General features: G+C 30.6%; 55 protein-coding genes and 1 other annotated feature. Of the genes, 6 read left to right on the top strand and 49 right to left on the bottom strand.

What is annotated here, in order from left to right; translation table 11 throughout:
• Positions 1-216: 216 nt before the first annotated feature.
• The 31 genes from N4A57_RS17405 to N4A57_RS17255 all read right to left on the bottom strand — a co-directional run bounded on the left by N4A57_RS17405 (position 217) and on the right by N4A57_RS17255 (position 34,539).
• Positions 217-1,164: a tetratricopeptide repeat protein gene (locus N4A57_RS17405; protein WP_293659352.1), complete on the bottom strand. Its 948-nt coding sequence runs from the start codon at positions 1,162-1,164 to the stop codon at positions 217-219.
• A gap of 996 nt (positions 1,165-2,160) precedes the next feature.
• On the bottom strand, positions 2,161-2,802 hold the full coding sequence (locus tag N4A57_RS17400; protein WP_293659349.1) for a hypothetical protein: 642 nt from the start codon (positions 2,800-2,802) through the stop codon (positions 2,161-2,163).
• Between the two features lie 95 nt (positions 2,803-2,897).
• Positions 2,898-3,488 carry a hypothetical protein gene (locus N4A57_RS17395; RefSeq protein ID WP_293659348.1) on the bottom strand — a complete coding sequence of 197 codons (591 nt, stop codon included), beginning with the start codon at positions 3,486-3,488 and terminating at the stop codon, positions 2,898-2,900.
• A gap of 50 nt (positions 3,489-3,538) precedes the next feature.
• Complete coding sequence (locus N4A57_RS17390; protein WP_293659347.1) at positions 3,539-4,444, bottom strand: hypothetical protein; 906 nt, start codon at positions 4,442-4,444, stop codon at positions 3,539-3,541.
• 84 nt (positions 4,445-4,528) lie between these two features.
• The gene (locus N4A57_RS17385) at positions 4,529-6,037 is read right to left on the bottom strand and encodes a TnsD family Tn7-like transposition protein (protein ID WP_293659346.1); all 1,509 of its coding nucleotides are present in this window, start codon (positions 6,035-6,037) and stop codon (positions 4,529-4,531) included.
• The gene (locus N4A57_RS17380) at positions 6,037-6,687 is read right to left on the bottom strand and encodes a hypothetical protein (RefSeq protein WP_293659345.1); all 651 of its coding nucleotides are present in this window, start codon (positions 6,685-6,687) and stop codon (positions 6,037-6,039) included. The genes N4A57_RS17385 and N4A57_RS17380 overlap by 1 nt, the downstream gene beginning before the upstream one ends.
• A complete protein-coding gene (locus tag N4A57_RS17375; RefSeq protein WP_293659344.1) occupies positions 6,684-7,460 on the bottom strand; it encodes an ATP-binding protein in 777 nt (258 codons plus the stop codon). The genes N4A57_RS17380 and N4A57_RS17375 overlap by 4 nt, the downstream gene beginning before the upstream one ends.
• A 34-nt stretch (positions 7,461-7,494) precedes the next feature.
• Complete coding sequence (locus tag N4A57_RS17370; RefSeq protein WP_293659343.1) at positions 7,495-9,615, bottom strand: transposase; 2,121 nt, start codon at positions 9,613-9,615, stop codon at positions 7,495-7,497.
• A gap of 12 nt (positions 9,616-9,627) precedes the next feature.
• Entirely contained in the window at positions 9,628-10,422 is a 795-nt protein-coding gene (locus N4A57_RS17365; RefSeq protein WP_293659342.1) for a TnsA endonuclease N-terminal domain-containing protein, read from the bottom strand.
• A 481-nt stretch (positions 10,423-10,903) separates the two neighbouring features.
• A complete protein-coding gene (locus tag N4A57_RS17360; protein WP_293659341.1) occupies positions 10,904-11,788 on the bottom strand; it encodes a hypothetical protein in 885 nt (294 codons plus the stop codon).
• A gap of 81 nt (positions 11,789-11,869) precedes the next feature.
• Positions 11,870-12,028: a hypothetical protein gene (locus N4A57_RS17355; RefSeq protein WP_293659340.1), complete on the bottom strand. Its 159-nt coding sequence runs from the start codon at positions 12,026-12,028 to the stop codon at positions 11,870-11,872.
• A gap of 218 nt (positions 12,029-12,246) precedes the next feature.
• Positions 12,247-13,119: a hypothetical protein gene (locus tag N4A57_RS17350; protein ID WP_293659339.1), complete on the bottom strand. Its 873-nt coding sequence runs from the start codon at positions 13,117-13,119 to the stop codon at positions 12,247-12,249.
• Positions 13,120-13,199: 80 nt separating this feature from the next.
• Positions 13,200-13,799 carry a hypothetical protein gene (locus N4A57_RS17345; protein ID WP_293659338.1) on the bottom strand — a complete coding sequence of 200 codons (600 nt, stop codon included), beginning with the start codon at positions 13,797-13,799 and terminating at the stop codon, positions 13,200-13,202.
• A gap of 20 nt (positions 13,800-13,819) precedes the next feature.
• On the bottom strand, positions 13,820-14,128 hold the full coding sequence (locus N4A57_RS17340) for a PD-(D/E)XK nuclease family protein (protein WP_293659337.1): 309 nt from the start codon (positions 14,126-14,128) through the stop codon (positions 13,820-13,822).
• A gap of 215 nt (positions 14,129-14,343) precedes the next feature.
• Entirely contained in the window at positions 14,344-15,066 is a 723-nt protein-coding gene (locus N4A57_RS17335; RefSeq protein ID WP_293659336.1) for an HNH endonuclease signature motif containing protein, read from the bottom strand.
• Positions 15,067-15,351: 285 nt separating this feature from the next.
• Entirely contained in the window at positions 15,352-16,716 is a 1,365-nt protein-coding gene (gene rlmD, locus N4A57_RS17330; protein ID WP_293659335.1) for a 23S rRNA (uracil(1939)-C(5))-methyltransferase RlmD, read from the bottom strand.
• 304 nt (positions 16,717-17,020) lie between these two features.
• A complete protein-coding gene (locus N4A57_RS17325; protein ID WP_293659334.1) occupies positions 17,021-17,677 on the bottom strand; it encodes an HAD family hydrolase in 657 nt (218 codons plus the stop codon).
• Positions 17,678-17,782: 105 nt separating this feature from the next.
• A complete protein-coding gene (locus tag N4A57_RS17320; RefSeq protein ID WP_293659333.1) occupies positions 17,783-18,298 on the bottom strand; it encodes a ferritin-like domain-containing protein in 516 nt (171 codons plus the stop codon).
• A 157-nt stretch (positions 18,299-18,455) separates the two neighbouring features.
• Entirely contained in the window at positions 18,456-18,779 is a 324-nt protein-coding gene (locus N4A57_RS17315; RefSeq protein ID WP_293659332.1) for a DUF6897 domain-containing protein, read from the bottom strand.
• A 167-nt stretch (positions 18,780-18,946) separates the two neighbouring features.
• A complete protein-coding gene (locus tag N4A57_RS17310; RefSeq protein WP_293659331.1) occupies positions 18,947-19,360 on the bottom strand; it encodes a hypothetical protein in 414 nt (137 codons plus the stop codon).
• Between the two features lie 256 nt (positions 19,361-19,616).
• Positions 19,617-22,811, bottom strand: a complete 3,195-nt coding sequence (gene carB, locus N4A57_RS17305; protein WP_293659330.1) for a carbamoyl-phosphate synthase (glutamine-hydrolyzing) large subunit — start codon at positions 22,809-22,811, stop codon at positions 19,617-19,619.
• 109 nt (positions 22,812-22,920) lie between these two features.
• Positions 22,921-23,991, bottom strand: a complete 1,071-nt coding sequence (carA, locus tag N4A57_RS17300; protein ID WP_293659329.1) for a glutamine-hydrolyzing carbamoyl-phosphate synthase small subunit — start codon at positions 23,989-23,991, stop codon at positions 22,921-22,923.
• Complete coding sequence (locus N4A57_RS17295; protein WP_330671546.1) at positions 23,981-25,171, bottom strand: aspartate aminotransferase family protein; 1,191 nt, start codon at positions 25,169-25,171, stop codon at positions 23,981-23,983. The genes carA and N4A57_RS17295 overlap by 11 nt, the downstream gene beginning before the upstream one ends.
• A 23-nt stretch (positions 25,172-25,194) precedes the next feature.
• Complete coding sequence (gene argB, locus N4A57_RS17290; RefSeq protein ID WP_293659328.1) at positions 25,195-26,001, bottom strand: acetylglutamate kinase; 807 nt, start codon at positions 25,999-26,001, stop codon at positions 25,195-25,197.
• Between the two features lie 2 nt (positions 26,002-26,003).
• Complete coding sequence (gene argJ / locus N4A57_RS17285) at positions 26,004-27,224, bottom strand: bifunctional ornithine acetyltransferase/N-acetylglutamate synthase (RefSeq protein WP_293659327.1); 1,221 nt, start codon at positions 27,222-27,224, stop codon at positions 26,004-26,006.
• A gap of 15 nt (positions 27,225-27,239) precedes the next feature.
• Entirely contained in the window at positions 27,240-28,277 is a 1,038-nt protein-coding gene (gene argC, locus N4A57_RS17280; RefSeq protein ID WP_293659326.1) for an N-acetyl-gamma-glutamyl-phosphate reductase, read from the bottom strand.
• A complete protein-coding gene (gene argF, locus N4A57_RS17275; RefSeq protein ID WP_293659325.1) occupies positions 28,274-29,218 on the bottom strand; it encodes an ornithine carbamoyltransferase in 945 nt (314 codons plus the stop codon). Before argF ends, argC begins: the two co-directional genes overlap by 4 nt.
• A gap of 177 nt (positions 29,219-29,395) precedes the next feature.
• Positions 29,396-30,127, bottom strand: a complete 732-nt coding sequence (pflA, locus tag N4A57_RS17270) for a pyruvate formate-lyase-activating protein (RefSeq protein WP_293659324.1) — start codon at positions 30,125-30,127, stop codon at positions 29,396-29,398.
• 11 nt (positions 30,128-30,138) lie between these two features.
• A complete protein-coding gene (gene pflB, locus N4A57_RS17265) occupies positions 30,139-32,367 on the bottom strand; it encodes a formate C-acetyltransferase (protein ID WP_293659323.1) in 2,229 nt (742 codons plus the stop codon).
• A 546-nt stretch (positions 32,368-32,913) separates the two neighbouring features.
• Positions 32,914-33,402: a rhodanese-like domain-containing protein gene (locus tag N4A57_RS17260; protein WP_293659322.1), complete on the bottom strand. Its 489-nt coding sequence runs from the start codon at positions 33,400-33,402 to the stop codon at positions 32,914-32,916.
• Between the two features lie 456 nt (positions 33,403-33,858).
• Positions 33,859-34,539 carry a metallophosphoesterase gene (locus tag N4A57_RS17255; RefSeq protein ID WP_293659321.1) on the bottom strand — a complete coding sequence of 227 codons (681 nt, stop codon included), beginning with the start codon at positions 34,537-34,539 and terminating at the stop codon, positions 33,859-33,861.
• Positions 34,540-34,723: 184 nt separating this feature from the next.
• On the opposite strand from N4A57_RS17255, the gene N4A57_RS17250 reads away from it, so the two are divergent.
• Together N4A57_RS17250 and N4A57_RS17245 are read left to right on the top strand one after the other, a co-directional pair.
• Positions 34,724-35,356: a nitroreductase family protein gene (locus N4A57_RS17250; RefSeq protein WP_293659320.1), complete on the top strand. Its 633-nt coding sequence runs from the start codon at positions 34,724-34,726 to the stop codon at positions 35,354-35,356.
• Positions 35,357-35,367: 11 nt separating this feature from the next.
• Positions 35,368-35,955: a flavin reductase family protein gene (locus N4A57_RS17245; RefSeq protein WP_293659319.1), complete on the top strand. Its 588-nt coding sequence runs from the start codon at positions 35,368-35,370 to the stop codon at positions 35,953-35,955.
• Between the two features lie 21 nt (positions 35,956-35,976).
• Here the strand turns inward: N4A57_RS17245 and N4A57_RS17240 are convergent, their stop codons facing one another.
• From N4A57_RS17240 to N4A57_RS17225, 4 genes are all read right to left on the bottom strand, one after another.
• A complete protein-coding gene (locus N4A57_RS17240; protein WP_293659318.1) occupies positions 35,977-36,759 on the bottom strand; it encodes a GTP pyrophosphokinase in 783 nt (260 codons plus the stop codon).
• A gap of 274 nt (positions 36,760-37,033) precedes the next feature.
• On the bottom strand, positions 37,034-37,702 hold the full coding sequence (locus N4A57_RS17235; RefSeq protein WP_293659317.1) for an HAD hydrolase-like protein: 669 nt from the start codon (positions 37,700-37,702) through the stop codon (positions 37,034-37,036).
• A 71-nt stretch (positions 37,703-37,773) separates the two neighbouring features.
• Positions 37,774-38,715 (bottom strand): TIGR01212 family radical SAM protein, encoded by a 942-nt coding sequence (locus tag N4A57_RS17230; RefSeq protein ID WP_293659316.1) that lies wholly within the window; start codon positions 38,713-38,715, stop codon positions 37,774-37,776.
• Between the two features lie 29 nt (positions 38,716-38,744).
• Positions 38,745-39,137: a universal stress protein UspA gene (locus N4A57_RS17225; RefSeq protein ID WP_293659315.1), complete on the bottom strand. Its 393-nt coding sequence runs from the start codon at positions 39,135-39,137 to the stop codon at positions 38,745-38,747.
• A 214-nt stretch (positions 39,138-39,351) separates the two neighbouring features.
• Between N4A57_RS17225 and N4A57_RS17220 the strand changes: the two genes are divergently transcribed.
• Complete coding sequence (locus N4A57_RS17220) at positions 39,352-39,597, top strand: hypothetical protein (protein WP_293659314.1); 246 nt, start codon at positions 39,352-39,354, stop codon at positions 39,595-39,597.
• A gap of 187 nt (positions 39,598-39,784) precedes the next feature.
• Here the strand turns inward: N4A57_RS17220 and N4A57_RS17215 are convergent, their stop codons facing one another.
• From N4A57_RS17215 to N4A57_RS17160, 12 genes are all read right to left on the bottom strand, one after another.
• Positions 39,785-40,195: a twitching motility protein PilT gene (locus N4A57_RS17215; protein ID WP_293659313.1), complete on the bottom strand. Its 411-nt coding sequence runs from the start codon at positions 40,193-40,195 to the stop codon at positions 39,785-39,787.
• 116 nt (positions 40,196-40,311) lie between these two features.
• On the bottom strand, positions 40,312-41,343 hold the full coding sequence (gene rlmN / locus N4A57_RS17210; protein ID WP_293659312.1) for a 23S rRNA (adenine(2503)-C(2))-methyltransferase RlmN: 1,032 nt from the start codon (positions 41,341-41,343) through the stop codon (positions 40,312-40,314).
• A gap of 16 nt (positions 41,344-41,359) precedes the next feature.
• Positions 41,360-41,596 (bottom strand): DUF1292 domain-containing protein, encoded by a 237-nt coding sequence (locus tag N4A57_RS17205; protein WP_293659311.1) that lies wholly within the window; start codon positions 41,594-41,596, stop codon positions 41,360-41,362.
• A gap of 160 nt (positions 41,597-41,756) precedes the next feature.
• Positions 41,757-42,515, bottom strand: coding sequence for a peptidylprolyl isomerase (locus N4A57_RS17200; RefSeq protein ID WP_293659310.1), 759 nt, complete (start codon positions 42,513-42,515; stop codon positions 41,757-41,759).
• A 95-nt stretch (positions 42,516-42,610) separates the two neighbouring features.
• Entirely contained in the window at positions 42,611-43,285 is a 675-nt protein-coding gene (locus N4A57_RS17195; RefSeq protein ID WP_293659309.1) for an MgtC/SapB family protein, read from the bottom strand.
• 30 nt (positions 43,286-43,315) lie between these two features.
• Positions 43,316-44,467, bottom strand: coding sequence for a DEAD/DEAH box helicase (locus tag N4A57_RS17190; RefSeq protein ID WP_293659307.1), 1,152 nt, complete (start codon positions 44,465-44,467; stop codon positions 43,316-43,318).
• Positions 44,468-44,483: 16 nt separating this feature from the next.
• Positions 44,484-45,266 carry an exodeoxyribonuclease III gene (locus N4A57_RS17185; protein ID WP_330671545.1) on the bottom strand — a complete coding sequence of 261 codons (783 nt, stop codon included), beginning with the start codon at positions 45,264-45,266 and terminating at the stop codon, positions 44,484-44,486.
• Positions 45,267-45,624: 358 nt separating this feature from the next.
• Complete coding sequence (locus tag N4A57_RS17180) at positions 45,625-46,239, bottom strand: hypothetical protein (RefSeq protein ID WP_293659306.1); 615 nt, start codon at positions 46,237-46,239, stop codon at positions 45,625-45,627.
• 286 nt (positions 46,240-46,525) lie between these two features.
• Entirely contained in the window at positions 46,526-47,050 is a 525-nt protein-coding gene (locus N4A57_RS17175) for a YcxB family protein (protein WP_293659305.1), read from the bottom strand.
• Positions 47,051-47,500: 450 nt separating this feature from the next.
• Complete coding sequence (locus N4A57_RS17170; RefSeq protein WP_293659304.1) at positions 47,501-47,689, bottom strand: hypothetical protein; 189 nt, start codon at positions 47,687-47,689, stop codon at positions 47,501-47,503.
• A gap of 176 nt (positions 47,690-47,865) precedes the next feature.
• Positions 47,866-48,453: a hypothetical protein gene (locus tag N4A57_RS17165; protein WP_293659303.1), complete on the bottom strand. Its 588-nt coding sequence runs from the start codon at positions 48,451-48,453 to the stop codon at positions 47,866-47,868.
• Positions 48,454-48,508: 55 nt separating this feature from the next.
• Entirely contained in the window at positions 48,509-49,048 is a 540-nt protein-coding gene (locus N4A57_RS17160) for a GNAT family N-acetyltransferase (RefSeq protein WP_293659301.1), read from the bottom strand.
• A 285-nt stretch (positions 49,049-49,333) separates the two neighbouring features.
• Between N4A57_RS17160 and N4A57_RS17155 the strand changes: the two genes are divergently transcribed.
• The 3 genes from N4A57_RS17155 (at position 49,334) to N4A57_RS17145 (ending at position 51,012) form a co-directional block, all read left to right on the top strand.
• Positions 49,334-49,777, top strand: coding sequence for a cell wall hydrolase (locus N4A57_RS17155; protein ID WP_293659300.1), 444 nt, complete (start codon positions 49,334-49,336; stop codon positions 49,775-49,777).
• Between the two features lie 22 nt (positions 49,778-49,799).
• Positions 49,800-50,231 carry a hypothetical protein gene (locus N4A57_RS17150; protein ID WP_293659299.1) on the top strand — a complete coding sequence of 144 codons (432 nt, stop codon included), beginning with the start codon at positions 49,800-49,802 and terminating at the stop codon, positions 50,229-50,231.
• Between the two features lie 157 nt (positions 50,232-50,388).
• Positions 50,389-51,012 (top strand): DUF4397 domain-containing protein, encoded by a 624-nt coding sequence (locus N4A57_RS17145; protein WP_293659298.1) that lies wholly within the window; start codon positions 50,389-50,391, stop codon positions 51,010-51,012.
• 21 nt (positions 51,013-51,033) lie between these two features.
• Here the strand turns inward: N4A57_RS17145 and N4A57_RS17140 are convergent, their stop codons facing one another.
• Complete coding sequence (locus tag N4A57_RS17140) at positions 51,034-52,758, bottom strand: putative bifunctional diguanylate cyclase/phosphodiesterase (RefSeq protein ID WP_293659297.1); 1,725 nt, start codon at positions 52,756-52,758, stop codon at positions 51,034-51,036.
• Between the two features lie 140 nt (positions 52,759-52,898).
• Positions 52,899-55,997 carry an isoleucine--tRNA ligase gene (gene ileS / locus N4A57_RS17135; protein WP_293659296.1) on the bottom strand — a complete coding sequence of 1,033 codons (3,099 nt, stop codon included), beginning with the start codon at positions 55,995-55,997 and terminating at the stop codon, positions 52,899-52,901.
• A 57-nt stretch (positions 55,998-56,054) separates the two neighbouring features.
• Positions 56,055-56,273 (bottom strand) — a binding site (T-box leader).
• Positions 56,274-56,555 lie beyond the last annotated feature (282 nt).

Here is a 56,555-nt window from a genome sequence, read left to right as displayed (position 1 = left end):
CTATAAAAAGAATCATGTATGGCAAAGCAAGTTTCCAATTATTAAGAAAAAAAGTTATGTCTGTATAAATATTAATGGATATAAATTACAATTAATATCTCTTTTAAATTGTTTTAAATTCACCAAGATTAACGAAGAACCTTAAAAGTAGTCCAAATAATAATTTATTTTAGTCCATCAAGTGGACTAGAAAATTTCCATTTAAGTATATATTATTTACAAGCTCTTTCTTAATTTATTTAATTCTTCTTTATATTTTATTTTTATATTATGTAGATAACCCTCTGCTTCGATTTTATCTAAACACTTCAATCCTGAATGACCATGTCTTTTAACAAGGATTGTACAATATTTTAAAGCTTTATCTATGTCTTCTTCTTCATTAATATTATTTAATGCCTTAATAAGTAATTCTATTGTTTCTAAATTATTTTCATTAAGACAATATACTTTTTCGAAATATCCAACTGATTTTCGTAAATTACCTAATTTATATTCTATCATCCCAATATTTTTTAATGTACCTATTTTTTCTCCTGTATTATCTAAATCCAAAGATTTTTGAAAATACTCTTTTGCTTTATACAGACTATTTTGTTCATAATACACAACTCCAAGATTACAATATGTATTTGACAACCTAACTTTACTTATTAATCCAGGATACCTCTCGTTTAATTTCAATATTTTATTATAGCAATCAAATCTAATCTCTTTAGAATCATAATATTTCATTCGAAAAGCATCATCTGCTCTAATAAAAGAAACTTCAACTTCTATTTCAGCGGACTTTTTATCAAAATTATCTATAGCGCTTTTAATTCTATTTTTATTGCCGTTATTATCATTTTCTAATTGTTTAAACTTTAATTGATATTCAATCAAATTTGCTCTCACTTGTTCTAATTCTTTTTCCAATTCTTTTTTTATTTCATTAGATTCTTTAATTTTTAGATATTGAAATATCGAAATTGAAGCTACTATTACAGTAAAAAATATTGTTGTAACTACTAGCATATTATAAATTTTATTGATGGCATTATCTGTGGCTGCCATAATAAGATCCACTTCATTTCTAAGAGTCGTTCCCTTAGCGTTTATAACAATATTTTTAACAGCCATGCTTTTAAACATAAAATATATTATCACAGCTGTTAGCGCCATCAAAGAAATAATAAAAATTATTTCAGAAATATTGGCTCTTGAAACTTTTATTTTACTTTTTTCTAATTTAGCAATATCTCATCCCCTCTTTTCCTTTTATTAATTTCCTAGTAATTTACTTATTAATCTCAGTATATCTAATTATAACAGATTCCTTTATTTTTTACTTATTTTACCACAACGAAATACTTTAGTAACTAGTAACTAGTAAGTTTAAATTCTATCCTACAAAGGCAAACTATTATAATTATTTTCATAGTAAAAAAACATCTACCCTTAATGGATAGATGTAATTATTTTAATATTTAGTTTTGCGTATTTATATTTACATGCTAGTCCCAACCGACCCTTGTGACAACAAACCGATAGAAACTCTACACACTAGCTATTTCAACACTTACGTGTGTGAGTTTATAATAAACAATTTGCTTTTCACCCATCTGAATCCCTCATTCTTTCGTTCCAATTTAAAATAAAGTCTTTTAATATGACGCTTTTCGTTTTCCATTTTCTTTCAAGTCCATTCCAAAACTTTATTTTATTTTAAAATAAACATTTTCATTTTTGATTATTGAGCTCTTTAATTTTCTCTTTTCTTTTCCATTTAAAAATCTATTTTTTCAGCACTTATTTACTAAGATTCAGTATTTTATCTCATTATGAATCCATTTAATTTTTTCTTTAATAACCTCTATTTTTCAGGGGCTTAGAGTTAATCCATATTCTATTAGTCCTTAAATTTCTACATAAAAAAGGGGCTAGATTCAAGGCTTAAACCATGATTCTTTCCCCTTAATAATTCTATTCATATTTCCATTTTACTTCCATTTTTTTGCCCCTATATCAGACAAACTCTTTCATTCCAAGACTTTATTTTAAAAATGCAAAGAGTTTATTTTAAATTGAAAGGGGTTGTTTTAATTAGACATATTATATAATTTACTCTAATTCTATATATCGATAATATAACATGCTATTTAAACTTTTCTAACATAATTAAGCGAAAGTAATTGGATTTATCAAGGGCTTTTTAACATAATTGAATAATGTACAAGTATTTTGCATAATTAATAAGTTCAATTTCAAATGCTCTTCAACTTCTATGAATGTTATAACTTTTTTTAATAATGGAGTATACCCTGTTTTATATTTAGGAATATGTAAAACTTCTTCACTTATGTTTTTGTAAGAGTTTTTTATATCTTTGTTAGATTTAACAAATGAGTTTCCAAAACAATTCAGTAGTTCACTGCAGTCAATTAGATGATGTATTTTAGGTATACCTTTTTTACTCTTTTTATCAATTTTAAAGTCCTTCACATACTTGAAAAAAAAATTCTCATTAAATTCTTTATAAGATATATGAAAATAAACCCAAAGAACAATATATGAATATGCCTCTATCATTCTTCTTAAATTTAAATATGAGAATGTATAGTCATCTTGAATAGCACTATTATAAGACATCATTGAATACTTAATTAGTATATCTGTATAGAAGATTAATTTGTTAAATCTTGCATTAGAAGTTTGTAGGTCAAATTTATATAGTTCTTCTATTTCACTTATTAAAGTTATTCTGTTAGCTTCTAGTCTATTAATGTATTCTTGTAGCATAAACTCATTCGTCCTTAGCATATAAATATTACACCTCATTTCTAGTTCTTTATTCTTTTAATGTCTATAGTTAAATTCAAAATATTAAAATATAATTTTCTCTTATTACTATACTATTACTTACTAGTTTTTTTATCTAAATATATTTCTTCAATTTTACACATTGAATCATTAGTAAAGCAGTTCTTAGAACTTATATATTTCATTATCTCTTCTTCGAAATTTCCATAGCTACTTATAATTTTTCTTGCTCTATTTTCCGCTTCAATTTCTAGAGTTCTATCGGTATAATGTAACTTTTTTTCATCCATAATTGTTTCTATTGTTAACTTACCATTTTCAAATTGTTTGATGTGCACTAATTCATGCACAAGTGCATTTTTAATATATATATCTGCAATTTTATTGAATATGTCATTATTATGTGATATTCTACCAAATTTTCTATTAATATTTTTTCCTAAAGAATCTCTAAAAAATACAATTTTATCAACTTTAGAATAATTATTCTTAAATGTAACCCTAGCATTTACTTCTTCATTAGGCAATCCACTTTCATCATATGCAACATTTTCTATTACTATTTCGTATATATCGTTTTTTATTCCAATTACTGTTTCTATATGTTTTTTAAAACATTTAAAATCTTCACTTTTTATCATTCTTTCAATTTTCGTTGCTTTTATTTCTATATATTTAATTGCCAATATCTTCACCTTCTATTATCATATCTTCTATTTTATTACCATCACTATTTTTAAACTTCCTTAAAATTATCATAATCTTTTAAATCAATTTCATTTATGCTATCATCGATTTCATTAGAAGATATTATCCATTTATCATCTCCATTTTCCACAATAAGTTTAAATATACCCTTATACTTATGATTTTCATTACTATAAGAATTAACTTCGCTATCAATCATTCTTTTTATTTTTCCCACATCTACTTTAAAGTCACTATTAGTAATCTTATATTCTATTTGATAAAATAGTACAGTATTTTCATCAAATTTTGTGAAATTATTTCCTATAATATCAGAAATGACATTTAAATTTCTATGTAAGGTAAATTTTATTCCTTCAAAAAACTGATTACTAACATCCAAATTAAGAATATTAATTACTAAATATGCAATATTCGCCAATGACATTACTTTTTCATCGTTAATACATGAGCCATCTTTAAATTCTAAAGTTTCATTTTTTACTTCTCCCCAAACTCCATGAACTATTAAATTTCTTTTTTTTGTTAAATTTTTATACAACATATAAATGGCTTGAAATTCTTTATTTTCCAATGTATTTGGAAGATTAAATAAATTTCTATTATTATCAACTAGTTTAATTTTTTTAGCAAATTGCCATGGTACTTCATGACCATTATAATCTATTATAAACTCAATAAACATATCTATAATTTTAAAACTTGATGTGAAAATTAATGGTAGAAGATTTTTGTTGATAAAGCTATTAATCTTATTTCCCGCCAAACTATCGCTAAGATTCAATAAATGAGATTCATATTCATGATTTAAAAATGCAATACCGCCTCTTAATTTGACACCTGTATTAATAGATTTTATTGTTAATGATTCTTTAAGTAAAATTTTTTCATAACCAATACTTTCATTAAACTTTTCCAATGCTTTGTCTGCCATTCTCAAAACTCCTTTAAATACAAATTATTCTATAAATTATACTATCAATATTACTCCTTATTTTGGTAAATTTCAAATGTATTTTTAATATTGTAGACCTAATTGCTCTAATATGAAATTTTTAACTTCATCTTTATTTATCCCCCCAAATCCCGCATACAACTGAATCTTATATGTAGTAATGGTCATCTCCTTTTCTAACATCTCATTAATAGCCCATTTAATCTTTCTTATTCTATAACTCTCAATATCCTCTTTAACCTTTTCAATATATTCATGCGTCTTGACCAGTTTCTTATTATTGAACCACGTATTGAATCCTAATTTTCTTCTTATAGTGGATTTGCATATTCTTACAGGCTTACCCTCTTGATTTAGTAATTGTTCCACTGCCTTTTTGACCAATACTAAACATTCTGCATCTCTCTTTTCCCAATTAATTAAGTTAGATTTTTCTTTTTTCTTTTTAGGAGCTGGCGATACCTGTTCATACCATTCCCTATCATGTTTATAAATCCAAGTATGTATTCCTTTTGCTATTTTCTTTAATTCTGAACGTGTTGCATCTGGGTTATCTTTTATAATTTGTATCCATTTTTCTCTCATTTCATCTCTATCTAACTTTGGTATAGGTATATGATTTACCTTACGTTTTCCTATTACTTGTTTGCATTGAAATAAATGTTTTACTTCTACTCCAAGGAATTGCAACAATAACAAATGTCTTAATGGATTTCTATTCTTACCATTATGCCTTATAAATACTCTTAGCCAATTATATTCTTTTTCTATATCAATATCACTTTGAAGCAACTGCAAATACTCGTGAGAATAAAAATTTACAAATTCCCTCTGAAATTCTTTCATATATATGGCTCCTGATGAAGCTGTAAGACCTCTATCTCTTAATCTATCTATATAAAAATCAATTATAAAATCTAATTCTTTTCTCTCAACATCATTTCTCAATAAATAATTTACCTGTCTAATCAATTGTAGATTTAGCTCTTTAAATCTAGGATTTATAATTTTATTCTCCCCTATATCAACACATGTTTCCTCATATGCACAAGAATACTGAACTCTACAGTTAATTGGTGTTACATCACTATCCAATAGCTCACATTCATGTTCTAAGCAATAAAAAACTCCTGGAATCTGATGCAATCTTCTCCAATAACTTTCTCCATATTTTTTCATGTCCTCTTTGAAGCATATAGGACAAAACTTCAAATACTTATTCATTCTTATTTGGCTACTGCAAATTCCAACTTTATTAAAAAAACTATGCCCATTTGAAACAGACATAGCATCATAAATTTCTTTTGATTTATCTGGTGATAAAAAAGCTGTATAAAAGGGATACATCGTATGGTTTTTTATAATTATATCCTCTGTAATTTTTGAGGTATAGGGTAAATTACTTACAATACCACTTATATGTGGTGGAAAATATATAGATGTTAGTGTTACCTCTTTACCATATAAATCTTTTACCAATGCCTTAGTGCTAATAATTCCATTCATACGTCTATAACGGGATATAATATCATAAAGCAAAGAATCTTTATATAAAAGTGGAAAACAATTCATCAATTTATATCACCTACCTCTAGGAACTCTAAGTTATCTATTAATCCATTGCTAACAAACACTACATGAACAGTTAAATTCTTTTTTACTCCTTCATTTACAAGCACACGAATATCATCTTGCGGTAAATCCTCTACTTTTATTTTTTTATTCCTAGTCTTTGTTTTTACTGTTTGCTCAATATTTATTTCTTGCTTTTTATCTATCTTATTTTCTTTGACTATAGTTCTTCTATTAATAGATGGTCTTATCTGGTCTTTGGGTACTATTATATTTCCTACTTCTTCAATCCTTCTAATATCTTCATACTGCATTATTTTATAAGGGTTTTTCGAGCGAATAGCTGCTAACATAGGTTTCATAAGTCTAAACTCTTCATCCGCCACTTTCTCAATTAATTCTGAAGTAAGCTCTTCTTTTCCTATACTTATAGCCTTATATTGAGAATTTACTAATAGCTTCACTATTAGGTCTGATATTCCTTGAGTTTTCTCATATATCAAATTTGTTATTTCATCAGTTAATTTAGTCTCTTTTCTTACCCATTGATATTTCCATATACCATTTAAAAATAATCTAAACTCCTTATCATTGTTCATATTATTCCATATGACCTCACCATTACCCGTAACTCTTCTAGCAATCCTCAACTCAAACTATTGATAAGAGTGACGAAATAATTCATTATCTGTGATACATTCTTTGATAAGTTTTGTAATTCATCTATGATAAGCATTCCTAAATTCACACTTTGTGCAGCCTTACCCATAAGTGGCATCATTGCATCCACCGAAAGATTTCTAGATACATACCTCTTAAAATTCTCTGTTCCTAATAATTCATCGATTTTCATAAAGAATTGAAGAGTTAAAGCCTTCAGACTTGAATTATGTGGTGCTTCCAATTTAAGCCACGTCAATTGCATATTATTAAAATGTTGCTCCTTGTAATAGTTATGGCAAATGATTTGAGGGATATGGCTTAAAATACGATTCACAGTTGTTGTCTTTCCCATGCCAGAAAATCCAATAACAAGACCAGAGCTTGCCGTCGTTCTAAAATTCATATTATTGCTTATCTCATATTTCTTATTTATAAGAGATTCCCCAGTTTCATTCACATATCTTTTGTAATTTTTATCATAAGGATTTCTTGCAATATAACCTTGCCTAATAAGAGAATTCACCATATTCCATATCTCTATATGCCTTGGTAACGGCTGAAATACTTTATATAATCTTTGTATAATATGAAGTCGTATCGTAGCATCTAATTCTTTTTCTTCTTTTTTCATTGTTGGTGTCAACATGAGCTTTCTTATAATTTCTTCTTTCTTGTATAAAGGAGGTAATGCTTGAATAAAAGGATTATTATTATACTCTTCAATTTCTGACTCTTTATAAACTGCTTCTATTGCCTCCATCCCATTGGGCAAATATATTTTTTTATCCATTTACTCACCTTATTTCTTCTTGTATTTGTGTAAATATATCAAATTCATCATATTCTTTTTCAATTGTTCCTTCACTTATAATATTCTTAGATTCTTCCCCTATTACAATAGCTTCTTTATATAATTCCTTTTCTATCTTATTATTTTCTGTAATACCTTTAAGTCTTTGTGATTTTGATAAAGTATCATCTTTTTGAATTTCAGCCTTCTCTCTTGCCTTCCCAACAATTTCTTCTATTTCACCATATAATTTAATTTTATGCTGAAGCTCTTTCTCTTTACTTTTTGTCTCCATCTCCTTCTCATGTTGCTGAAACTCATCATATTCATCCATGCTCAAACCTTTATATTTACTCAAATGCTCTAATAGGGATAGGGTTTTATAGTTTCTCCCTTCTTCATCTAAAACATATATATTGGTTAAATCACGAGGGTCATATGCCACTTTTATTTTCCAGCTTCCACTACTTCGTGCCTTCTGAAACCACCCATCCTTTAGTGCATATTCACATGCATACAACATTTTCTTAAAAGCTACTCCTCTAGAACTGACCGTTGCCTCTTCTCTTGGAAGTAAATTTAGTTTAATAATATTTTCTGGAAATTTCCTTAACATGCCCTTTTTATTCTCAATTCCATATTTCCATATTTTAATCGGTATCTTCTCTATACTTTCCTCAACAACCATATCGTCAATAATATAATTACTTAAAACATGGTGATTATTATGAAAAAGTACACACTTTATCACTATTTTAGTGAATTCCTTTAGAGTTAGATTGGCTTGTAATCGATAATCCTTTTCTCCTCTCCCTACTTTATTGATACCATTTGTAACTGCTCCATCAACGAATGGTTTTAATTTTAAATTGATGGAACCAAAGGACCTTTCGATGATGCCTTTGTAATCAGCTCTATAAGGAGGACTATTTTGAATAATTATTCCTAAATTCTCTATTGCTTGCTCAATTTGACCATTTACTAATTCTCCTCTATCAGCCAAAATACGCAAAGGTATTGCATTAGGCCATTCTTCCTCATCTATATCTATTCCATATTTTGAGCAGTACTCTTTTTTACTTGTCATGCTATTTATTAATGCCATCATTGCTCCTGTATATGAGTTGAAAGATTCTAAAGTTACATGAACACCAACAATGCCTCTTGAATATACATCTATTACAAAATATAAAACAGGACGAGATATTATCAAATTTCTATCAAGGGAACTTACCAAGTAAATATCTGCAATAGTACTATCTATCTGATATAAACTCCCTGGACCAAATTCAGCATCCGTTATTGAATTACCAATTATACTTCTATAATTCTGATAATATATTCTATCCCCTTGCCTCTTCATTACTTCTTTTTTACTATCATTAAACTTCTTGAACCAATAGTAAAATTGATGATAAGTTGGTATTTTAGAGCTATCTTCTAAAATAGGAACTTTCACACCATTTTGAATAGCATAATCCTTGACAAAATAATCTTTTATAATTAGTTCATATGTTGTTTTTATGCTATTTCTTCTGTCGTTATAGTAGTATTTATTTAATCCAGTTTTAAATATTTTCTTCATATTATTATCCACATTTACCCCTGTATTTGTTCCAATAATTATTGGTCTTCCTCTCTTATTTGCTGATATACTTCTTTCTTTCCCTCTACCTCCACAATTAAGATATTTAGGTAATAAACTGTTTTTTGTCTTTCCACCTTTCCAAAATCGAATCAAATAATTTTTTATAGTGTTCTCACTTATATCATAACGAGTAGCTGCTTCTTTAATAACAGGTGTTCTATATTTGCTAATATAGAGGTTTTTCTCTTCTAGCTTATTACTTAACACATACTGCACAACTTCCCAAATTTCATCTCTTTTTTGTAATTCTAATGGTTTTATCTCTTCCTCTATAATCAATGGAGTATAATCATCACCTTCTAAGATGCTTGCACATTCTTGCTTTAAATCCTTTTCCAATTGTTCTATTTTGTTAATATACGGCCATCTATTTACATCCATACTGATAAGAATACTAACTTGAGCTAAATTATCTATATATAAAATTCTTGCAATTTTACCATTTGTATATTTAATTAATGCATTTTCATAAATCATTCTCTCCCTCCTTTACGCATACCCTATGACTATATCTTCTACTGTAGAATTTAAATCTACTTTTAACCTCATATCAATATTAATTGTTCTTTTGGCTATCAAATATCTGAATAAATATAGTCCTGTCCCATCTTCTAGTTCTTTGATACGGTCAAATTCCTTTAATAAGTCTTTTAATCGAATATGGCTATTATTTTGTAAAAAAGAATATAATTCATTTGATAAAGTATAAATGTCTAATCCACTATCTTTTTCATTAATTACCGTTTCTCTAACCCATTCAATATTCTTACAAAATTGTCTGTTTAGCTCTTTGTTCGTTATGACTTTAAAGTCAATTCCTTTTGCATGCCAATATCGTCTTTCTATCTCCAGTTTTTCAATGATAGTTTTTCTATTAAATTCAGAGCAGTTTTTTACAGCTCTCGCAATATATTTTGTTGAACCTCCGTCTTTTAGTGTTAATAAAAAATTTGTGGTCAATACAAAATACTCACCACTCTTTGAATCCTTAAACTTATCAAATCTTAAAGTCTCTTTATCATCAATTACATTAAAAATATCAATTAGGGGGTAACTCTCCCTTATATCAATAACCTTAGGACTGAATTCAAATAGTAAGAATGCTCTTAACTGATTATCAGAATGTAGATGGTGGATTCTATTGCTTTTGATTCCATATATTCTACTTGCTCTACCTTTTGAGGAAAATTCATTTATCTTTGTCCAAAGAATATAACTAGAACCTTCTCCCTTTCCTCGATTTTCTTGATTATATTTTCTTAGGTCTTTCTTGCTAAAATTCAAATTTCCTCTCCCTTTCATGCTTTTACTTCTTACATTTTTTATTACGTTTATATGCCCACCAAAGAATTATAATTCCATATGTAATTGCTAGGAACCATATAATCGGACTCATTACTATTAAAGATATCAGCATAATAAACGTAAGAATATGCAATGGATTTGATATATCAATTGTTATATAAATTTTGTTTCTCTTTTTATCATCTTTAAAGTACTTATTTTCAATGTAGATGTTAAAAACTATTAGAGCGATGCTACAAGCACAATTAACAAAATAGGCTAACTCGCTCATGATTAATCACCTCATTTCTTCACAGATAAAACAAAAGATGCCTTTCCATATCTGCAAATTAGTCACTTTTTTTAAAGTAATAATTGCATCTATGAAAAGACACCTCTATATTCAAATTATTTTATTATAAATTGATATAACTTTATTATACCGCTTCAAAATGTATTTTTGTAGCCTTTACCTAAAACACTATAAATCTTCTGCCATTGCATATAATATATTTATTATATAGTCTGCTAACATCTCTATATCATTTAAATTAGGACGACTGCCAGAATCATGGGAATAATCATTCATTATCCATCTTTTTTTCTGTTCAATTAACTTATCCATATTGGTGTTATTTTTTTTAACATCTTGTTCAAGCTGATTTAATGTTTTCTTTCTATAATTAGCAGTTGTAATATAATTACTATTTAGGTTAATATTATAGAACTTTAATGCTCTCTCCAATAGAACTCTCAATGAATTTCCCATATTACTAATTTTCATATAATCATATTTATTTGTGTTCTTAGCATCACTTTTTATTGATTCTACCTGTTCTTCAATATCTATTAAATTCATAAATCTAAGAAAATCTGTTGTATATTCAATATTAGGACCTGGTTTGCGAGTTAAAACCACACTAAAAAAAGGCATATCATTTATAATACATTGATAAACTTTATTGTTCTTAATATATCTCAATTCTGAAAAAAAGTCAGCACTACTTGATACAATCGGATGATTATTCGGAAGTCCTAAACTCCTTCTTATATCTCTATGTTCCATTCTGAACATTTTAATAACTATATATTCTCTTCCATCCATATTAACTACTTTTATTTTTTCAATCTGTCCTCCCAAATATATATAATGTGCTTGAAAAATATCAATTACCTCATCCATATTTTGTATATCATAATTTTTCCAATATAATTTAAAAAATCCATTTTTCTCTTCAATATGTATTATTTCATCGAAAAAATAGAATGAAAGTAAGTCCGCTACAACTTGATTATTATTTTTAGAAATATAAAGCTCTAGAATTTTTTTAATATCTGCATAATCTCTATATTCAATCATACCCATAACACTTATTCCCCCTAGATTATATTCATTACAAATAAAACTAAATAATGCAAAGTTTCATTTTACTATTCTTATAGTTCATCACTTTGGTATTAATATTTTAACATCTTTATCTATACTTACAAATATAAAATAAATATTTAAATTTTGTAGTAACCATCTCTTTATCTGTTTACATTGATTATAATATTGAGGAATATCTGTTACTGCTATGGCATATATCGCATCATCTTCTTCCATTCTCTGAAGCAACTGTCCTAAGCAGGGCACCCTACCGCTTATTTAAGTGGTAAACTTCTTCTATGAAAAGACCCCTCTATATCTATATTATTTTTTTATTGGATATAACTTTATTATACCGCTTATTTCCATAAATCAGCACTAATTATTGTAATTACCACACTCTGGAACTTATATATATTTTTTAATTATCAATACTTTGGGTTATATAGTATAACTTAAATTCGCTCCTTAATCTCTTCAATCAAATAAATATCTTTGCTGCTCACATCTATTCCATCTTTAAGTCGTATAATTGGGTTATCATGTCCATCCCAATTTGAATACATATCTTTAATCAAAAAATATAATAAATATCTGTATATCAGAAATACTTTTCTTTTATAATTTAAATATTTATTATTATCAAATGTAAGATTATTTACATCTACCCAAAAAGTCACTTTAAAAGTTTTATTTTGATATTGCCAATCGTTTATTAATTCATTCTTTTTTATTACTCTAGCAATATTTTCAAGTATCTCTGGATAATATTGAATATGTCTTACATTTCCATTTGATTCAAGCTCTTTATTGAATAAGAATCCATTGACACATTTATCTGGCCCATAAAAACTATTTCCTTCAAACCTTCTTGAAATCATTCTAGCTGTTGGTCCATTTGACTTATTATAATAATCACTAAAATCAACTAGTATTCCATCATTATATATTCTTAAAATTCCTTTATATTTTTTAAATATAATATTATGCTTAGCAAAATGTTTTTGTAGCGTCGTTGATTCAGTTAATACATTAAATAAATTTCTTATTGGATTATTCTCTAATTCTTTTTTATTTTTTCTAGTTGTTAAATGTGAAATAGTTATTTTATCAATATAAACATCTTCTACACTTTTAATAGAATCACTGGATTTACTTATAATATAATTTATAAATTTTTGCACATTTATTTCTTTCACACTGTCTACACATAATAGTTCTCTTAAATTAGAGTAAATATACTCCTCAACAACGCCTTTATTTATACCGAAATTATCCACAAATGACTGATATATATTATTGCTATCTATCTTCACAATATTTTTCATTTAGATATCCTTTCCATTATGTTCAATTATACATACTCATGTATTTAAATAAAAAATTATAATTTCATATACGCAAACTCCTATTTCCAATCCAATTCACTAGTATTTTTTCTAAATTCATCTAACTCCTCTAACTTTTTTACAAACCATTCCTGTATTTCGGCTAGCTGATTTTCACTAGATATAAATTTAGAAAGTGGTTCTTTAAACCATGCATTACTTCCATCATTACCTACATATATACAATCAAAAACACTATCATCATCTTCTATAATTTCATTAAACTTACTACAATTATCATTGTTTTTTTTACACTTTATACCTACCATCAAATTAGGGATTATTTTTCCCTCATTTGCCGAAATAGAGAATCCCACATATACTTCCGAATATCCTTGTCCAAATACTTGTTCTACCCATAACCAACAACCATTACTCTCATTAATCTGTTTTACAGTAGATGTCTGTTTTGATACTCCAAAACTATCTGCCAACATACTTCTTACATTATCAAAGCATTCATTTATTTTTGAAAAGGTATAATTAACATTACTTAAAACTATCATATCTTGAAAGTTAAACTCTCCTGCACTAGACATTTCCTCACTCCTCATAAAATCTAAAAATTGTCTAACTATTTTGTTATCTTCATATCTTTTTAAAAATTTATAGACATTCATCCATCTGAACTGCTTAAAATCTATATTGGTAATGTTTTTTTATCATAATATTTGGTGCAATATCTCAAATAAACACTCTTGTTTTCCTCTTTCAGTATATTGTCAAGAATCTTGCCATATCTTTCTAGCTGTCTATCACCTTCTGTAGAATTGACCTTATTTTCAATGAAACAGATTGTATAATCATTTTCCAATACAATATCAACTATGCAATCAGTATCATTTTTTAAATAAAATTTTCTTTGAGACTGTACTCGAAAATTATCTCCTGCAATTTCTAATACATTATTTACAAAATCATTAAGTATATTAGGATTTTCTTGAAGCAAGCCTACTAAAATCTCTGTAGTATAATCTTCTAATGGTGTTTTCCCAGAATCTTTATTTTTTCTATATAACCTTAATAGTCTATTATAAATATTACCGATAGCTTTCTTCCCCCTTTTAAAATTTCAGATGAATTTTAGATTTTTATTTTTATCACATAACTCCAATTAATACAATTTTTCTAAATTCTGTTATATGTTCAACTCTCAAAACCTTCTTATTTTCTATTCTTGTTAATATATTCTTCATATTCTTCAAAAGTATTACAGTTTCTCCATGCTTCATAATCTAAAATATCATGCGGATAACTATTTAAAACATTTCTTCTAGCATTAGAATATGCTTCTTCCTTAAATATTTTCCATAGTGTTCCATCTAATCTATATTTCGCTCTAGTCACATCATCAATAAAGTCTATATAAAAAATAATTTCATCATTTCTTAATGAATAAAGTACATTTTCAAATTGGGAAATTAATTCTAAATTTTCAATTCTATTATTTTCTTTATTGCCATCTAAATGATTTATTACATTTACATCATCCCATATCCCATAATGTAAAAAATATATTATTTTATGAGCAAAAGTTCTATACTTAATTCCTTCAATTGTACTCCAAAAATGAATGTAACCTCTTTGATGTTTTCCTCCATATTTTTTATAAATACAATTATTTCTGATAATTATTTCTTTATTATCATATTTTTCTTTTATAGTTGAAAGCACTTTTGAAGTCACTTTTCTAGACCTCGAAATCCAAATACCATCTTCTAAGAACTTTATAATTTTTTTGGTCATTATAGAATATCCTTTACCATCAACTGTTATAGAGTAATAATTCGCATATTTTTTATATATTCTGCCCTCTTGAATAATAAATTTTCCTTCATCAAAATAGTCTTTCACAATTTTTAATGCTTTAGAAGTAAATTTAGCCATTATATCACCTTTTATAAGTTTTTTCTATAAAATTCTTATATATATATTGTAATCTAATAAACTAAATTTTTCCATAATTTCATAACAAATTTACCTTCAAATGTATATATAAAGATAAAAAAGGGGCTAGATTCAAGGCTTAAACCATGATTCTTTCCCCTTAATAATTCTATTCATATTTCCATTTTTACTTCCATTTTTTGCCCCTATATCAGACAAACTCTTTCATTACAAAACTTTATTTTAAAAATGCAAAGAGTTTATTTTAAAATGAAAGGGTTTGTTTTACTTAGACAACGCCTTCTCTATCCTCACTACTGTCTCAACATGAGGCGTATGAGGGAACATGTCCATGCATCTCACCTTCTTAACCTTATATCCATACTCCTGCATATCAGCCAAATTCTCGGCTAGTGACTTTGGATTGCAAGATACATACACAATCTCCTTACACTTATACCTTAATATCTTCTTAAGTGCCTTTGGATTAATACCTACCCTTGGTGGGTCTACAATAATAACCTCTGGCTTTTTAGCCAATTCATCTAACTTCTCAAATACATCCCCAGCTATAAATTGACAATTAGTAAGTCCATTTAACTTGGCATTTTCATTAGCAGCTTCAACTGCTTCCTCAATAAGTTCTATACCATATACTTCTTTAGAACGAGTTGATGCGATCTGTCCTATAGTTCCTGTTCCGCAATATAGGTCATATACAACCTTGTCCTTTGCATCTCCCATATAGTCCATAGCTATAGAGTATAGTTTTTCCGCTCCAAGTGGATTTGTTTGGAAGAATGAAAAGGCTGATATTTTAAACTTAAGACCTAATATTTCTTCGTAGAAATAGTCTCTTCCATATAATATTTCTAATTTTTCATTAGTTACACAATCAGATAAGTTGTCATTAAAAGTATGTAAATATCCAACTAACTTACCATCTAAATCTAAATTCTTAGTCATTTCAACTAATTGACTCATATCCATATCCATTTGAGTTGAAGTAACTAAATTTACTAATATCTCTTTAGTTCCTTTAGCTTTTCTAACAATAAAGTGTCTCAAAAATCCTTGGTGAGTTTTAGCATTGTAGTGTGGAACTTGTCTTTCTCTAAAATAATCTAGAGCTGTCTTTAATATCTTATTAAAATCATCGTCTACTAATTTACACTGATCTACCGTTACTACAGATTGGAAAGATCCTCTTTTGTGCATTCCAAGATTTAGTATACCACCCTTTGTTTCATCTCCAAAGGAATACTCCATCTTATTTCTATATTCATAGACTTCAGGACTTTTTTCTATTCCTTCAAATTCATATCCTTTTACTCCCGCATCATCAAGAAGCTTTTTAACTAGCTTTTCCTTTAATTTTACTTGGTCATCATACTCAACCGTTTGGTTAGCACATCCACCACATAGACCAAAGTGAGGACAAAAAGAATCCCTTTCATTTTCAGACCTACTTATAACTTCTAACAGTTTTCCCTCTGCATATTCTTTTCTTACCTTTTTAATATATACCTTTACAACTTGGCCTACGATACCATTTTTTACATATATTTTCTTACCTTCGTAATAACCGATTCCCTTTGAAGGAAATTCTACTTCTTCAATTTTTATTTCAATTATGGATTTCTTTTTCATATTATTCTCCTTTTAACTGATCTTCATATCTATAAATTTTTCAATCCTAATCTTTCCCTGTACAGTAACTTGCCTACAAGGGAAAATATATTGAAAATTTTTGGAACCCGGGAACGTCACAACATCCTATGCTACTTGAACATGACTCATGAACCTATCTACGAAGATTCACACTTTCGCTTGTGACAAGGACTTCAATGGAAAAAATTTCAATATATTTTCCTGAAGTAGGCCCACATACATTTATATTGGATATAGTTTTCCCAATTTATCATTATTAAAGCCGAGCTTTTAAGCTCGACTTTTAAGCAATTTCATGGTATCCATTTAAATATCTATCTGCATCCTTCATAATGTCCTCTTTAAAAGGTAGTGAAGTTTCATCTGCTATGGCAAATACTTTCATACCTGCACTTTTAGCTGCCAATACACCTGCGTGGGTATCTTCAAAGGCAAGGCAGTTTTGTGGATCTACACCTAAATCCTCTGCAACCTTTAAATATATGTGAGGATGGGGCTTTCCCTTTTCAACTTCACATGAAGTTCTTATAATCTCAAAATAATCATGTATTTCGTTATTTTTAAGAACTGCATCCACTAATTCCCTTGTATTACTTGTGGCAACACCAAGTTTTAGTTCATTATCTTTTATATTATCTAAAAGTTCCTTTACCCCTTCTTTCAATAGAATCTTCTCAGCATAAAATTCCCTAGTCATATCTAGCCAATCAGCCTTTATCTGTTCTATGGAATCCTCTAGATTAAAAGTATCCTTAAAATATAGGGCAACTTCCGTATAGCTCATACCCTCTATATCCTTTTGCAACTTTAAGTGATCTATACTATCCACATCCACATTCTTTCTTTTTAAATATTCTATATCAATATCTAGCCATATCCACATGGAATCTACTAAGGTTCCATCTAAGTCAAATATTACAGCTTCAATGTTATTAAACACTTCCTACCACCTACTTTCAACTTATCTATCGAAAATAGATTATCATATATATATCATATATGCAAACCTTAATACGATATTTTTCGATAAAATGCGCTAGCTCATTTATCCCCTGACACTTATAGGTCCATAGGAATCTTTATCATAATTTAATAATAATAATGTTAACATTTCCACATGACGCTTTTCATCCCTTATTACCCCTTCTAATGCTTTCCTCACTTTTGGTATATTTACCATCGATAAGTGCTTTTCATATAATAATATGGCCTCACATTCTCCCTTTATATCTTCCCTAATCATATTTAATAAGGAATCATCTTGTCTAAGTATACACTTTTTAGTACTTCCCTTTTTCACATGAAGTTTTTCTTTTACACTTAAATACTCTTCATATTCTACTAGATCATATTCTCTTATCAAATCTAAAAATATTCCGTAATGAATCTTCTCTCTTTTTAAAATATATGACCAAACCCTATTAAACTCTGGATTTGCACTTTGAGCCATATGTCTTTCATATGCATCAATAGCTACTATCTCCCCTACCAATCCTTCCCTTAATAGGCTACACATATTTAAGGGTAACTTCTGTGGTATTCCATTTGTAGTATAACTCATAGAAAAATCCCCCTTCATACTATTATTCAAATCCAATTACATATTTTCATATTAATTGTCCCTTATTAATAAATACAAACTAATCATTTAGTTTATTCCATTACATTAAAAAAGAGAACTTTAAAAGTTCCCTATCTATATGGTTTCATCATGATAATTACTTCTGATATTTGCTATCTAATATCTTAATGTTTTGGATGAAGTCTATATTGATCAAATCTATTTTCCCTTTTCCTTCAACCTTAATCCAATTATCCACCACTTCAATAATTTTTACTTTTTGGAACTTAGGACCGAAGGAACCAGATGATATATTACAAACCTTACCTATATAACTTTTAATTAAGTCATTTGACATTTTAACGCCTCTTTTCTTCTTTTGCTTAATTTTAGCAGTAATAATTCTATGTTCAGATGGTATTAAAATAAATAGTACTACAAACATTGGTAAATATATAGATATCCATATTGCAGGATTCAAAATTATCATCACCTTTAAAAAAATTATGGATCATTTAATATTGTCATTAACTTTTATTTATTCTTATTGCGTTATTCAGTCTAAAGTTTATACATATGTGCATAACACCTCATTTTCATATTCCGTCAAAGTAATAATTAGCAATAGTAATATTATTGTTATTTTTTCTAATATCTGCTTCTATTAAATCTAATATATAGTGACATAGCAATCATTACTAATATTGCAGGTAATGCTCTATATGTTAATGCCCATTTTAAACCTCTTACATCATCTTCTTTTCCGTGCTTAAATGCTGAGGCAAATAAAGATATTAGGGACAGGCAGATAAAAATAGGTACAGCAACTTCAAAAACATGTAAATACATTTCATAACTCTTAAAGTATAGATGAATAACCTCCTTCACTGTAGCTAAAATCAATCCAATGGCACCTAAAACCCAAAAGCATAAAAATAATAAAGGTGATTTTCCTATCATACTTACAATAGAAGTAAATATGAATAATAACTCTAATATACTTAGTATAAGTATATTACCTATACTCCATTCTGATCTGACTACTACATATGCTACTAGCATTGTATAAACACACTAGATCTTTTAGGACATGGTAACACAGATTTACACATGATTATTCTCCTTTGTTAGTTAATATTGTTAAATAGTATAAGCTCTACATAATATATATTCTTTAATAGTTGTCATCTGTCAATTCACTTACTGAATTATAGCAATGTTATTTAAAATTATTATCTACATTATTCATTCCTTTGATTCTATCTTAACTATTTAATCTGTTTTCTTTACACTGAAAAAGGGAACTTAAAAAGTTCCCTTATCTATAATAATCTATAGTATTGTATTCTAATTCATCATCCTTATAATATTCCTTTAAAGCATCTAAATAACTCTTAAAGGTATATACATTAGTAAATGTAGGTATCTTGTATTGATGTGCCATACTTCTTATGATGAAACCCCTTTTACTTTTATCCTTTCCCTTATTAGGAGTATTCAGGACAATATTTATTTCTCCCTTATCCATTAATTTTTTAATTTCTTCAGGAGTATTAGCATTCATTTTATTTACCTTTAGACCCTTTTCCTTATAATACTCATAGGTTCCTTCTGTACAGAATATTTTAAATCCTAACTTTGCAAAATTTAGTAGTGGATAATAGGCTTCTTCTCTGCTTCTTTTATTTAGAGAAACTAATATTTTCCCATATTTAGGAAAATCATATAAGGCTCCTTTAAATGCTTTTATTAAGGCCTTTTCATAGGTCTTATCTACACCTAATACTTCTCCTGTTGATTTCATTTCAGGAGTTAGGGCCACATCCACATTGTCTAACTTTTGGAAAGAGAATACGGGCATCTTTACAGCATACATATCTCTATCTGGGAGTAGTCCAATTCCATAGGATAATTTCTTAAGGCTTTTACCTAATATGATTTTAATGGCTAAATCTATCATAGGTACATTAGTAACCTTACTTAAAATAGGTACTGTTCTTGAAGCCCTTGGATTTACTTCTATTATATATACTAACTCATCTTTAATTACAAATTGAATATTCATAAGACCTACTACTCCTAGGGCCTTTCCAATTTTCTTTGAATATTCAACTATGGTATCCTTTACCTTTGAGGAAATATTCATGGCAGGATATACACTTATACTATCTCCTGAATGAACTCCTGTAGGCTCTATATGTTCCATTATTCCTGGAATTAAAATATCCTTTCCGTCACAAATGGCATCTATTTCCACTTCCTTACCTTCTATATATTGGTCGATTAATATTTTGTAGTCCTTACTTACCTCACTTGCTTCCTTCATATATTCACATAATTGTTCTTCATTTCTTATAATATCCATACAGCGGCCCCCAATTACGAAGGATGGTCTTATGATTAATGGATATCCTATTTCTTTAGCAACCCCTTTAGCTTCTTCTATATTACTAAGGGCAGAACCCTTTGGTTGAGGAATTTGTAATTTTTCTAATAATTGTCCAAAATAATGTCTGTCCTCTGCCACATTTATGGACTCTACAGAAGTTCCTAATATATTTACTCCCCTTTTCATAAGCCCATTGGCTAGATTTATGGAAGTCTGCCCTCCAAATTGAAGTATTACTCCCTTTGGTTTCTCCTTTTTTATAACGTTTAAAACGTCTTCAATAAATAGGGGCTCAAAGTATAATTTATCAGCCACATCAAAATCTGTACTAACAGTCTCTGGGTTGTTATTTATCATTATGGCTTCATATGCACAATCCTTTATGGCCTTTACAGAATGTACTGAACAATAATCAAATTCTATTCCCTGACCAATTCTTATGGCCCCAGAACCTACTACTATGATCTTTTCCTTTTCTGTTATTATGTTATCATCTTCCTTATCATAGGTTGAATAATAGTATGGTGTATCTGATTTAAATTCAGCAGAACAAGTATCTACCATTTTATATACAGGATAAATATCATGGGCTCGTCTTAATATGTCTATAGTATATGCCTTCTCCCCAGTAAGGTTCATGATCTCCTTATCCGTAAATCCCATCTCCTGGGCCTTTTTTAATAGATGTAATTCTAATCCTGATGCCTTTAATTTATTTTCAATCTGAATAATATTATCTATTTTATATAAAAACCATTTATCAATCTTTGTAATATGATTTATAGATTCTATACTCATGTTTCTTCTTAAGGCTTCTCCTAAGGCAAATATTCTCTCATCCGTTGGATTTTCTAGTTCTTTTATTAATTCTGTTTCATCCATAATTTCAAATTTCTTTCTACGAAGGGCTGTGTCCTCTCCTTCTAATGATGCAACTGCCTTAAGTAGGCTACTTTCAAAATTTCTATCTATGGCCATAACCTCACCTGTGGCCTTCATTTGAGTTCCTAGTCTTCTATCGGCATAGGAAAATTTATCAAAGGGCCATTTAGGCATTTTAGTGACCACATAATCAAGACTAGGTTCAAAGGCTGCCTTAGTAGTTTTAGTAACATAATTAGGTATTTCATGTAAATCATATCCTATGGCTATTTTAGCTGCAATTTTAGCTATTGGATAGGCCGTTGCCTTTGATGCTAAGGCGGATGATCTACTTACCCTCGGATTTACTTCTATTACCACATAATCAGAAGATTTAGGATCTAGGGCAAATTGAACATTGCATCCTCCCTCAATTTTTAGGGACTTAATAATCTTTATGGACGACTTTCTGAGCATGTGATATTCCTTATCAGATAAGGTCTGGGATGGGGCTACTACTATACTATCTCCCGTGTGTATTCCTACAGGATCCATATTTTCCATATTACAAACTACAATGGCCGTATCATTACTATCTCTCATTACTTCATACTCTATTTCTTTCCATCCATAAACACTTTTTTCAAGTAGAACCTGACCTATTTTACTATGAAGTATTCCCTTTTTTATAGTATCCTTTAATTCATCCATGTTATGGGCTATTCCACCACCCGTTCCTCCTAGTGTATAGGCAGGTCTTACTATTATGGGAAATCCAATTTTCTCTACAAAGTCTATAGCGTCATCTATGGAACTTATTATTTTACTCGGACATATGGGCTCATCTATATCCTTCATAAGCTTTTTAAATAACTCCCTATCTTCTGCCTTTTTTATACTCTCTAGTGAAGTTCCAAGTAACTTCACATTATATTTATTTAATATATCTTGCTCCACTAACTCTACCGCTAAGTTAAGGGCCGTTTGCCCACCTAAAGTAGGAATTAAACCCTGGGGCTTTTCTTTTTTTATTATTTCCTCTATTACATCCACAGTAAGTGGTTCTATATACACTTTATCAGCCACATTCTCATCAGTCATAATGGTGGCTGGATTACTATTTATTAATACAACGTGAATATTTTCTTCCTTCAGGGCCTTACAAGCCTGAGTCCCCGCATAATCAAACTCAGCCCCTTGCCCTATAACTATAGGCCCTGAACCTATTACAACAACCTTTTTTAGTTCTTCCTTCTTAGGCATAATACATCACCCCTTTTGTTATTTTTATGTGTAGACATACTACCGACTTTTAAACCCAATAAACTATATCAACGTGGTAGGTTCACAAACCTCTAGTTTAAATATAACTCTACACAAGATTCTTAATTTCATCTATCCATTCTTTAATTATCACATTTCCATCTACAGGACCTGGCCCTGCCTCTGGATGAAACTGAACTGATTTTATATATTTATCCTTAACCATAAATCCTTCTATAGTATGATCATTCAAATTCTTATAAGTAATCTCCATCTCACTAGTTAAACTATCCTCATCCACGGCATAACCATGGTTTTGACTAGTTATAATAACCTTATTATTAAGTAAGTTCATAACAGGATGGTTACTTCCCCTGTGGCCATACTTTAGTTTATAAGTATCTGCCCCTAGGGCCAAAGCTAATAGTTGATGACCTAGGCATATCCCATATAGGGGGATTTTCCCTATGAGATTTTTTATATTATCTATTACATAATCTAAGTCTTTAGGATCTCCAGGACCATTAGATAAAAACAATCCATCTAAATGATCCTTTAAAATTTCATTGGCCTTCGTATTGTGAGGATATATAGTCACATTACATCCATTTCCCACAAGCTCATCTACGATAGATTTTTTAACTCCAAAATCCATAATACCAACATTTATCTTATTATTTTTATTCTCAATTATTTTCTTATCCTTAATAGAAACCTTACATACTATATCCTTGGGAAAAGTGTAATTATCTAGTTGTTCCTTCATAAAGGAGCTAATAGTTTCTGTAGTTATTAAACACTTCATAACACCCTTTTCTCTTATTTTTTTAGTGAGCATTCTAGTATCCACATTACTAACTCCAATAATATTGTTTTCTTCTAAATACTCATATAAATTCTTTATACTTCTATAATTGCTTGGATGATTAATATATTCCTTAACAACTAGGGCCTTAGGTTGGATTTTTTCTGATTCCTTATCCTCTAGGTTTATGCCATAATTCCCTATTAATGGATAGGTCATGACTACTACTTGACCTCCATAGGATGGGTCCGTAAGAATCTCTTCATATCCAGTCATTCCCGTATTAAAAACTATCTCACCTACAATAGTCTTTTTACTTCCAAAGGAAATACCTTCTAAAATAGTTCCATCTTCTAGTAAAATACTAGCCGTCATCCTTCATCCCTCCTAACACATCTTTTAATATTCCTATTCCCTCATAAATATGTTCCTTCTCTATAATGAGAGGTGGAACTATTCTTATGACCTTCTCTCCAGCTCCCACTAACAATAATCCCTTATCCTTACAATTATCTATAATTCCACCTACTGGTATATTAAATTCCACACCTAACATATAACCAAGGCCCCTAATAGAGCTTATTAAATCATTATCTTTTTTTAGTTTTTCTAATTCATCATATAGCAATTTAGAATTTTCTCTTATAATATTTAACATATCTTCACGTGATAATTTCTCTATTACTACCTTTCCTGCACTTGTAGCAAGTGGATTTCCTCCAAAGGTACATCCATGATCTCCTGGAGTAAAGGCACTAGCTATTTTTTCCTTAGCCATAATGGCCCCTATGGGAAATCCTCCTCCTAGGCCCTTTGCCATACAGATTATATCTGGACATATATTAAAATATTCATAGGCAAACAAATATCCTGTTCTACCTATTCCACATTGAACCTCATCATATATTAAAACTATATCTTCCTTAGTACATAGTTCTCTTAAATCTTGTAAAAACTCCTTTGTGGCCACATGGATACCACCTTCTCCTTGAATTGGTTCAACTATTATGGCACAGGTATTCTTATTTACTAATTTTTTTACACTTTCAAAATCATTAAACTCTCCAAATTTTATATTAGGTATGAGGGGCTTAAAGGAATTTTGATATTTCCCCTGGCCTGTAACACTTAAGGCTCCTAATGTTCTTCCATGGAAAGAATTTTTCATGGCTATAATTTCATTTTTACCATCTTTAAGTCCATATTTTCTACTAAGTTTAATGGCAGCCTCCACCGCCTCTGTGCCACTATTTACAAAAAATACTTTCTCAAATTCACTTTTACTCACAAGGGCTTTAGCTAGTTCAATGGATGGTTTATTCCAATAGATATTGGAACAATGGTGTATCTTATTTAATTGTTCTACTATACTATCCATCCATTCTTTGTCCTTATATCCTAATGAATTAACTGCCACTCCCGATACAAAATCTAGATACTTATTTCCATTCATATCCCATAGGTAGACCCCATGTCCATGATCTATGACTAAATCCTTTTGCTTATATACATTCATAAATAGATTCTTACCTTGGTGAATCCAATTTTTCTCCACTCTTATGCCTCCCTTTGTACTTTTTAAACTACTACAGTTCTCTTGACTTTTTCGTTAAAAAACAAGTCCCTTACGGAGTTTTTCTTTTTCCCATTAGTTATATAGACCCTTTTCACATTATGTTTTATACCTTCTGCACAACACTTAATCTTAGGTATCATCCCTCCCCTTATAATCCCCTTATCTATATAATCATCCACTTCATTGATCTCTATCTTTTCTATTAAGGTAGACTCATCATTACTATCCCTTAATATGCCTGCCACATCTGTTAAAAATATTAATGTATGGGCACCTAGGGCTGATGCTATATGGGTGGCCCCGTAATCTGCATTCACATTATATGGATCCTTTTTTTCATCTACTCCAAGGGGAGCTATCACTGGTATATAACCTGATTTAATCAAAATTTCTAATATACCCTTATTTATTTTTTCTATTTTACCTACAAATCCTAAATCCACATTATCCATATGCTTTTTACTTACTTCTATTAAATCCCCATCAATGCCACTGATACCTATGGCATTTCCTTTAAATTTATTTATCTCTGAAACAATATCCTTATTTACTTTACCTATTAAAACTTTTTTTACTATGTCAACCGTGTCCTTGTCTGTAACCCTTAATCCTTTTATAAATAAACTTTCCTTTCCACTTTTTTTCATCTCTTCATTTATATATGGGCCACCTCCATGGACAATTACAGGATACATTCCCTTACTTTTTAAATAACATATGTCTTCGCTTATATTTTTTATGGAATCATCTTTTGAAAGGGTACTTCCTCCATATTTAATTACTACTATATTCTTATGGTCTATACTCATAATTAACTTCTATAGGATGCATTTATGTTCACATAGTCATGACTAAAATCACATCCCCAACCTTTCACATTATTATTCCCTTCCTTAAGGTCTATACTTATTATTATCAAATCCGATTCCATAATCTTTTTAGCCATTTCTTCATGGAATATACAAGGGGTTCCATCCTTCATAAGGTATATTTCCTCTTCACCATTTCCTAAAAATAGATCTACTTTATTAGGATCAAAATTTCCCTTTGAATATCCAGCTGCTGCTATTATTCTTCCCCAATTAGGATCTTCTCCATATATGGCTGTCTTCACTAGACTAGACATTAATATGGATTTACATATTTTTTTCCCATCATCCTTACTTAATGCACCTTTAACCTGTACCTCTATTAATTTAGTAGCCCCTTCTCCATCCTTTGCTATCTTTTTGGCTAAGGTAGTGTTTATAATGTGAAGGGCATCTTTAAATTTCTTATAATCCTCATCTTCACTATTTATAAAATTATTTTTCCCCTGTCCACTGGCCATTAAAAGGACCATATCATTTGTAGATGTGTCTCCATCTACAGAAATCATATTATAAGAATCCTCCACACTTTCTTTTAATGCCTTATTTAATAAATCCTTATCCATGTTAATATCTGTAGTTACAAAACTAAGCATGGTGGCCATATTAGGATGTATCATTCCAGAGCCCTTTGCCATGGCTCCTATTTTTATAGGTACTCCACCTATGTTTATTTCAACTGCCATTTCCTTTATAAATGTATCTGTAGTCATTATTCCCTCTGCCGCCCATTTTCCATGTTCTAAGTCATTACCTAGTTCTTTACTCAATTTTTTTATACCAAGTTTAATCTTATCCATAGGTAAAAACTCACCTATAACTCCCGTAGATGCAACTAAAACTTCACTACTTTTTATATTTAAACTTTCCCCTGTTATATGGGTAATTTTCATGGCATCTTCATATCCCTTTTTCCCAGTACAGGCATTTGCCACACCACTATTTATTACAATGGCCTTTATATTATTGCTTTTACTTAAAGTCTCCTCATTTATTAAAACAGGAGCAGCCTTTACTTTATTAGTGGTAAACATGCCCACAGTGGTGGCTCCACCTTCACAATATATTAATGATAAATCCTTTCTCTTTCTCTTAACTCCTGAGTAAAATCCCGATGCCATAAATCCCTTTGGTGCTACAACTCCTCCCTTGATTATTTTCATATTTTCTCCTCCTTCTTAAGCTGTAAATATGGGTACCATTTTTAATCCTGTAGTTTCATCCATATTAAATATTAAGTTCATATTTTGAACGGCCTGACCTGCTGCTCCCTTTACTAAGTTATCTAGGGCTGATATGACTATTAATCTATCATCCTTCACAAAAAAATTCATGTCCACATAATTAGACCCCTTAACCCACTTAGTAGATGGACTTATATTTTCAGTTAAAATCCTTATAAAGGGTGAATCCTCATAGTAATCTAAATACAATTTCTTTATGTGGTCATAGTCCACATGCTCAGTTAATTTACAATAGGAAGTAGTTAATATTCCCCTATTCATGGGAATTAGATGGGGAGTAAAGATTACATTTACCTTACTTTCACCTATTTCTGATAATTTTTCTTCAATTTCTGGTGTATGTCTATGATTAAACATACTATATGCTTCTATGGATTCATTAGATTGGGTGTAGTGGGCCTTTAGGTTAAGATTTCTTCCCATACCTGATATGCCCGATTTAGCATCTATTATAATATTATTAAGATCTATTAATTTATTTTTTACTAAGGGTGCTAAACTAAGTATGGAACAGGTAGTATAGCACCCTGGATTTCCTATTAAAGAAGATTTTTTTATCTCATCCTTATATACTTCACATAATCCATATACGGCCTTTTTATTCAATTTTTTATTTTCATGGTTCACTTTATAATGTTCTTCATAGGTATCTATATTATGAAATCTAAAATCTGCTCCTAAGTCAATTACCTTTACCTTTTTTAGGATTTCTTCATCTATTTTTCTATGGGTCATACCATGGGGTAGGGCCATAAACAAAAGATCTACCCTTTTTATTAGCTCATTAATATTTTCTTCTTCACACACATGGCTAAATATATTATTGTAATTTAAATAAATTGAGTTATATTCTTCTCCTTCATAGGAACTAGAAGTTATAAACTCTATTTTAGCCTCCCTGTGATTATTTAAAATCCTTATGAGCTCTTGACCTACATACCCTGTAGCACCTATGATTCCCACCTTTATCATACAGCTTCCTCCTTTTTAACTAGGGTTGCCACCATGACGGCCTTTATGGTATGCATTCTATTTTCTGCTTGATCAAATACTACAGATTTATGTCCATCTATAACTTCCTTAGCTACTTCATTTCCCCTAACAGCTGGCAGACAATGCATGAATATGGTGTCATAGGATTTATTCATATCCATAATCTTCTCTGTCACTTGGTAATCCTTTAATAATTCAATTCTCTCTTTAGATTTATGCTCTTCTCCCATGGAACACCATACATCCGTATATATGACCTGGGCACCTTTTGCATAATTTTCAATATTTTCTGTAACTTCTATTTTTGATTTTGCCATTTTCTTACACTCTTCTAATAGTTCTTCTTCTGGCCACAATTCCTTAGGGCCTATTATGGTAAAATTAATACCTACCTTAGCTGCCCCTATCATGAGACTGTTAGCCATATTATTTCTTCCATCACCCATATAAACCATATTGATCTCTTCTAAGGTTCCCACATGTTCTTTAATAGTTAAAAGGTCTGCTAAAACTTGAGTTGGGTGAAATAAATCCGTAAGTCCATTCCATACGGGAACTCCACTATATTTGGCTAATTTTTCCACCGTCTCCTGCTTAAATCCTCTAAACTGTATTCCGTCAAAGTATCTACCTAAAACTCTAGCCGTATCCTCTATACTTTCCTTATGTCCCAATTGAATGTCGTTTTTACCTAAATACTCACCATGGGCGCCTTCATCTACACATGCAACTGTGAAGGCACATCTAGTTCTAGTAGATGGTTTTTCAAATATGAGAGCAATATTTTTTCCCTTTAGTTTCTTCTTTATATGGCCAGATTTTTTTTCATTCTTAACCTTATTAGCTAAATCTATTAAATATAAAATTTCTTCCTTTGTATAATCCTTAAGACTAATTAAATGTCTTCCCTTTAAGTTCATATAACTCCTCCTCTATAGGCGTATTGTATATTTATTATATTTTTTAAATAATTATACATGTATTTCGCCCTTTTTTCAATAGTTTTCTGAATTTTTATGCATTAATATGCATAAAAAAACGTTTCCATATTATGCAAACGTTTTTTTCATTTCTTAATAATTAAAAAACCTAGAAGTCTAATAGACCTCTAGGTTGTATTTTTTTAATATATCTTTTGTTCTTTCTACAGATTCTTTACTTGGTGGATCTATCCCTATTAATGGATAGTCCATATTCATACTTTCCCATTTTGATATACCCATCTCATGGTATGGAAGTACTTCTACCCTCTTAACATTACTTAATGTTTCCAAATATGCTCCTAAATCTTCAATATCCTTTGTATAATCCGTATGCTTAGGAACTAACACGTATCTTATCCACACGGGGATATTTTGTTCTTCTAGGTATTTTGCAAATTCTAGGGTCTTTGTATTTTCTACTCCAGTAAGTTCCCTATGCTTAATATTGTCTATCTGCTTAATATCTAATAAGACTAAATCTGTATTTTCTAAAAGGCCCTTAACTTGTTCTATCTCACAATAGCCCGATGTATCTAAACAAGTATGGATTCCTTCTTTTCTACATTCTTTAAATAGTTCTTCCACAAATTCAGCTTGTAGGGTAGGTTCCCCACCAGATATGGTTATACCACCACCAGAAGCATTGAAATAGCTTTTATACCTTCTCACTTCTTTCATAATCTCATCCACAGATTTTTCTTCTGAGTCCCCATTTACCCATGTATCTGGATTATGGCAGTATTTGCATCTTAGTGGGCATCCCTTTAAAAATAATATATATCTAATTCCTGGTCCATCTACTGTTCCACAAGTCTCTATAGAATGTACATAAGCAGATTTACTCATTTTAATCACTCCTATATTTGCCTATGGAATGTACGGTTAATTACATCTAATTGTTGTTCCCTAGTTAATTTAATAAAGTTTACTGCATATCCTGAAACTCTCACTGTTAATTGAGGGTATTCTTCTGGGTGTTCCATAGCATCTAATAATGTTTCTTTGTCAAATACGTTAATATTAATATGGTGTCCATCTTGAATAAAGTATCCATCAAGGAGACCCTTTAAATTGTTAATTCTCTCATCTTCAGACTTTCCAAGGGCTCCTGGAACGATTGAGAATGTATATGATATACCATCTTCACTGTGTTCGTATGGTAATTTTGCCACAGAATTCATAGATGCAATGGCACCCTTTTTATCCCTTTTATGCATTGGGTTAGCCCCTGGTGCAAATGGCTCTCCTGCTTTTCTTCCATCTGGAGTGTTACCAGTCTTCTTTCCATATACCACATTTGATGTGATAGTTAATATACTCATAGTTGGAGTTGCATTTCTATAAGTCTTACGCTTTCTAATCTTATCCATGAATATCTTAACTAAATCTCTAGCTATATCATCTGCCCTATCATCATCGTTACCAAAGGCCGGATATTCTCCTTCAATTTCAAAATCTAGAGCTAATCCTTCTTCATTTCTAATAGTCTTAACTTTAGCATACTTAATTGCAGATAAGGAGTCAGCCACTACTGATAATCCAGCAACTCCGCAAGCCATAGTTCTTAATATATCCCTATCATGTAGAGCCATCTCAAGCTTTTCATAGGAATACTTGTCATGCATATAGTGGATAACATTAAGGGCATTTACATAGGTCTTAGCTAACCACTCCATTAATTTATCAAACTTTTCCATTACCTCATCATAGTTTAAGTATTCAGATTGGATTTTCTCAAACTTAGGAGCAACTTGAATATTTAACTTTTCATCAACTCCACCATTAATAGCGTAAAGTAATGCTTTAGCTAAGTTAGCACGAGCTCCAAAGAATTGCATTTGCTTTCCTATTCTCATGGCAGATACACAGCATGCAATGCCGTAGTCATCTCCCCAGTATGATCTCATTAAGTCATCATTTTCATATTGAATAGATGAAGTATCAATAGAAACCCTAGAACAGAACTTCTTGAATCCCTCTGGCATATCCTTAGACCATAAAACTGTTAAGTTTGGCTCAGGAGCTGGTCCTAGATTATATAGTGTATTTAATATTCTAAAGGAGTTTTTAGTTACTAATGTTCTTCCATCCACACCCATACCACCTATAACTTCTGTTACCCAGTTAGGATCTCCACTGAATAATTGGTTATATGATTCTGGCCTTAAGAATCTTACCATTCTTAACTTCATTACAAAATGATCCATCATTTCTTGTAACTCATCTTCATTGTAAATTCCGTTATCTAAATCCCTTTCCATGTAAATATCTAGGAAAGTGGCTACTCTACCAATACTCATGGCAGCACCATTTTGTTCTTTAATAGCTCCCAGGTATGCAAGATATGTCCACTGAATAGCTTCCTTAGAATCTATAGCCGGTCTAGAAATATTAAATCCATAAGATTTACCCATTTCTATTAATTCTTTTAAGGAAGCTATTTGTTCTGAAATCTCTTCCCTTAATCTTATTGTATCTTCTAACATGAAGTCCAGTTCAAGGGAAGCTAATTGCTCCTTTTTCTCTTCAATCAATCTATCTACACCATATAATGCTACCCTTCTGTAGTCTCCTATGATACGTCCTCTTCCATATGCATCAGGAAGGCCTGTTATAACTCCAGTTTTCCTAGCTAATTTGATTTCTGGTGTATAAGCTTCAAATACTCCTTGGTTATGAGTTTTTCTATATTTAGTAAAGGTTTCTTCAATTGTAGGATCTAATTCATATCCATATTCCTTACAAGCATTAGCCATCATTCTAATTCCACCAAAGGGCATAATAGCCCTTTTAAGGGGTGCGTCCGTTTGAATACCCACAATAACTTCTAAATCCTTATCTATATATCCAGGACCATGGGATACGATTGTTGATACGGTTTTAGTATCTATATCTAATGTTCCCTTTTTCTTAGTCTCTTCTTTAAATAAAGTCTTAACTTTATCAAATAGTTTATTAGTTCTATCACTTGTACCTACTAGGAAAGATTCATCCCCCTCGTATGCCTTATAATTTCTTTGAATAAAATCTCTCACATTAATTTCTTTTTGCCATTTTCCTGTTATAAATCCTTTATATGGTTTCATACCATATCCTCCTTTTATCCTTTCGGAAAGGTATATTGTATACATAATCTTCTTCTTGTATACATGATACTATATATGATAATCATTCGCAACACATTTCTACATTTTTTTTGATATTTTTTTATCAATTTTTCCAACTCTTCTTGTTTGATCTATCATGTATATAATCATTTCTATATATCACATTGCACATTGTTTATTTTATAACTAACTTTTGTTTTCTATATAGATTTCGTAACACTAAGCTTTCTTTATACAGTAACTTGCCTATAAGGGAAAATATATTGAAAATCTTTGGAACCCTGGAACGTCACAACATCTTATTCTACTTTAACATGACTCATGACCCTATCTACGAAGATTCACACTTTCGCTTGTGACAAGGACTTGGGTGGAAAAGATTTTCAATATATTTTCCTGAAATAGGCACACATAAAGCTGATTCATAAATACAAAATCTATAGAAAAAGACAGCTACAAAATTTGTAACTGCCTTTTCTATAATCTATTAATTTTTATTATAATAATTTTAACTAACTATAATATTTATTTTTCTAAAAGTTCATCATAAGGCCATCCGCCTTGACCGTTCTCAAGTATAAAAAGTCTTTCATCCTTTATGCCACTTTCACTAAGGTAGTTTATAGTTCTTTGAGCTCCACCTTTACCTCCAGGACAAACTACTATTATTGGATTATCTCCTTCAAGCTTAGGTATTACAGCCTGAACCTTACCCCTTTCTTCATCAGTTTTAACAGGATAAGCCTTTGTAGATATGGCTCCCTTTATGTGATGTTTATTCCACTCTTCTTCTACCTGTATATCCACAAGTATTATGTCATCACCCTTTTCAATTGCCTCTTTAACCTGATCAGCTGTATAGTACTGATACACCTTTTCTTCACTCTGTTGCTGTTGACTTTCAACCTTTTGGTTTTCTCCTCCTGTAGTCTCTTGTGACTCCTTAGCTCCACAACCTACTACAGATAGGGAAAGAGTCACCATTAGTAATCCTGCTAAAAGTTTCTTTTTCATGATTTTATCCTCCTTTAGTGTTTATACTTTAATCATTGCTATATTAATTTACAATGGACTATACTTTGTGTAAAAATATTTTGTCTTCAAGATTTTCATAAATCTTTTTTTATTCCTAACTGGAAATTAATGCAATTTTTTTTGGACTATTACTGATTATAATTTAAATTAACATAATAATCCAATAGAGAATTTAAATTTATATAATAATCCAATAGAAAAATTTTATATTAATATAAAAAATCGTACTTCGTACGATTCGCTATGGAACCCTATGGTTCCCTTCGACGCAACTAACGTTACTGAGCCCCCTCCTTTGAAAAGGCAGGGGAATTCTTCCCCCACACCCCCCTTATTTTTTACTTATCCACAGTTTTTCAAAATTTATAATTTCCTATAGCATAAAAAAACAGCCCTAAGATTTATGAGCTGTCTATGTAACATTATTAATTTTCATCATAATATTTTGACTGGATTAAAATCTAAGTAATCACAAGATGTTAATAAATATTCCACATTATTGCGACACCCTTTAAATCCCGTATTATAGGAATGCTTCCCATGAAGATGACCATATATTACTTTCTCCACATTATATTCTTCATATATTTTAGTAAAAGCTGATTCTTGTAATTTATCGTTAGTTGGAGGATAATGGGTCATAACTAGAATCTTATCCTTTTTAGTTGAATCTAATGACAATTTTAATCTATGTAATTCCCTATCATAAACTTTTTGGTCATGGTCTGTAAATTTGTTATCATTAGGACAAATCCATCCCCTAGTGCCACATATGGCATAATCCTCATATTCCACATGATTATTTTGTAAAAATACCATATTTTCAAATAAACTATTCATCTTCTTTAAGGATGTCCACCAATAGTCATGATTTCCCCTAAGTAATATTTTTTTACCAGGTAGTTTATCTATCCACTCTAAATCTACCTTTGCATCTTCTAAACTCATGGCCCAAGATATGTCTCCTGGAATTAATACTGTATCTTCATTAGTTATTTTACTTTTCCAATTTTCTTCTATTTTTATATGATGATCTATCCAATTCTCACCAAATATATCCATTGGTTTCTCAGTGCTAAAGCTTAAATGTAAATCTCCTATAGCATATAAAGACATTAACTCACCTACTTACTATTTTTTCAATTCTAACTTATACATTATATTATATCCTAAAAATTATAACAACCTATCATAAATATTACATATAAGTTTTTATTTTACAATTAAAAATAGGTTTGAATTAATTTTTTCCATAATATATAATGTGATTGGAAAACTAAATAAATGGAGGTAATATGTTATGAATAAAAGAAGTTTGTTATTTGAACGTCATAGTGTTAGAAAATACACTGAAAAAGAAGTTCCTATGGAGGATATTAAAGAAATAATCAAATGTGCTACTAGTGCTCCATCTGGAAAGAACGTTCAAAACTGGCATTTTGTTGTAGTAAATGATAAGGAAAAAATAGATCATATTGCAAAATTAGTAGAAGAAAGAAATGGTGAAATAGCTGAGGAAATGACAGATGAAAAGGCAAAGGCATCCTTTACTAAATTTTTAAGATTCTCAACATTATTTAGAAAGGCTCCTGTTCTTATTTTAGTATATGGAGGACCATATGAACCAACAGGACTTAATATACTACAAGATATAAATGCACCACAAGAAGAAATAGATGCTTTAACAAAACCAAATCCAGCTGTTCAAAATATTGGTGCTGCCATTCAAAACCTAATGCTTGCAGCTACTGACATGGGATATGGTACTTGCTGGATGACTAGTCCAAACTATGCCATAAGAAAAATAGAAAATTACATAAACCTAGGTAAAGAAGGATTCTCCCTAATGGCTATGACTCCCCTAGGAGTACCTGAGGGTGAAGTGAAATTCCCACCTAGAAAAGATATTGAAGAAGTTATGACTGTACTTTAGGAGTGATATAATTGTCTAAAACTACTTGGAAACCAGGTAATATGGTATATCCTGTTCCAGCAGTCATGGTCAGTTGTGGAAATAATGAAGAAAATTATAATATAATTACTATTGCTTGGACAGGAACCATATGTACTAATCCACCTATGGCTTATATATCCATAAGACCAGAAAGACACTCTTATGACATTATAAAAGAAACGGGTGAATTCGTAATAAACTTAACAACAGAACAACTAACCTATGCCACAGATTATTGTGGTGTAAAATCTGGACGTGACGTTAATAAATTCAAAGAAATGAAACTAACTCCTAAAAAGGCAACCCAAGTATCTGCTCCTTTAATAGATGAGAGTCCCGTTAATATTGAATGTAAATTAAAGGAAATTGTAGAACTTGGATCCCATCACATGTTCATTGGAGAAGTTGTTGCCGTTAATGTGGATGATTACTACATGGACGAAAAGGGCAAATTCCACTTAGATAAGGCTAAGCCCATAACCTATTCCCATGGTCAATATTATTCTTTAAAAGAATCTATCGGTCATTTTGGTTATTCAGTAAAAAAGAAAAAAACTAAAAAGAAGAAAAAGAAATAAGGGTCAAATTGACCCTTATTTTTATGATTCTATTGCATTTTTAATATCTTCATTTAACTTATTTAAATTTACTAAATTAGTATCTAACCAATAATCATCAAATTTTCCTTGGAAATATTCAGCCTTATCATGTCTTCCTAAGTTTTTAAGTAGTTGAATATTACTTACTATACTAGATACGGTGTTAGATTTTAATTCAAATAATTTTTGTGCATTTATTACTTCATCCCTAATTGTTAGCATTTCTTCATCTAATCTATGGGCTGCCTCAGCAGATTTTTTCAATCTAAGTTTGATCTTTTCTGGAATATGATTTTTGTACTTATAGTTTACAGAATGCTCTATTGTAGCCCAAAAATTCATTGCTAAAGTACGTATTTGTATTTCTGCTAATATGTTTTTTTCTCCATAGGCCGTTTGAACTGGATATCTAATAATCACATGATAACTTCTATATCCACTATCCTTTTGATTATTAATATAATCCTTTTCATATACAATAGTTAAATCTTTACCATCTCTTTCTTTTATAAGTTCCAAAACCTTATAGATATCATCTACAAATTGGCACATTATCCTTATTCCAGCTATATCTTCAATCTCTTCTTCTATATTCTTTTCATCTATCCCATATTTTTTAGCCTTCTCTATAATACTAGAAACTCTCTTTACCCTTCCTGTCACAAACTCTATAGGTGAATATTCATTTCGTTTTCTATACTCAGCACGAATGGCCTTGAACTTAACTTTTAGCTCCCCTATTGCTTGTTCATATGGTATTAATATATTTTTCCACTGTCTCATTCTTAGCTCACCCCTAATTCAACTTAATACAATTTCCCCTCTACAACCTATTTATTATATGTTCATTTTTTTTTAATATGTACATAATTCCTAACCCTAATTCTCAATACTAATTAGAGCTACTCTAACTAACTATTTTTCTATACAATATCCCCAATAATTATATCATATTTTTAAAGTTTATACTCTCACATTTTCCTGAAGTAGGCCCAAATAAAACCCATTTCCACACAAGAAATCCATAACCCTTAAAAACCCATTTATAAAACATTGTCTAGAGTAAATGGAAAAACCCCTTTGTCTCCAAAAGATCATGGAAAATATAGTCTGGTTCATGTTCTTTTAATACTTCATATTCATAACTCCCAGTGGCCACTGCAATAGATTTTGTTCCTAATATTTTTGCACACTCAATATCCCTTGGAGTATCTCCAATTATATATATGTTTTCCTTTTGGTATTTTGTTTTATAATGCTTCTCCCCTTCTTCTATGGCCCTTTTAATAACCTCCCATCTCTCCATTAATTCATCTCCAAATCCTCCCGTTGGAAAATATGAATTCAATTTATGGGAACTTAATTTAATCCTAGCCCCATCCATCATATTTCCAGTACCTAATACATGATGAATTTTTTCATAATTCACTGCATTTTCTAATATGTCCCTTATTCCAGGTAATACTTCCACCATTTCTTTTATATTTACTACTTCCTTTAGGATTTCTTTATATATAATAAAAAATTCTTCTTCAAATTCTACTTCATGTTTTTTTAATCCGTCTCTTACTATGGCCCCATCTATTCTTCCTGCCATATCTATATGTAAAAAGGCATCCTCTATACCATATACTTGAAAAAAAGCCTTATCCATAGCTTTTCTTCCACTGCCATGACTTTTTATTAGGGTTCCATCAATATCCCATACTAACAATATATTGTCCATATTAACCCCTCCCCTATTAGTATACCTTATCTATATAAGAAAATAAAATAAGTAGATACAAAAGTACCTACTTATTCTAATCCTTTGCCGCCTAAGTAATTAAATTTTTTCCCTTGATAAGAATCTTCCCTATCCATTTTCTCATCTATATAGTCCTTAATTTTCCACCAACTTGTATTCCAATTACAAAATAGGGTTTCTTCCTTAGGAGCCCTTCCTACTAATCTTTGAAGGACCATATTAGGGTTTAAATATTCTAAGAAGATTACTACCCTATCCACATACTCATCTAGTGGTATTATTTCAAACTCATTATTTTTATACATATTACCCATTACACTATTTTCTACAATGTATAATGAATGTAATTTCACCTGATCTACCCTTAGGGATGATAATATTTTAGCTCCCTCTATAATATCTTCCAAAGTATCCCAAGGTAAATTTAATATCATGTGAACGCAAACTTGAAAATCGTATCTTTTAATCATCCACATGGCATCTATGAATTCTGCAAGGGTATGTCCCCTTTCTATCTTCTCTAATGTTTTATAATTAACACTTTGAAGACCTAACTCAATGGTTATATTTATATTCTTTTCCCTTTTTATTTCATCTAAAAAACTTAAATATTCATCTTTTATACAATCGGGCCTTGTGGATATGGCTATTTCAACAACGTCATCTCTACATGCATCCCTTATATATTTTTTAAATTCATCTAAGGGCATATAGGTATTAGTAAAGTTTTGAAAATATGCTATAAACTTTTTAGCCTTATATTTTTTTGATATATATTCTATGTTCTGCTTTAATTGGTCTTTCACAGGGATAGAACTCTCTAGATTTTCAAAACCAGCACCCTTTTCTCCACAAAATATACAACCCCTACTACCAAGTAAGCCGTCCCTATTAGGGCATGTTACAGAAAGCTGTATAGGTATTTTATATACTTTTTCACCATATTTATCCTTAAGATGTTGAGAATATATTCTATATCTATTTTCTAACATGTATTTAATATCCCTTCTATGAAGGTTAATTAGCTAGCAACTGGTACTATTTCAATACCAATTCCATCTGGAAGACTATCTTCTAACATATTAACCATATTCTTTTCCTGCTTATTCTCATAGGATTCCCCTAATACAATTAAGTCAATTTCGTTTTTTACTGCTAAATCTCTTAATGTTCCCAATACATCTTGGGCCCTTACTACTGTTAAACTAGCTCCGTGAGATTTTGCCACATCAAATAGAAATTCTAACGCATCTCCATCTTCCTCTTTATTTAAAAAATGGCATCCTTCCTTAGCCACATGTATTACAAAAAGATCTCCATCATGTTCATCTCTAATTTTTACACCTTTTTTTATAAGTCTCTTACAAGTCTTTTGTTGAGTTACACATACCATGATGTTTTTTATAGTATTCATTGCTAAAACCCCTTTCGAGAAAATAATCTCACCTTAATTATACTATAAAAGATATATTCTCTACTATAGATTGTACAATAATTAAGGTTTAAATAAGAAATTATTTTTTTCCAAAATCAATTAGAAATAGTTTTATAATTTTTTCACCCTAAATATGGTATACTAATTATTGTGTATTTATACTATATGTACCAACATATGTAGGAGGAATAAAATGAAAAGATATACAAAGGTTATTTCAATGACTGGTTACTACTTTACTAAGGAATTTGAAAAAAAGGGATCTAAAAAAAATAAAGTAAGGGAAGTAACTGAAAATACTGTGGCAAAGTTCTTTTTAGAGGGTGATACGGAAGTTTTAGTTTATTTTCTAGAAAGCGAAAGAGAAGTCCTTGTGACACCTTTTAGTGACCCATCAGATATAAAAAAATATCTAGGTTCAAAGTTCTTGAAAAAATAAAAAGGGGTAATAGCAGTAGATTAAAATAAATATATTTTATCTACTTCCTATTACCCTTTATTTTATATTAACTGGCTATTTGAATTATTTTCTTCGTTATGAAATCCCTTACATATGTTTAATATGCTCCCTCACCATGCCTTGAAAATAATCTAAATTCCACAGGAAATTGACTAGTTTATTTTTTTCATATGCCTAATTCCTTTAAGGATTCTGGTAAATCATTCTCATTACAACTTAAGCTAAGGACAAAATTTGTCTTAAACTTCTCACTTAAAGATTTTATATTATCCATATTATCTAGTATGTTATCCATCTCGATGGACTTTATTTTTAATAGACCATCTATAAAAATACTATCTATATCATGATCTCTACACATGATACCACTGATGAAGCTTACCAGGTTTTTAATATCATTAATGTCATATTCTTTAATATTTACAAATCTAATGTGGTGTTTAAGATTATACATATTTTTATTATTAACATCTATAAATACTACATTTCCTAAAGTATTTTCCACCATTTCATTAGCCATATCTATCATTTTCTTAGTTTTTCCTGAACCCTTTTCTCCTGCAATTAGCTTTATCATTTTTATCGCCCTCCCAGAAAAGTGTCAATCCTTAGAATGAAGTTAATTTTCTAAAAATTGCGTTATATTTAACTTTCTACACCATTCGCTAAATTCCTTCTGGAATTAGATTATTTTTAAGATTTTTCCTTTAAATATTTTCTTCTCAATTGACCACAGGCAGCATTAATATCACTACCTAATTCTCTTCTTATGGTAGCCTCTATTTTCCCTGCTTTTAAGGTATCACGAAATTTCTTAGAATTCTTAGAAGTCTCATAGTTCCTTTCTTCCACCTTATTTAGGGGAATTAGGTTCACATGACACATGATTCCTCTTAATAACTTTATCAAAGCCTTTCCATGTTCTAATGTATCATTTACTCCATGGATTAGGGCATATTCAAAAGTAACTCGTCTCTTAGTCTTTTTTATATAATATTTACATGCATCTATTACCTCTTCAATAGGATACTTTTTATTTATGGGCATAATCTTACTTCTGTCTTCATTGTTAGTAGCATGAAGGGAAATGGCTAAGGTTACAGGCATCTTCTCATCTGCCAATTCCCTTATTTTAGGAACTATACCACAGGTGGATACTACCACATTTCTAAGGCTTAGATTAAGTCCTTCTTCACTATTTATAAGCTTAAAAAACTTAACTATTTCATCATAATTATCAAAGGGTTCTCCACTTCCCATTATGACTATATTAGATACCCTCTCTCCAATGTCCCTTTGAATGGAAAGGATCTGGTCTAGTATTTCTCCAGCAGATAAATTTCTAATTACACCATCTATGGTAGATGCACAAAAGGTACATCCCATTCTACAACCCACTTGTGAGGATACACAAACAGAATTTCCATGTTCATATCTCATTAGAACACTTTCTATTATATTGTTATCCCTTAAGCTAAATAAATACTTCCTAGTCCCATCTACCTTAGAAACTAAAACCTCTTCTATGGCTACATTATTAATATAAGCATTTTCTTCTAACTTACCCTTTAAGTCTTTTGAAATATTTTTCATCTCATTAAAAGAAGAAACACCCTTATACATCCAGTTATACACCTGTTTAGCCCTAAACTTTTTTTCACCTATAGAAACTATAAACTCCTCTAACTCTGAAAGACTCATATTCTTCAAATTTATCTTTTCCATCTACCTATTACTCCTTTTAGAATAATGACTCATACTCCTCTAATACTCTTTCAAATTCATCATCATCTTCCACACCTTCATAAGTCTCTTTTCCATCCACCATACTTACCTTATAAACATAAGCATCATCCTCTTCTCCAATAGGAGCAAACAATACATACTCATCCTCTTCAATCTTTAATCTCTCTACTAATTGTAATTCTACGGCCTTTCCATCTTCACCCATAAAAGTTATTATATTCTTCTCTTCCATTTTATCCATCTCCTTAATTTTTAATATATGGTGCCGAAATTGGCTCACCAAAGCCTAGGTTCCAACTACTATATATAGGATTAACCTATTTCATCTTTACAATACTTAAATAAGGCCAATAAGATATTATCTTAATGGCCCCTTTAGTAAAATTTATGTACTACTTGATTTTTTCTTCATCAAAGTCGATTTCAACCTTTTCTCTTAACCCATCCACATAAGACTTATATGCTTTTTCCTGCTTAGCAGTTACTAAGTATTGTCTAATTTGATCCTTTACAGCATCAAATTCCATAGTAGATTTTTCTTGCTTTTCTTCAGTTAAGATTATGTGATATCCAAATTGAGTTTTAACTAAATCACTCATTTCACCAACATTTAATCCAAACGCAGCCTTTTCAAATTCTGGCACCATTTGTCCGCTTTGGAATAATCCTAAATCTCCACCATTTTCCTTTGAAGGACACTCAGAATACTTTTGTGCAGCTTCTTTAAAGTCTAATCCACCCTTAACTTCTGCAAGTACTTCCTTAGCCTTTTCTTCATCTTTAAGTAATATATGTCTAGCTCTAACTTGTTCTGCCTTTACGAAGTGATCTGGATTCTCGTCATAGTAAGCCTTAAGTTCTTCATCAGTCATAGTAATATTTCCGATTAATCTCTTAACTGCATATTGCTTTAAAAGATTATCCTTAAGTATTTCTAATTCCTTTAAGAAATCTTCATTCTTGTCAAATCCCTGCTCCTTAGCATCTATGAATAATAACTCCTGAGAAATCAATTCATTAACTAAGTATTTTTTTCCTGCTAATGTTTGAAATTGCATAGCCTGTTGTTGTGGTGCATGGCTAATTGCAAAATCCAATTGTTCTTTAGTTATTTCTCTGTCGCCAACTCTAGCTATTACGTTTTTTTCCATTTCTACATTTCTCCTTTGTAAATAAACTTTCATCATACCTAATTATCATATCACATACTTTTAATATAGTATAGGTTGTTAGGTAATTAAAATTACTATAATTCCTTCACTTGCCTTTCCCATTGAACAAAACTTACACCATCAATAAGTTTAATATTTTCAAATAAATCCTTATCTTCATACTTGTAAGGAAGTTTTATGGCCATATCTATGTGGATATTGCCCCCTTCTTTAATTTCATCAGCCACTGGAGATATTTCAATATTTTTGATTATTATTTTTTCATTTCCTAGTAAAGTTCCTATCTCCCCTATAAGTCCTGGTTTTTCATAGCCTATTATATGAAGGGTTTTATAACTATTTTGAAGAACTTTTTTCTCAAAAAAACCTAATGTCATTAAAGTAAATAATACTATTAGAAAAGTTACTATTCCACCTACATAGTATCCATTTCCTATAGCTAGGCCAATACATGCACACACCCACAAACTAGCAGCTGTAGTCAAACCATGTATGGATTTTCCCTGTACCAATATGGTTCCTGCTCCTAAAAAACCTATACCACTTACAACCTGGGCAGCAAGACGACCTGGATCTCCTCCTAAGAAACCATCCATTGATATGAGCATTACAAGAGCTGCTCCTAGGGTAACTAGTATATGGGTCCTAAGGCCTGCAGGTCTATTATTTACTTCCCTCTCCATACCTATGATTCCACCTAGTACGGCAGATAAAACGAGGCGTATTATAACCTCCGTGTTTATAACCAATGCTACCCCCCCTTATTTCTTTCATATGCCTTATTTTCTTCTTACCACTTTTTTCTCTGCCATAATCTTATTTTTTATAATATGAATTGCTTCCACATGGATATTTAGTTTTTTCATCATCTTATATAATACGAATTTTTCCCTATCTCTTACTATATTCACAACAAGGCCATCCTTGTCCATTCTTCCCGTTCTACCTGCTCTATGTAAATAATCCACATTATCTAGTGGTAAATCCATATTAAATACATGGGTAACATCTTCAAAGTCCATTCCCCTAGTAAATAAATCTGTAGTAACTAATATCTTTATTTTTCCTCTATTAAATTGACTTATATAGGTTTCCCTTTGTTGATTCTTCGTTCTAGTTTGAATTCCCTCAACTAAGTATCCCCTTTTCCTTATGCTCTTTACAAATCTTTCCACATTTTCATTTTTATTTATGAAAACTAGAGATTTTTTAGGCTTTATTATCTTTAATAAATCATCTAAAGTATGAGTCTTCGTTGGTGCTTTGCTCACTATGTATTTATGCTCAATGTTTTGTGGTACAGGCTTTGCGTGATCTAAATATAATCTAATTGGATTTTCCATAATATCTTCTAAAACCGTTTTAGCTTCCTCTGATAGGGTAGCTGAGAAACTAAGGATTTGTCTATCCTTTAAAGTGCTTTTTATTATTTTATAAACCTTCTCCTTAGAACCCTTTTGGAGTATTTGATCCACTTCATCTAAAGCTATTATCTTTGTATCATGGACCTTAATATTTTTATCTCCTAATAGATGAATAAGCCTTCCTGGAGTGGCCACTATTAATTGGGGCTTTTCCTTTACCTTCTTTATTTGCTTATTCATATCATGACCTTCTACAAAGGATTGACATCTTATATTAGTATCCTTTGTTAGTTTTTTAGCTTCCTTTAATATTTGCATGGCAAGTTCCCTACTAGGTGATAAAACTATCATTTGAACATTTCTATTATTCTCATCTATTTTTTCCACCATGGGAATTAGGTAACTGAAAGTCTTTCCCGTTCCAGTTTTAGCCTTTCCTATTACATCCTTACCAGATAGGGTAAAGGGCAAACTTTTCTCTTGAACCTCCGTGGGCGATTCTATATGTTCCGCTTTTAAATTATTAATTATAAAATCCTGTAACTTATAGTCTGTAAACTTATTCATATTTATTTCTCCTTCGTTAAAATTTCAATTCTAATACTACAGGGCAATGGTCTGATCCCATTACATGATTTAATATTTCTGTACTTAGTATATTATCTTTTAGCTCTTTGGATACAAAATGATAATCAATTCTCCATCCTGCATTATTTTTTCTAGCATTAAATCTATAGCTCCACCAGGAATACTTTATAGTTTCTGGATTTAAATATCTAAAGGTATCTATATATCCATTAGCTATGAGCTTGTCTATCCAGTCCCTTTCTATTCTTAAAAATCCAGATCTTTTTTCATTTGATTTTGGATTCTTCAGATCTATCTCATTATGGGCCGTATTATAATCTCCTGATATTACTACCTTTATGCCCCTTTTCCTTAAATCATTACAATAATCTAATATGGCATCATAAAATCTAAGTTTATAATCTAATCTTATTTCGTCCTTTTGCCCATTTGGAAAATATATATTTAAAAAGGTAAAATCATTATACTCAAGTATAAGTATTCTACCCTCCTTATCAAATTCTTCTATACCAATACCATATTTCACACTTTTAGGTTTTATTTTAGTATATACAGCCACACCACTGTATCCTTTCCTCTCTCCACTACAAAAGAAAGACTCATACCCATCTATATTTATTAACTCTTCATTTAATTGTTCCACATGGGCCTTAGTCTCCTGAATACCTAGTATATCAGGATTTTCTTCTTTTATCCAATCTATAAAACCCTTTTTTTCAACGGCCCTTATTCCATTTACGTTCCAAGAATATATTTTCAATGTACAAACACCTCTCAACCATTTTATTTATTCAAAATAACCGTCCCCCACTTCCTTACTATAACAACATATATACATTATAACCGTAAGTTCCTAACTTAAAAAGTAATTTAAAGATATTATGACATTCTTTTTAATTTCTCCCAAAAAAAAAGAACAGGATATATTCTATTCCTGCCCTAATAATTTTCCCAAACAAAATTTATTTTAATAAATATATTTCTAGATTGAAAATTCTATCAATAGAACAAATTAGTTCTCAAGTCTAACCATTAAACACACTTTTAGCCTCTATAAAAATATGACACTCTTAAGTAATTCATTGTATTATTGCGTATTTTCTAATCTAACAATTATATATTAATATAGCTATATTTTATTTTCTCCAATTAGGAAGTTTTATGTGTTTACTTGCATAAGTTAGGGCTACAGGAGCACGATTCATATCCTTGACTAGCACTATATCTGTAGTTTCTGTTTGCCACATATACATTTGTGCTGATTCATTTAGACCCGATACAGCTTCTCCATATAAAAGTGTTAAGTAATCTATTATGTCGTTTGAACAGGTTATAGAATCGTCTTCATTTGTAGGTTTAAGATAATAGAAGGCAAAAGCAAGCTGTTTATTTTCATTAAATGTGTATTGTAAATCTACTGACTTTACTGTTGTCCATGATGGAGGATTAATATTATTATACTTCATGGATAAGTAAGATTTACTGTACCCTGTAGTATAATTTTTTTCAGGTTGTAAGTATGCAACTTGACCTGGATTCATCCCCCACTTAAAATTATCAAAATCTGGAATCTCATTTTCCTCATAAAAATAAGGTATTTCTTTAATAATTTCACTTGTGTCTTGATTAGATGTATCTTTGATGTTTTTATTTATATCTAATTTTGGCTTATAACTACAACCTATAACAAATAAACTAATTGAAACAATAATTGACAGTACAAATGTTATTTTTTTATGAGATTTAAACATATAAACTCTCCTTCAAATTTTAATATTCCAATACTCTTCCGATACAATTAGGAACTTCCCATTATGCTCTAAAAATGTTTCCACCTGTGCCATTAAAAAAAAAATATATATTTATAAAACTGTTGCATTTTCAACTTTTTTGAGATTATTTATTAGCAATATCTTTGAACTATATTTAGAAAAAGAATTGGAATTATCACATTTGTTATAAATCTAATGGCATAGTTTCAAATATTTTCAATTATTTATATTTTAAATATCTAATTATAGATACATTATTTACACACTATGATAAACTTGTTGACACTGGTCCCGATAAAGGGTCTTGAAAATATTTCATAGCGGTGTTGTAAAATAGGATAAATTCATCTTCTAACTTAAATATTCTCTTAGGGATAATAATAGCTGTCACTTGGTCTACAAAAATGAAGACATACTTATGGGTCATTTCTATCTTATGTATAGCGTTCCACTTATAGGAACCATTTGTGCAACATGACACTTGTGAAATTCCTTCCATTTCTATCTCTAATGTTTTTTCCTCTAATATATGTTTACCACTTTCTGCAAGTTTGAAAACTTTCTTTTTTAAATAAGGAAATCTCATATAATAAGCAAATACCAATATAAAACCTGAGGCAACTAAAGCACCTATTTTAGAGTTTGCCACATAAAAAATTGCTATATAGATTAAAATCGGTAAAACAATAATTGATAAAACAAGATTTAACTTCCCCTTAAAATTATTATAAAGAACATGTTTATTATAGTTCCAAAGATCTTCTTTAGATATGCTGTATGTGATTTTCACATATTTCAACCCCTTTCAAATTCTAGATTTTTGTGATGTACTTTAATTTTTTTCCAACTATACTTCAATAATTAGATGAATATACAATTTAAGCACAAATCCTTTCCTATTATTGACACAAGGTTTCCCTATAATCAAATTTTAACTGGTATTATTTCAATTAACAGCCATTATTTTGATAGGGAACTCTATAATTCATATACCATCTTTCACTAGAACCTCTAAAGAACTTCAACAATATAGAACCTCTATCAATAATATTATCTGAAGAATATTGCAGAAGCACCCTAATTTAACCTAATTAACATTTAAGTCAGTTACTTCAAAACCAAACGATTTGATTAAAAACTCAATTGCACCATATCCACCATATGGAAATGACCAAACTTGAAACACTACTTTGGCCTCATGATTTCTATTCCTGCCCTAATAATTATGTATTTTAATTTTCTACAATATTCCTACAATTAATTCTAATATAAATTCTAATAGTTCCCCGTACTCATGGTTTGATTCATCTTTATATTCTACTGCTAAATCACTTGCCAGTTTTTTCTGATTATGTTCATCTAAATAATAGTTGGTCTCTCTAGTTTCTATTCTTTTTTTCACTTCTTCTTCGATCTTATTTCTGAGCATTTTATATCCCTCCCATTAATAAAATAGATTCCATGACACTTGACACTATTTTGAAAACTCTTGTTTTATCTGTACAATTAAAGATTATTTAATCAACCTGTTTCATACTTTCATCATTATATTGTCTTTTTGTAGTACATCATCTATTTTCTTCTTATCAATTACTTTCACTTTAGCTAACTCTGATTTCCTCTTTCCGATAAAAAACTTTCTATTAGAGTGTTTTGTCTTTTAACATGTTCAAAATGCATATATCTTAATGCTAATAACAATGTAATAAATACAATCACTTCTGGGCCAAGATATATTAAATCCATTATTAAGTCTATCAACATATTTAAGCTAATATTAAAAATATATTTAGACAAATATTTTAATATAATAAATATAGATATTATAAGCAAAGATACATATGTATTACCACAAGCTTCTTTAATAACAACAACTCGTTCTATATCTTTATTATTTTGTAATGCCGATTGCTTTAACAGTATTACATATCTATCTCTTGCATGGTCATCTACATGGTATTTGATCAACTTACATTTTTCACCTATGCCCTGTATTGCAAATCCCACAATCCATGATACAGAAATAAATAATACTCCTAAAATAAATGACATATTATCAATCATAATTTCAACTGGAATTATTCTCTGAAAAACTATCATCATTAATAAGGCTCCTGGAACTACTTTTGCTAGTAAATCTCTTAAGATAAATCTAGAGTAAAATGCTTCAACTATTCCAAAAAAATCTTGCATATTCTCCCTCCTCATACATTGTTCTTCTGTTAGCTAACACCCTTCTATCTTCACATCATGCCCAATCCCGTGCAAGAACTCCATAAACTACATGGTCAACAAAATGATCATATAACCATTCTGATTCTCTAATTACACCTTCTTTAATAAAACCTAATCTCTCAGGAATAGCCCTACTTTTTATGTTTTTTTCTGCACATCTAATTTCAACTCTATTTAGATTTAATTCATTAAAAGCATATTCAACAAGTGCCCTACAAGACTTAGTCATGATTCCATTCCCTTGATACCTTTTATCAATCCAATATCCAATACTTGTGGACCTGCTACTCCAGTTCATTCCATGAAATCCAATAACCCCTACAATATTACCTTTGTACCAAATTCCAGCTTGAAACCCACTATCTGACGCAAATTGTTTTTTTGTCATTTCAATAAACCCTTTAGTATCCTCAACACTCTTTGTTCCATCTACCCAAGGAAGCCACTCTCTCAGATATGAACGACAAGAATCTATCAATTCATATAATCTATTCCCATCTCTCCTATCTAATAATTTAAGTACAATCTCATCATCAACCTCAAATTTAAACATCCCCATATGCCTCCTTCATTTTACTTATATATCCATATTATAACATTTATGTAGATATAATCTAAGCTCTTTAAATCAATTTCTAACTTAAAAAGTCATTGAAAAATATTGTGACATTTCTTTTATATATTCATAAGATGATATTATAAGCACTTAGGTTTTTCTATACAGTAACTTGCCTATAAGGAAAATCTATATGAATTTATTTTTTAAGAAGATGGTTATTTGAATCTTAACCTTCCAACCTAATAATCATCTCCTAATATTAAGTGAGGTGAATAGCCCATGGGATTTTCTGAGAGAGAACTTTTAGCAAGACTGATAAAATGTGAAGCTGAAGGTGAAGGGGAAAATGGGATGAAGGCTGTTGCCAGTGTTGTTATGAACAGAGTTAGGGTGCCCTTTGGTGAATATCAAAGAGTTAATCAAGGAGATATACGAAGAGTCATATTTCAAGAGGATCAATTCACTTGCCTAAAGACATCTATAGGTGGTGTTCCTAATCCTCAAAATATCTACAATATGGCTCCAGATCAAGTTCATTACGATATTGCAGATTGGGCCCTTGCTGGTAATAGACTATATGATGTAGGGTATTCTTTATGGTATTTTAATCCATTCAACCCATTATGTCCCTACTTTTTTCCACCAAATAGAGTGGGGAGCTTTCAAGTTCACATAGCTCTACATTGTTTTTACAATCCAACTTCTAAGTATTATGATACCTAAAATATAATAAGGGGGAAATTATATGTTCCAAGACAAGTTTTCAAGAAGTTTTAACCCTATGAATGCAAATATGTATGCAGATTATATGAATATGGCAGATACTAATCAGCCAAGGCCCATGCCCATGTCAAGACAGTCAAAACAGTCAACCCAACCACCTTCTGGCCGTCCAGCACCTCCTCAAAGGCCAAATGTTCCAGATAGAACCATATCTGTACAGCCTGAACCCATTCCATTTCCTGGTGCTGACAAGGGGTACTTACAAAATGTTTTAAATCGCTATATAGGTGAACAAGTTAGAGTAGAGTTTCTTATAGGTACTAGTATCCTAGTTGATAAGTCTGGTACCCTATTGGAAGTAGGTATTAATTATCTTATCCTTCAACTAGCAGAAACAGATGACCTTTTAGTATGTGACCTATATTCTGTTAAGTTTGTTACCGTATTTAAATAAGGCATATTCAAAAAATAAATTAGTCATTTCACTGGTTATTTGAATCATTTTCTTCATATGCCTAAAACTCCACCAATGGCTGAGTTTCTTTTTTGTGCCAAATGATTACACATTAGCATATTTATATTATGAAAAATACTATTTTGGAGTTGATAATATGTACGATGAATTAATTTATTCTCCCATGGAAGACCCATCATATATTCGTTTTTTCCATGCTTCTCCAGGTGCTCCAGCAGTGGATATATATGCCAATGATCTTAAAATTGCTTCATCCCTCAAATATAAGGAATTTACTCCTTATAGGAGATTAAAACCAGACAGATATTTTATAACTGTTTATGAAGCAGGCACCAAGACAGACCCTATTCTACGCTCTTATGTAGACCTAAGACCTAACAGGGATTATACGGCAGCTGTTATAGGTACCCCTGATGATATAAGTTCCCTCGGAATCCTTGATACTGCTAGAAGAATACCTCCTAACAATACTCAAGTAAAGTTTGTTCACCTAAGTCCTAATGCTCCTGCAGTAGATGTATATGCCAATGATAAATTAATTGCCAGGGATGTGGAGTTCACAGAGAGGAGTAGAGATATAATACTACCTGATGGCACCTATACTATTTCTCTAAATTTAGCAGGAACCCCAACAAAAGTTTTAGTAGCTCCCCGCCAAGTTCTAAAGGATGGAAACTACTACACTATCTATGCAGTAGGTCTAGCAGGTGAAAAACCACCACTTCAAATCATAACTGCCCTAGATAAGGCCTCCTACTAAAAAAATGTGACAAAAGGCCAACTACCTTTTGTCACATTTCTTAATTTTTTGTATGAAATCTTTTTTATCCATAGGTCTTCCTGTAAAATATCCCTGTATACAGTCACAACCATGCTTTTTTAAATATTCCAGTTCTTTTATACTTTCTACCCCTTCCGCTAAGGAGATTAGGCCTAATCGCTTTGTCATATCTATCATGGCTAAAACTATTCCTTGACTATTTTTATCCTTTATAATATCCCTTATGAAAGATTGGTCAATCTTTAATTTATCAATTGGAAAATCCTTGAAATATGAAAGGGATGAATATCCTGTTCCAAAATCATCTATGGCAATCTTAACTCCCATTACCTTTAGTTCCTCTAATATCCTTAATACTAATTCTGGTCCTGTCATAATATGAGTCTCAGTAATTTCAAGTTCTAAAGATTTAGGAGATAAATCATATTTATTTAATAATTTTTTCACCCGTCCTACAAAGTTCTCATCTCTCAATTGGACTGCTGATATGTTAACGGCCATAATAAACTCATCACCTAGTTCTTTTTGGAATTCCTTAGCATCCTTAATTGCCTCTTCTAATATCCAAGATCCTAAGGGAAGTATAAATCCCGTCTCCTCAGCTAAAGGTATGAACTGCATTGGTCCTATGTAACCCATTTCATCATGATGCCATCTAATTAAGGCTTCAGCTCCCTCTACCCTATTGGTAATCGTATTAACTTGTGGCTGATAGTGGAGTATAAACTCTTTCTTTTCTAATGCCTTTATCATATAATTTTCAATTTTAAGTTGCTGACTAATTTCATTAGACATGTTATATTCATATAACTCATAGTTATTTCTACCGTTTTCTTTAACCCTATACATGGCCACTTCTGCACTTCTAAGTATATTGTCTATACCATCTCCATCAGATGGATATATGCTAATTCCCGCACTTATGGTCACATATATTTCATAATCCTTTAGTTTAAAAGGTTCTCTTAATCTCTTAAATATCTTTTTTATATGGTTTATAACTTCCTTTGGACCCTTCACATCTTCAAATATTAATATAAACTCATCTCCACCTTGTCTAGATATGGTCACATCTACTCCAAAGATATGCTTAAGTCTAGAGGAAAAAACTTGTAATAATTTATCCCCCACATTATACCCTAGTGTATCATTTATCCTTTTAAATCTATCTATATCTAAAAATACTATGGCTAATTTTTCATTATTCCTTTTAGCATGGGCCATAAGTAAATCTAATCTATCCTTTAGCAAATATCTATTAGGTAATCCTGTTAAAGGATCATAATAGGTTTTATATTTTAAGTCCTTTTTACTTCTATATTTTTTATACAAATCCCTAAATAGGGATACATATTTATCCACCTTGTTATTTTCATCTTTAATAGCCTTAATAAGAAGCCATTCTGGGTAAACCTCTCCATCCTTTCGTCTATTCCATATTTCACCTTCCCAATAACCCTTTTCCTCTATACTATGCCACATTTCTTCATAGAAGGTCTCGTTGTGTTTATTAGACTTTAATATTCGAGGATTTTTCCCATATATTTCATTAATACCATATCCTGTAATGTGACTAAAAGCTCTGTTAACCCATAATACAGAACCATCCTGGTCTGCTATGGCAATTCCCTCTGATGTGTTTTCTAAGATGGTCTTTGCCAGATCATTTTCATAAATCATATTGTCTATCTCTATATTATCTATCGCTATATTATCTAAGCACATATTCGCCTCCCGCAGGAATAATTCAATTATATTTTCAGTTTATCATAATTAACAAATTCCTACAATATTAGGAAAATCTCAATTGTAATGATTTTTGTAACATGAAAAAAAGAATGGGCCTAAGCCCATTCAATTATATACTAGATCTTTTCTAACTTTATTCCCGTATCATGTCCATTAATATTTTGAATTTCTAGCTCTTCAGAAACCTTAACTAACTCTTTGGCTAATACCTCTTGCATGATATATTCCCTGTGGCCTTCTATAGCCTTTGAAACTTCATCATTGGCATTGAAGTAAATTTTTATCTTATCCATCATTTCATATCCATTGTTCTTACGCATTTGTTGAACTTTAGAAATGAACTCCCTCGCATATCCTTCATTTATTAATTCTTCAGTTAAATGAGTATCTAGGATTACGAATAAGTTATTCATCATTTCCACTGTGAAACCTTCTTTAGCAGATATGTTTATTAATACCAATTCCTTATCTACTTCTAGAGTTTCTCCATTTAAATCTATTTGGATAGTCTCTCCAGCTTCAAGCTTAGGAACTACCACTTGTGAATCTAATTCACTTAAAGCTTTACCAAATAATTTTATATTCTTTCCAAGCTTAGGTCCAGCAACTTTAAAGTTAGGCTTTAAGCTAAAGTTCATAAATTCACTTAAATCCTTTTCAAAGGAAACTTCCTTAATGTTTAACTCTTCCTTCATAAGAGGAACTAAATCACCTATTAGACTTTCATACTTTCCATCAACTAATGCCTTCTTTATTGGTTGACGTACCTTTATCTTAGATTGAGCCCTTGCAGCACGGCCAAGGCCTACTAAATCCCTTACTAAGTCCATTCTTTCTTCAACCTTTAAATCTATTAAACTTTCATTAATTGTTGGATAGAATGCTAAATGTACAGATTCATCTCCAGTTAATTTTTGATAGATTTCTTCTGTTAAGAATGGGGCAAATGGTGCAGCAAGTTTTGCTACTCCCACTAATATTTCATAAGTAGTATTGTAAACTGCCTTTTTATCATCATTTAATTCAGTAGTCCAGAATCTTCTTCTAGCACGACGAATATACCAGTTAGATAAATCTTCATTTACAAACTCTTGAATCTTTCTTACAGTTTTAGTTAAATCGTATACTCCAAGTTCTCCTAATACGTTTTTAACTAAGCTGTTAAATTTAGATAATATCCATCTGTCTAACTCTGGTCTTTCATCATATGGTACAAAGAAAGATTTAGGGTCTATATTATCTGTATTTGCATATAGTGTAAAGAAGTTATATACGTTCTTAATAGTTCCAAAGAACTTAGATTGAACTTCCTTAAGACCCTCTTCATCAAATCTAGTTGGAGTCCAAGCAGGAGATACATATAATAGGTACCATCTTAATACATCTGCTCCATATTTATCAAATAAATTAAATGGATCTACTGTATTTCCTTTAGACTTAGACATTTTTCTTCCATTTTTATCTAATAATAAATCATTTACCAATACGTTTTTGTAAGGAGAAACACCCTTAACAAAAGTAGATATGGCAAGTAATGAATAGAACCATCCACGAGTTTGGTCAATACCTTCACAGATAAAGTCTGCTGGGAATAATCCACCATCAAAGTCTTCTTTATTTTCAAATGGATAGTGATGTTGTGCATAAGGCATAGCTCCACTATCAAACCAGCAGTCAATAACTTCTGATACTCTAGTCATTGTACCTTCACACTTCTCACACTTTAAGTGAACGTCATCCACATATGGTCTATGAAGTTCTATAGACTCATCTATATCTTCAATGGCACGCTGTGCAAGCTCAGCACGTGATCCTACTGAATCAATATGTCCACACTCACATCTCCAAACATTAAGTGGTGTACCCCAATATCTATTTCTAGATAGTGCCCAGTCATTTAAGTTCTCAAGCCAGTTTCCAAATCTCTTTTCTCCCACATAGTCTGGATACCAGTTTACTGTATTATTATTTTCAATAAGCTTGTCCTTAAGCTTAGTCATTTCTATATACCAACTTGGTTTAGCATAGTAAATTAGTGGAGTTGAACATCTCCAACAATGTGGATAGTTATGTTCCATTTTTTCTTTCTTAAATAATTTACCTTCACCATGTAACCACTTTATAATGTCTACGTCACAATCCATTACGAATTTACCTTCCCATGGAGTTGCTGTATATTTACCTTCTTCACTTACAGGGTTAAGTACTGGAAGACCATATTTTCTTCCCACTTGGTAATCGTCCTCACCAAAGGCTGGTGCTATATGAACAATACCTGTACCATCTTCTGTAGTTACATAGTCTGCACAAGTTACATAGAATCCTTTTTTGTCCACATCTAAAAATGGCATTAATTGCTCATATTCCATGTATTCTAGGTCTTTACCCTTTAATTCTTCTAATACTTCAAAATCTTCACCTAAGACTCGCTTTGATAGGGATTTTTCCACATAGAATATGTTTCCTTGTGAATTAGCTTTAACATAAGTCTCATTAGGATTAACTGCTAATGCTACATTTGATGCTAATGTCCATGGAGTAGTGGTCCATACTAGGAAATGCTCATCTGCATCCTTTCTCTTAAATGCAGCTATAACTGTGTTAGTCTTTACTTCCTTATATCCTTGGGCAACCTCATGAGATGCAAGACCAGTTCCACATCTAGGGCAGTATGGAAGTATCTTATGTCCTTCATACATATATCCTTCTTGGAAGAACTTATTTAAAATCCACCATACGGACTCTATATAATTGTTGTCTAGTGTTATGTATGGATTATCTAAGTCAATGGCATATCCCATTCTTCTAGTCATTTCTCTCCATTGCTTTTCATAAGAGAATACTGACTCTCTACACTTTTCATTGAACTTATCAAGACCATAGGCTTCTATTTCAGGTTTACTTGATAATTTAAGTTGCTTTTCAACTTCAATCTCAACAGGAAGACCATGAGTATCCCATCCAGCCTTTCTCTTTACTTGGTAACCCTGCATAGTCTTAAATCTACAAACAGAGTCCTTTAGTGTTCTTGCCATAACGTGATGTATTCCAGGTCTACCATTGGCAGTTGGAGGTCCTTCAAAGAATACAAATGATTCCTTGTCAGCTCTAGTGGTTATACATTTTTCTAATACTTGGGCATTATCCCAAAAGTCTGATATTTGACCTTCATTCTCTGCAACTGATAGAGATGATAATGTTTTAAACTTTTCCATTAATATCAATCCTTTCTAAACTATTTTATCCAAAAACAAAATCCCTAAGCATAAATGCTTAGGGACGATTATTCACCGCGTTACCACCCTTGTTATAAAACAAAAGTTCTATCACTTTATACATGTAACGTATGTAGACGGAAATCCTTACTAAAACTTTGGGGATTTCAACTCAAAGGTGATCTTCATAAAAAGTTTGGTAATAATCTCTCAACTAATGATTATCTCTCTGTAACCAAGTTTCTTTTTTACTACTGTCCTTATCACAGTTTTTACATATTTGTTTACATCCTATTTTAATAAGAAAAGTCCCCTTATGTCAAGGAAATTATACAAATTAATCCTTTTATTTTTACATTATTTCCACACTACAAAATTTTCATACGTCACAATATGGTTTATTCCTTTATAGATTTATTGGTTTTAAATTTGTTTTATACAGTAACTTGCCTATAAGGGAAAATATATTGAAAATCTTTGGAACCCTGGAACGTCACAACATCCTATGCTACTCCAACATGACACGTGAACCTATATACGAAGATTCACACTTTCGCT

Origin of the sequence: Anaeromicrobium sp. (genome assembly GCF_025210435.1) — a bacterium.
Lineage (GTDB): Bacteria > Bacillota > Clostridia > Peptostreptococcales > Thermotaleaceae > Anaeromicrobium.
The sequence above is the reverse complement of the archived record's forward strand: the minus strand, read 5'-3'. Positions and strand labels throughout refer to the sequence as shown.

Excerpts from the sequence above, each read along its gene's own strand:
- argB (WP_293659328.1), bottom strand. The coding sequence starts at position 26,001 with ATGAGTATAGACCATAAGAATATAGTAGTAATTAAATATGGAGGAAGT.
- N4A57_RS17350 (WP_293659339.1), bottom strand. The coding sequence starts at position 13,119 with ATGAAAAATATTGTGAAGATAGATAGCAATAATATATATCAGTCATTT.
- N4A57_RS17375 (WP_293659344.1), bottom strand. The coding sequence starts at position 7,460 with ATGGAGGCAATAGAAGCAGTTTATAAAGAGTCAGAAATTGAAGAGTAT.
- N4A57_RS17405 (WP_293659352.1), bottom strand. The coding sequence starts at position 1,164 with ATGGCGCTAACAGCTGTGATAATATATTTTATGTTTAAAAGCATGGCT.
- N4A57_RS17360 (WP_293659341.1), bottom strand. The coding sequence starts at position 11,788 with ATGGGTATGATTGAATATAGAGATTATGCAGATATTAAAAAAATTCTA.
- N4A57_RS17205 (WP_293659311.1), bottom strand. The coding sequence starts at position 41,596 with ATGGAAGAGAAGAATATAATAACTTTTATGGGTGAAGATGGAAAGGCC.
- N4A57_RS17230 (WP_293659316.1), bottom strand. The coding sequence starts at position 38,715 with ATGTTAGAAAATAGATATAGAATATATTCTCAACATCTTAAGGATAAA.
- N4A57_RS17160 (WP_293659301.1), bottom strand. The coding sequence starts at position 49,048 with ATGTTTAAATTTGAGGTTGATGATGAGATTGTACTTAAATTATTAGAT.
- N4A57_RS17145 (WP_293659298.1), top strand. The coding sequence starts at position 50,389 with ATGTACGATGAATTAATTTATTCTCCCATGGAAGACCCATCATATATT.
- N4A57_RS17355 (WP_293659340.1), bottom strand. The coding sequence starts at position 12,028 with ATGGAAGAAGATGATGCGATATATGCCATAGCAGTAACAGATATTCCT.
- N4A57_RS17390 (WP_293659347.1), bottom strand. The coding sequence starts at position 4,444 with ATGGCAGACAAAGCATTGGAAAAGTTTAATGAAAGTATTGGTTATGAA.
- N4A57_RS17150 (WP_293659299.1), top strand. The coding sequence starts at position 49,800 with ATGTTCCAAGACAAGTTTTCAAGAAGTTTTAACCCTATGAATGCAAAT.
- argC (WP_293659326.1), bottom strand. The coding sequence starts at position 28,277 with ATGATAAAGGTGGGAATCATAGGTGCTACAGGGTATGTAGGTCAAGAG.
- pflB (WP_293659323.1), bottom strand. The coding sequence starts at position 32,367 with ATGAAACCATATAAAGGATTTATAACAGGAAAATGGCAAAAAGAAATT.
- N4A57_RS17170 (WP_293659304.1), bottom strand. The coding sequence starts at position 47,689 with ATGCTCAGAAATAAGATCGAAGAAGAAGTGAAAAAAAGAATAGAAACT.
- N4A57_RS17385 (WP_293659346.1), bottom strand. The coding sequence starts at position 6,037 with ATGAATTGTTTTCCACTTTTATATAAAGATTCTTTGCTTTATGATATT.
- rlmN (WP_293659312.1), bottom strand. The coding sequence starts at position 41,343 with ATGGAAAAGATAAATTTGAAGAATATGAGTCTTTCAGAGTTAGAGGAG.
- carA (WP_293659329.1), bottom strand. The coding sequence starts at position 23,991 with ATGACGGCTAGTATTTTACTAGAAGATGGAACTATTTTAGAAGGTATT.
- N4A57_RS17255 (WP_293659321.1), bottom strand. The coding sequence starts at position 34,539 with ATGTCTTTATATGCTATAGGAGATTTACATTTAAGCTTTAGCACTGAG.
- ileS (WP_293659296.1), bottom strand. The coding sequence starts at position 55,997 with ATGGAAAAGTTTAAAACATTATCATCTCTATCAGTTGCAGAGAATGAA.
- N4A57_RS17225 (WP_293659315.1), bottom strand. The coding sequence starts at position 39,137 with ATGAATACTATAAAAAACATCATGGTATGTGTAACTCAACAAAAGACT.
- rlmD (WP_293659335.1), bottom strand. The coding sequence starts at position 16,716 with ATGAAAAAGAAATCCATAATTGAAATAAAAATTGAAGAAGTAGAATTT.
- N4A57_RS17320 (WP_293659333.1), bottom strand. The coding sequence starts at position 18,298 with ATGAGTTATACTACAAATGGAATACCACAGAAGTTACCCTTAAATATG.
- argJ (WP_293659327.1), bottom strand. The coding sequence starts at position 27,224 with ATGAAAATAATCAAGGGAGGAGTTGTAGCACCAAAGGGATTTATGGCA.
- N4A57_RS17335 (WP_293659336.1), bottom strand. The coding sequence starts at position 15,066 with ATGGCTAAATTTACTTCTAAAGCATTAAAAATTGTGAAAGACTATTTT.
- N4A57_RS17165 (WP_293659303.1), bottom strand. The coding sequence starts at position 48,453 with ATGCAAGATTTTTTTGGAATAGTTGAAGCATTTTACTCTAGATTTATC.
- N4A57_RS17260 (WP_293659322.1), bottom strand. The coding sequence starts at position 33,402 with ATGAAAAAGAAACTTTTAGCAGGATTACTAATGGTGACTCTTTCCCTA.
- N4A57_RS17155 (WP_293659300.1), top strand. The coding sequence starts at position 49,334 with ATGGGATTTTCTGAGAGAGAACTTTTAGCAAGACTGATAAAATGTGAA.
- carB (WP_293659330.1), bottom strand. The coding sequence starts at position 22,811 with ATGCCTAAGAAGGAAGAACTAAAAAAGGTTGTTGTAATAGGTTCAGGG.
- N4A57_RS17250 (WP_293659320.1), top strand. The coding sequence starts at position 34,724 with ATGAATAAAAGAAGTTTGTTATTTGAACGTCATAGTGTTAGAAAATAC.
- N4A57_RS17345 (WP_293659338.1), bottom strand. The coding sequence starts at position 13,799 with ATGAATGTCTATAAATTTTTAAAAAGATATGAAGATAACAAAATAGTT.
- N4A57_RS17215 (WP_293659313.1), bottom strand. The coding sequence starts at position 40,195 with ATGATAAAGCTAATTGCAGGAGAAAAGGGTTCAGGAAAAACTAAGAAA.
- N4A57_RS17400 (WP_293659349.1), bottom strand. The coding sequence starts at position 2,802 with ATGCTAAGGACGAATGAGTTTATGCTACAAGAATACATTAATAGACTA.
- N4A57_RS17200 (WP_293659310.1), bottom strand. The coding sequence starts at position 42,515 with ATGGAAAAAAACGTAATAGCTAGAGTTGGCGACAGAGAAATAACTAAA.
- N4A57_RS17190 (WP_293659307.1), bottom strand. The coding sequence starts at position 44,467 with ATGAATAAGTTTACAGACTATAAGTTACAGGATTTTATAATTAATAAT.
- N4A57_RS17140 (WP_293659297.1), bottom strand. The coding sequence starts at position 52,758 with ATGTGCTTAGATAATATAGCGATAGATAATATAGAGATAGACAATATG.
- pflA (WP_293659324.1), bottom strand. The coding sequence starts at position 30,127 with ATGAGTAAATCTGCTTATGTACATTCTATAGAGACTTGTGGAACAGTA.
- N4A57_RS17235 (WP_293659317.1), bottom strand. The coding sequence starts at position 37,702 with ATGGACAATATATTGTTAGTATGGGATATTGATGGAACCCTAATAAAA.
- N4A57_RS17240 (WP_293659318.1), bottom strand. The coding sequence starts at position 36,759 with ATGAGACAGTGGAAAAATATATTAATACCATATGAACAAGCAATAGGG.
- N4A57_RS17310 (WP_293659331.1), bottom strand. The coding sequence starts at position 19,360 with ATGCTAGTAGCATATGTAGTAGTCAGATCAGAATGGAGTATAGGTAAT.
- N4A57_RS17370 (WP_293659343.1), bottom strand. The coding sequence starts at position 9,615 with ATGATTTATGAAAATGCATTAATTAAATATACAAATGGTAAAATTGCA.
- argF (WP_293659325.1), bottom strand. The coding sequence starts at position 29,218 with ATGAACTTAAAGGGAAGACATTTAATTAGTCTTAAGGATTATACAAAG.
- N4A57_RS17220 (WP_293659314.1), top strand. The coding sequence starts at position 39,352 with ATGAAAAGATATACAAAGGTTATTTCAATGACTGGTTACTACTTTACT.
- N4A57_RS17180 (WP_293659306.1), bottom strand. The coding sequence starts at position 46,239 with ATGTTTAAATCTCATAAAAAAATAACATTTGTACTGTCAATTATTGTT.